A 57671-nucleotide genomic window follows, 5' to 3' on the forward strand; every position below is an offset into this window, starting at 1 on the left:
GAGGCCATCATCACCATTCCACTGCGGAGTTCGCATGAAGACGCGAGTCCTCATCGTCGATGACGAACCGATCGCCCGGCGCGGTATCCGTCGCTATCTGGCCAAACACAACGACATTGAAGTTGTAGGCGAGGCGGCGAACGGAATCAGTGCGGTGGAACAGATCAACGAACTTCATCCCGACATCGTTTTTCTCGATGTGCAGATGCCTGATCTGGACGGTTTTGGAGTCATCGAAAATGTGGAGCCATCTGCGAGCGCCGCTCCCGTTTATGTCTTCGTCACGGCTCACGATGCGCATGCCATTCGCGCATTCGAAGTTCACGCTGTTGACTATCTGTTGAAGCCATATGATAAGGAGCGATTTGCCAAGGCCCTGGTTCACGCACTCCAGGTTGTCGAACAGCGCGGGACAGCAAGTCGAGGTCTGGAACCGCTGCTCCAATCCCTCCGTCGTCTTCGCCCATTGGAACGCTTTGTAGTAAAGGATAAGAAACGGATTTTCTTTGTTCCCGTTTCCCAGGTTTTGTGGATCGAAGCTGCGGGAAACTATGCCTGCATACACACCGCCAACGACAGTCACCTGTTGCGGGAAACCCTGGCACAACTGGAAGAGAAGCTCGCGCCACACCACTTCATCCGAGTGCGGAAATCGGCCATCGTGAACAGTGCCCGCATTAGCGAGATTCATCCGATGTTCGATGGGGTGTACGACATCATACTGGCAGAAGGAACGGTGGTCACGTCGAGCCGCAGATACGCTCACAAGCTACGGACGCTGCTGGAATCTTAGTCTTGGCTACTGTGATGTAAATCGGCGCGTCGGCATGGAATGTCAACGGCGCGAAGATTGATCCGCTGCCGTAAAAGTGTGCAAGATGGCTAGTTACCAAAACAATTCTTCCTCCAACGCTCATTCGCGCCAGCATCCCGTTGACGAAATTTATCTGTGCGATAAGGTTCAGTCGCATACGACGTCGGCGCTGGAGGATGTGCCATCACGAAGGTTGAGAATCCCAACGAACGACCAAGCTCAAAAACTTCGTAGCAAAATTCGCAACAACCGTGCCTAAATCTGTTTATTTGTGCTTAGAAAAATGCTTGGGAAATCACTGAGCCATTCATTTTTAAGTCATGAATTCGGAATCAGTAGGTTGAAGGTTCAATTCCTTCCGCTCTTACCAAATCCGCTGCTTTCAGTGCCGCGGTTACGAAATCAGCCGCACAAAAAGCGAGTTGGAACAAACTGCTCGCGTCACTAAATCATGTTGGGCATCAGCAAGTGTCGCGCGCGATCGGTTTGAGCATGGGTAGAAACACCTTCGTCCGCATGGCCACGTTGCCGTCGCAAAGAAATAGAAGTAATGGTCATCGTTTGCGCCACCATCCATTTTCCGAACAGGCCGAGCGCAGCCCGCGAAGAAACCGAGCGATACCGAGGGCAAGAGCTTTCCTCGCGCAAGCTCGGTTGGCAACCAGTGCGATACGGTTCTCTTCACTGCTGCGGTTATCCTCGTGGGGCACCGCAGCAGTGGTTGTTCTGTCATCACATGCCAAACGCCGACGATTGGGCAATGGGGGCTGGCGTGTCTCTATTCTGGTCTTAATTTCGAATCAGTGTTTTTCGTTTTGCCCGTCATTCTGGTCTTCGGCGTCGTTATCGTCATCGTTCTTCACTTGAGGCGTGATGGTGCCAAACAGCCCGTGTTTGAGACCGTCAATTCCCGCACTGAAAAACAGAGTGTTCGAGGCACCGTTGGTGGTAGTACCGCCGCCGAAAGAGATTGCCCAAAGCCCGTCGATGGACAGCGCTCCGCGCCTGCCATGCAGAAAACCGACAAACTCACCCGTAGCAGGATCAAACGCAGCGATTCGCCCGCTGCCGAGGTTGCCGATCAGCAGTCGATTGCTAAGTTCCCCAAAATTTGACGGAGCCATCGCGATACCCCATGGCGCGTTCAGGGCGGCTTCTCGGGATTTCAGGCGCATCAGCAAATTTCCGCCGGTGTCGAAGATATCCACTGCGCCCAATCCGCGCCCGAACGCGGGCGGCGTTGCGCCATTGGCGTAGGTGACGATCAGATTGCTGCCGATCGCCTGGATATTGAATGCCACGAGCCCGGCGGGCAGCGCATTATCAACGAATTGCCCTGGGACCGTCGTCGGTTGGAAGTGGGAATCGAAAACGTCGATTGAGCCGGTCTTATGATTCGCGGCATACAGTAATGTCGCTCCGTTAAACGTCGCGGAGGTTAGGCCCGTGTAGATTGCATGGGAAGAGTTGTCTACGGCGATGACTGCTGTCGTTCCGAGAGCCGGCACCCAGCCCGAGATTGTTCCATCGAGTGTGGAGAAGATAAAGCGCGCCACACCCGCAGGAGAACCGACCATGAAATCGCTCGTGCTGGCGTTGAAGATGACGCCCGTCGGAGTGCTTTTTGTGCCCGCGGGAGAACTTGGCGGCGGTGGAACGGTGACGATCAGCCCCTGCTTGGTGCCGTCTGCGCTGTAAAGCGTGGAGAGGCCTGTGCCTTCGTCACTGGCCCACCACGGAGTCGCAGGACCGCGTGTCAGACCGAATGGGTTCACGAGATCGGCGTCGGTGTGAGCTGCGAAGCCGGCAAGGTCGGAGACGAGGTTAGTCTGTTGGTAGTGCGCCCCGTCGTCAGCCAAAAGCGACGGCGCGGAGAGCGTAACGGCGAATAATGCAAGTACGAAGCGCATGGTGCAGGTACGGAGCAAGTGCATCGATTCCTCCTTTGAAACAGAGTTGGTTGTCGCGGACGCTCTGGCGATGCGTCCGGATAAGATTCACCGGCAGGCGACAGGCTGCCGGCTAAAAACATTGCCTCCCGAGCCCCAAACATTTGTCAGTGGCATGTCAAAAGGTGGTCAAAACTTGCTGGGGTCGAAAAGGCCGTCGCGGTGAGGAACACGTTTAAGGAACATCTCGCGTGCTCACGCAACTTCGGAGGCGGTTAAACCCTATGACTTGTCCTGGTGTCACCGGCTCGAAGACGAGCAGTTCGTAACCTTGTGGGAATGGATGCATGGAATGGAGGACAGCTTTGACTACATGATTTTCACGTCGTCTTCTCTGTCCAGAATCACAGCCTCAACCTTGATCGTCGATGGGGATTGCGACCCACTATCCGCTCGGAAAGCGGTAGACATGTATCGTGCAATTCCACAGTCCGGTCTTGGGTGGCGTCAATCGGAGACCATGGGCCGTGGATTGGATGGAACACGTCACGGACCAGCAATATCGGAAGTGAGGCGCAATCGAAGCGAAGCACAATCTGAAAATGGCTGACAAACCACGAATCGCATTAGTCACCGGCGGAAACCGCGGCATCGGCTTTGAAGTTTGCCGGCAACTCGCAGAGCGACGATTTACCGTGCTGCTCACCGCGCGCGATGCGGACAAGGCTCGGGCGGCAGCGGCAAAGATTGAGGTTACCGGTCACATCGAGCCGGTCGCCTTGGATGTTTCCGACCCGCGCAGTATCGAACGAGCCGCTGCTGAGGTATCGAAGCGGCACGATCACCTCGATGTTCTCGTAAACAACGCCGGAATCAATTACGACACATGGGAAACTGCTGAGAGTGCCGAGATCGACGGCACAGTGACGGAGACGATTAGAACGAACCTGCTCGGGCCTTGGCGTGTCTGCCAGGTGTTCCTACCCTTGCTGCGAAAGAGCACAGCAGCTCGAATCGTCAATGTGTCGTCAGAGTCCGGATCTCTGGAGCACATGGGCGCTGGTCCGCCTGCATATCAAGTCACCAAGGCCGCTCTCAATGCGTTGACTCGTACGCTCGCAGGCGAGCTTCGTCACGCTCACATTCTCGTAAACTCGGTGTGCCCAGGGTGGGTGGCAACCGATATGGGCGGCGCTGGCGCTCCTCGTTCCATTGCCGAGGGCGCAGCCGGAATCGTCTGGGCGTCGACGCTTTCCCAAAATGGTCCCACCGGCGGCTTCTTCCGCGACGGTAAGCCGCTGCCGTGGTGAGAATCACGTTCTCCGAGGACAAACAAGGGCAGAGCTGTGCTGTTAGGTGCGCGATGAACAACCGCCTCGAGGTCACTGGTAAAAGGCAGCGGCTGCAACTGTCTCAACTATGGTATTGACATCACTAACTCTACATATGTAGAGTTTCCGGGTAATGACAGGCGAGGTTCGCATATCCGCACAGACGTTGTTAGTACTACAGGCATTGCTCGAAGACTCGCACACCTGGATTCACGGCTATGACATCGCATTGCGAACCGGACTCAAATCGGGAACGCTTTATCCCGTGCTCATGCGACTCGCCCAACGCGGCTGGCTCGAATCGCGATGGGAGCAGCCGGACGACAGCGGCAGACCTCGACACGTGTACCGGTTCACCACTACTGGACGCAAACTCGCCCGCATAGCCGTTGCGGAACGAAAGACTGCTTATCCAACCGGCAGACGCTGTCCCGCCTGAGAGGATCTCATGCTCGAATCGATTCTTCTGCGGATACTAACCGGTCTTATGCAAAGGCTGCCGGAGGAACACTCTGTCTGGTGCAAAGCGCTAATCGCCGAAGCTGCCGAAATTCACAAAAGTGGAGAACGGCTGCGCTGGATGACAGGCGGTGTTGTGGTTGCACTCAGGACCTATGCCCTCAACCGAATTGACGCAGTCACCACCGACCTGGATGGCAAACGGCTTCCCGCAATGGTTCTGATCATTGCTTCATACCAGGTTCTATTCTCGCTGGTTCTTGTCGGATTGCTGACTTTTCAATTAGGTCGGGTGAGAGAATCTTGGACCGATGCCCTTCCCGTCCTTTTGATCGCGTTCTTTGTCGCAATTGTTCCTGGCGTACTTGGATTCGGATTGCTCATTCTCGACGACGCTGCACGTTGGGGGACGCTGGTGTTTTCCATCGCCCATGCGTTGCTCGCGTTTCATCGACTCTCGACGGCTCCAGTTAGTCCGACGCTCCCGACAATGAGAATCGTTTTCGATGCATTCATCATCGCAATACTCCTTTGTCCGGTAATCCGACGACGATTTCAGGACCGCGCCTTGCAACTCAATCTCCGTTAGGAACTGCCCATGAGAAACATGAATTTCCTGAAAATCATTGTCGCGTCGTTTCTCCTCGGGATCAGCGGCAAAGCCCTTGCAAATGAGGACGCGTCTGCTCTTGCCGCGATTATCCAATTAGAACGTCGCGACGCTAAAGCGGCGATGATCAACGATATTGACACCCTAGTGTCGCTCTGGACAGATGATGGTGTGCTGTTAATACCGGCTTCTCCGCCGATCGTCGGGATTTCCGCAATCCGCAGCATCCTTGAGACGCAAAAGCAGCGCTCTGCCGCAGTCCGAACACTCTCGTATGACGAGGATTGGACGGAACGTCACATCAACGGTAACGAGGCTTGGGAATGGGGATCGATCTCGGTGACCCTTCAACTGCCCGATGGCCGACAAGTGATCCAAAAAGCTTTCATGCTTCGCATCTTGTCCAGACAACCTGACGGGAGTTGGAAATTCGCGCGGGCCATCGGCACACCTGCTCCGAAAACTCCCTGACTTTTGATGAACATGGCCGGGTGATCGCGTCAGCGGATAGAGCCGATACCGTTCGCGGGAGCGAATGGGTATTTGGCATCTGAGAAAGCGATCACACCGTTATCCGGCACTGAGCATTCGGCAAAAGAACAGCAACGGCAAACATGAACGCTCCCGTTGTGCACTTTAAGCGTGCTCGTGTCACAAGTTGGGAGGAGGGCTCCCGGCTAGTTGCTCCTGAGTGTCTGTTTGTGTTGAGTTTGCCACCATCCTGCTAACTGAACTGCTGCGAGTATTGCTGTCGTAATCCAGAGGACGTTTCTGTACAGCTGCTCGCGCTTCTCGATCCGCTGATAAGCGACGGCGTGTGCGACCGTGAGCGCTACGGCGGCGTAGGTCCACCGTTGCAAGGATTTCCAGTTTCGTGTGCCGAGGCGGCGGAGCGAGAGATCGTTGGACAGGGCTAGCAATAATAGAAAGAGGAGAGCGGCAATCAGGCCGGTGTCGTTGCCGAAGCCGAAGAGGTCGTGCCGAAGGCGGTGATGCTCGTCGATGAAATAGAGCCAGGGACGCCCGCGCAGATGCACGTTGATTCCTATGCCGGTATGCACCAGCGCCGTGATCCCGGCCCAGATGCCTATGTCGCGTCGCAGATCGAAGCTGACTGGATTGGCGCGTCCGCGGATCACATTCCATGGTCCGATCAGAATCGCTGCTCCGGTGAGGAACAGTGCCGGATATGCCGTAGCAATGCTGAGGTGAGAGATCACGTCTCGTCGCACGGCAAAGAAATGCCAGAAGAGTGCTGTCCCAGCGGCAGCAGCCAGAGCGATCGCTAAGTGGCGCGCGGCTCGCGCTTGCCAATATGAGAGTCCTCGTCGCCCAGTAGGCGGCTGGACGGGTTGTGCGCGATCCGGTGAGTTTGCCATCGCGACTGAAAGCTTAGGACCTCAGCGGCGACTCTGACAGGAAAAAATGAGGTGCAGCTTTGCAAGTTTGTATCTGCTACGCTGCTGCGAAATGACCCCAGAAGATTTTCGCCGCATTGCTCTGAGCCTTGAAGGCGTTGAAGAGTACCCTCATGCTGGAGCACCTGCGTTCCGCGTCGGCGGCCGAAAGTTTGCGTCCCTTGCCTCGCAAGCCGAGGGCTACGGAAATCTGATGCTCACATTGGAACAGCAGACTGTATTCGTCGAAGATGCACCTGAAATCTTCCTTCCCATTCCGGGCGGATGGGGGAGGATGGGACATACACACATCCGCCTGGCTGCGGCGAGCGAAGATGTATTGTTTGGCGCGTTACGAACTGCCTGGAAGCTGCGGACCGAGAAGAACACAGAAACGAAGAAAAAACGCCGTCCATCACCGCGACGCGTGAGAAAGAAGTAGACGTTATCGCGCCAGCGGTCACCGACAATGGTCGCCGGATTTGTTTTTGCCTTTACTTCTTGTTGTCCACTAGCGGGCTGACCGCTATCTGGCGCTCGCGCTCTTTTTCCTGCTGTCTTCGTTTTTGCACGAAGACGTGATAAGTGACGGCGTCCCAGGCGTTGTGGATGCCGACGAATAGCAGCAGCAACGACGCTGCTGCGACCACAAAAAGCGCGGAGCGTGGGTTAGTTGTGGCCGCACCGGCTGAACCCGTCAGCATGGCATACGCCGCGATTGGGAGCAGGAGATGGAAGAGCCAGTCTTCAAATTGGGGCTGGTAGGCGGTTTGTCGGCGGACTCGGCGAAGAATGATGGCCGCATAGACGAGGCCCGCGACACCGGTGATTCCCCAACAGACGGCCGCAGCGTGGATGCCGTGCCATGGCGCGTTGAGGATCGCCGAAAGGAGCAGCACAGTTCCAAAATGAACGATTGTCGGCGTGGCAAAGGCTTCGCCCGCTTGCTCGGCGCCGCGTCCTATGGGCAGATCGGCGATGAGCGTGATGACGACAAATTGCAGTCCGATGAGCGCGCCGGCAGACGATCCGACGATCACGTAGAAGTTCTCCCAGCCGGCTAGTGGTGAGGCGTCCATGCGAATCGAATAACGATATCGCATGGAAGGCGTTTGTGTTCGGTAGATCATGCCGACTTCGCTGAAACGCTTCCAGCCAGCGCCAAGAGTCGATGATGCGCCCCATTGCCAAAGCAACGCGTTACACCTCTGCAGTGTCCAAACGAATGAGGGACTCGTCTTCATAGCCACTCTCTCCAAGCTTGTATAATCAATAGTTTTGGAGTCATAACGATGGGCATAGCGCAGACGCTGAACACGCAGCCGTTGACCACCAACAAACACTTGATCCGCTGGGTGGAGAAGATGGCCGAACTCACTCAACCGGCCAACATTCATTGGGTCGATGGCTCGCAGCAGGAATATGACGATTTGTGCGCGCTGCTTGTAGAAAAAGGCACTTTCGTAAAGCTGAACGAAAAGCTGTGGCCGGGCTGTTACTACACTCGATCGGATGCCAGCGATGTTGCGCGTGTCGAGGACCGCACCTTTATTAGCTCGTTCTCGAAGGACGGCGCTGGCCCGACAAACAATTGGGAAGAGCCGTTCTCGATGCGCCGCAAGTTGAAAGGCCTCTTCGACGGCTGCATGCGTGGACGCACGATGTACGTGCTGCCGTTCTGCATGGGACCGATCGACTCGCCGGCATCGCAGATCGGCGTCCAGCTTACGGACTCAGCGTATGTCGTGGTAAGCATGCGCATCATGACGCGCATCGGGCTGAAGGTCTTCCGCGAAATCGATAAAGACGTAAAACGCGTGGTGCCCTGCATGCACAGCGTCGGCGTGCCGCTGGCGCCGGGACAGAAGGATGTTCCCTGGCCGTGCAATAAAGAGAAGTACATTGTGCACTTCCCCGAAAGCCGCGAGATTTGGTCGTTTGGCTCGGGTTACGGTGGAAACGCGTTATTGGGCAAAAAGTGCTTCGCGTTGCGCATCGCTTCAACCATGGCGCGGGACGAAGGCTGGATGGCCGAGCACATGCTCATCCTGGGCGTGGAGTCTCCGCAGGGCGAGAAAACGTACGTTGCGGCGGCGTTCCCCAGCGCGTGCGGAAAGACGAATTTCGCCATGCTGGTGCCGCCCAAAGGCTTCGAGGGCTGGAAGGTTTTGACGGTAGGTGACGACATCGCCTGGATTCGTCCCGATGAAAACGGACAATTGCGCGCCATCAATCCCGAAGCGGGATTTTTCGGCGTGGCGCCCGGGACGTCTTGGGAGACGAATCCGAATGCTATGGCTACGCTGTCGCGGAACTCGATCTTCACCAACGTTGCGCTTACGCCGGACGGCGGCGTCTGGTGGGAGGGCATGACGAAAGAGCCTCCGGCGGAGTGTCTGGATTGGCAGGGCAATCGCTGGACTCCGGAGATCGCAAAGCAGACTGGCGCGAAGGCTGCGCATCCGAATGCCCGCTTTACTGCGCCTGCTTCGCAGTGTCCGACGATCGATCCCGCATGGGAAGATCCCAACGGCGTGCCCATCAGCGCCTTCATCTTCGGCGGCCGTCGCGCGAGTGTGATCCCACTGGTCTATCAGGCGTTCAACTGGAGCGCCGGCGTGTATATTGGCGCAACCATGGGCTCAGAGATGACCGCCGCAGCCGCTGGCACTGTCGGCAAAGTGCGGCGCGATCCCATGGCAATGCTTCCCTTCTGCGGCTATCACATGGGCGATTACTTCCGCCACTGGCTCAAGATGCAGCGGCTTCTGAACGTCACCCCGCGCATTTTTCACGTGAACTGGTTCCGCAAAGACCAGAATGGGAACTTCTTATGGCCCGGCTACCGCGAGAACATGCGCGTGCTGAAGTGGATCATTGATCGTGTTCACGGCCGTGCGCTTGGCAAAGAGAGTCCGATCGGCTGGCTGCCGAAGTACGAAGACATCGAGTGGAAGGCTCTCGATTTTCCCAAAGAGCGCTTCGAAGAGCTGCAGACGGTCGACCGTAGTGCGTGGAAGCAGGAAGTGATCGGGCACGAGGAGCTCTTCATCAAGCTCCATGATCACCTTCCACCGGAGATGGTGTACGAACGGGAATTGCTGATCTGCAGGCTCTAGCGAGGTGGGCTCGTTTCTGGATCGCGCTTTGCAGCGCGATCGCACCTTCAGGATCCGCACTGGTGAGCGGGTTACCTTTGCGTTTCTCCCGCTGTCTGTGCGGCTTTGCCATGAAATTTCGCCTGTTACAATCGAGTCGCCGTCGCCATGAAGTGTCCCTTCTGCGGATTTACCAATGACAAAGTAGTGGATTCAAGGGAGACGAAAGAGGGAGAGCTCATTCGTCGAAGGCGGGAGTGTGCGCAATGCGAGAAGCGGTTCACCACCTACGAGCGCATCGACGAGATTCCCTACATGGTCGTGAAAAAAGACGGTCGCCGCGAGAAGTTCGACCGTCAGAAGCTCCTCTCCGGCCTACTAAAGGCATGCGAGAAGAGGCCGATATCTATGGGAAAGCTGGAGCAGATCGTGAACGATGTCGAGGGATTCGTCATCGACTCCCCCGATCGCGAGCGCAGCACTTCAGAAGTCGGCGAGATGATCATGGAGAAGCTCAAGCAGCAGGACAAAGTCGCCTACATCCGCTTTGCTTCCGTCTATCGCGACTTTAAGGACGTCCGCGAGTTCGGCGCCGAGCTTGAACAGTTGATGACTAAAGATTCGGCCGCAGCGAAAGCGAAGTCGACGATCAAACACCACTAGAGATAGCCTGATTCCAGAATGGTCCACAAAGTCACACTGATCCCCGGCGACGGCATCGGCCCTGAGGTCGTGAATGCCACGGTCCGCGTGCTCGAGGCAACGGGCGTGAAGTTCGAGTGGGAGACTCAACTAGCGGGCGCCGATGCCTATGCCAAGACCAAGCAGTACATTCCGAAAGAGCTCTACGAATCAGTCGAGCGCACGCGCCTCGGACTGAAAGGTCCGGTAACGACTCCCATCGCAGGCGGATTTGCCAGCATCAACGTCACTCTGCGAAAAAAGTTCGAGTTGTTCGCGAACTTTCGGCCCATCAAGAATCTGCCCAATATCAAGACGAATTATCCCGGAGTGGACCTTGTTATTGTGCGCGAGAACACCGAGGGCGAGTACTCGGGTATCGAGCATGAAGTCGTGCCTGGAGTGGTCGAGAGCTTGAAGATCATCACAGAGAAAGCTTCCACGCGAATCGCGCGCTTCGCGTTTGACTATGCTCGCCGCGAGCGCCGCAAGAAGGTTCATGCCATCCATAAGGCCAACATAATGAAGCTGACCGATGGCCTGTTCTTGCGTTGTTGTCGCGATACTGCGGAGATCTATCCTGACATTCCCTATTTAGAACACATCGTCGACAACACCTGCATGCAGCTCGTTACCAATCCTTATCAGTACGACGTGATGGTGATGGAGAACCTCTACGGTGACATCATCTCCGATCTGTGCGCAGGATTCGTCGGCGGACTGGGTCTTGTCCCCGGTGCCAACTTGGGACATGAGTGCGCGATCTTCGAGGCGGTCCACGGGTCAGCTCCGGACATCGCTGGAAAAGATCTCGCCAATCCCACGGCAGTTATGCAATCAGCCGTGTTGATGCTGCGCCACATCGGAGAAACCGAAGCCGCAGACCGCATGCACTCCGCGCTGGAGCAGGTCTATTCCGAAGGCAAGAAGATTACGCGTGATGTAGGCGGCAAAGTCGGCACGACGGAATTCGCAGATGCCGTCATAGCCGCTCTCGAAACCAGCAAAGAACCGGCGCTCAGCCGATAGGAGCTCTCGTGGAGCCGGGCGCCCTCGCCCGGGTGTTTGCGAATGCGACCGAGCGCGTCGCGTATGCTAGGAGTAAATGCTCAATATACAGCGACTGCGCAGCACATCATTGTTTGTTCCCTTTTCGGTATTCTTCCTGATCTCTTGCAGTCAAAACACCCGGCCCATGCCGGAAAACAAAACTCCTGCCCAATCTTCGGCGCAGCTGACTACTGTCGATCCCGCAACGGCTGCCAGCATCCACGGTGTGATCCACTTCACCGGCAGCGCGCCGGCTCCGGTGCAGATCGACATGGGAATGGATCCCGGCTGCACGATCGAAAATCACGAGCCGAATTTCTCGCAGCAGTACGTTGTGAATCATGGTGGGCTGGCAAACGTATACATCTATGTGAAGCAGGGACTTGAAGGCAAACATTTCGCCGTGCCCGCCACACCCGTGATCCTCGACCAGAAAGGTTGTCGCTACGAGCCGCACGTGATCGCGCTGATGACTGGCCAGACGCTGAAAGTCCTGAACAGCGATCCAACGATGCACAACGTACACGCGCAGCCGAACGCGCCGAGCAACCCACAATGGAACATGTCGCAGATGCCGAAAGGCGCGCCAATCGAGAAGAGCTTTCACGATCCCGAAGTGATGATGCCGTTCAAGTGCAATCAGCATCCGTGGATGAAGGCATACGTAAACGTCGCCGCGAATCCGTTCTACGCGGTCAGCGATGCGAACGGAAAATTCGAGATTAAAGGACTACCACCCGGCGATTACACGATTGCTGCAGTCCACGAGGCAGCTGGAGAGAAGACGCAAACAGTGACGTTGGTGCCGAAAGACGAGAAGACTTTGGATTTTTCGTTCGCCACGCAGTGAGGAAAGGCGAACACGAAGGGCGCAGAGGCAACAGAGAGAGGTCACAAAGAACACTCCGTGACCTCATGTGTAGCCTTTGTGACCTTCGTGTTCGCCTCTCTTCTTTTTCCGACAGCCGAGCGCGTTTGTTACACTAACCAGTCCTGCTTTTCGGGAAATTCATGTCTCAGGTTCCATTCGTTCCAACTCGTTTTCATGCCGGTCTTCATCGTTTTGCGGTCATTCTCTCAACCTGCATTTTCCTGCTGATTATTGCCGGCGCCCTGGTCACCAGCGAGGACGCCGGGCTGTCGGTTCCGGATTGGCCGACGTCTTTTGGATCGATTTATAAGATCCCGCCGATGGTCGGAGGCGTGAAATTCGAGCACACGCATCGCATGATCGCCGAGGGCGTCGGATTGCTGACGATCCTGTTCTGCATTGCGGCGTTTCGAGTCGATAAGCGACGCTGGTTCCGCTATTTGAGTCTGGCGGCGATCGGGACCGTGGTCGCGCAGGGAATTCTCGGCGGCCTGACGGTTCTGTATTTTCTTCCCTGGTATATCTCCAGCGCCCACGCCGCTCTCGGCCAGACATTCTTCTCAATCGCCGTGCTGATGGCGCTCTATTCCGGAAACAATTGGACTGAATCGAATCCAGAGAAGCTGGCGGATGAAGGAACCCCCAGCACGCGGACTCTTACCGTGCTCTCGATCGTTGCTGTTTATCTGCAGCTCTTCTTCGGCGCGGCGTTCCGGCACTCGGGGATGAGCATTCTTCCGCATCTGGTGAACGCGGTGTTGGTTTCCGGAATTCTGGCGTGGACGGCGGTGCGGGTTCTCTCCCGATATGGGAAGATTGCTCCGCTGCGCCGTTCCGCAGCGGCGATCATCGGACTTCTTCTCGTGCAGCTCGGATTCGGGTTCGCTGCGTATCTCACGCGCGTGGTTTGGGGCAAGAATGCCGCTCAGCCTCTGCCCAGCATGGTGAGCACAACGGTGGTTCACGTAGCCATCGGCGCCTTGCTGCTTGCGACATCGTTCGTGCTGGAAGAGCAGGTCCGCAGACTTCTGGTGAGAGAACCTGCCGCAATCGCAGAACATGCCCCGGCAAGAAAGGCGATCAGCGCATGAGTGCAGCCCTGCAGACTGTTCCCAGTCCGGAACAACTCGATCAACGGCCTGAACCTGTTCGCGTCCGCAGCTTCTCTCGGCTCGGCGATTACGCGATTCTGCTCAAGATGCGCGTCACCGCGTTGGTCGTGATGACAGCCTGGGCCGGGTACTACCTCGGGGCGCGGCGTCAACTCATTCCCGCGTTCTCGTGGCAGATGATCTGTGCACTGCTGGGCATTGGGCTCGTATCCGGAGGAGCTGCTGCGCTGAACCAGGTAATCGAGCGCGAAGCCGACGCACAGATGCGGCGCACGCAGTGGCGTCCCATTCCAGGAAAGCGGATGGGAGTTGCCGAGGCGGTAGCTATCGGAGTGGTGTGCATTCTCGGTGGAGCGGCATATCTCGCCGTCACAACCAATCTTCTAACCGGAATTCTCAGCATCCTCACCGCTTCTGCATACGCAGGCATTTACACACCGCTCAAGAAGCACTCCCCGCTCTGTACGACATTCGGCGCGCTGCCTGGAGCGATGCCGCCGCTGCTGGGTTGGACTGCTGCTCGCGGGCGTGTCGAATGGGAAGCGCTGGTTCTGTTTGCGATTTTGTTTCTCTGGCAGTTCCCGCACTTCCACGCAATCTCGTGGATGTATCGCGAGGATTATCGGCGCGCCGGTATTCGCATGTTGCCTGTGGTTGAAGAAGACGGACGCTCGACCGTTCGCGAAGTGCTTGCCTATTCCATGATGCTGGTGCCCGTCAGCCTCTTCCCTGGCTATCTGCACATGGTGGGAAAAACGTACATTCTCGGCGCGCTGATTTTGTCACTTGGGTTTCTTTATTATTCAATCCGCTTTTCACGGGTCCTCTCCGGGCTCGCCGCAGCCGACTCTCGCAAACTCGCGCGCTCACTGCTTCGCGCCAGCGTGCTTTATCTTCCTGCATTGTTTGTGCTGATGATGGTCAGCGCGAGGTTTACTCCCGTTCAATGAGCAGTCGTACCCACTCCGCTGTGCTCAGCCACGAAGAGGAATCGCCGGCTACCCGTAACGCCGCGATCGAGGTCAACGAGCTCGGGCACCGCTACGGCGATCGTGTAGCGCTTGATGGCATCTCGTTTGATGTTCGTCCGGCCGAAATTTTCGGACTGCTTGGTCCGAACGGCAGCGGAAAGACGACGCTGTTCCGGATTCTCAGCACGCTGATGGTTCCGAGCGCCGGCAGCGCACTGATCGCTGGCTTTGATCCGGCGAAGCAACCGAACCAGGTTCGCAGACGAATCGGCGTCGTCGCCCAAGCTCAGAGCGTTGATGTGAAGCTAACGGCGCGCGAGAACCTGATGCATCAGGGACATCTTTACGGACTCAGTGGGGCACGCCTCAAGCAGCGCATTGCCGAGATGCTGGAGCGCGTCGCTCTTGCCGATCGCGCTGACGATTTGGTCGAGACATTCTCTGGTGGCATGCAGCGCCGCGTTGAGTTGGCCAAAGGACTCATGCATAGTCCTGCCATCCTGCTGCTCGACGAGCCCACAACCGGACTCGATCCTGGAGCCCGTCGTGATCTGTGGCTGTATCTCGATTCGTTGCGAGCGCAGGAAGGTGTGACGGTCCTCGTGACAACGCACCTCATGGAAGAAGCCGAGCGCTGCGATCGCCTCGCGATTCTCAGCCACGGCAAAGTCGTCGCGCTGGGCACACCTGCGGAATTGAAGTCGGAGATCGGTGGCGATGTGATTCAGTTCGAAGCCGACGATCCCGAAGCACTGGCTGAACGCATTCATCGCCGCTTCGGAATTATCTGCTCGGTCGAGGAGAACACGGTTCGTCTGGAGCGCGCTCAAGGGCATCGTTTCGCCGCAGAAGTAATGGAAGTATTTGCCAGCGAGATTCAATCTGTGAACATAAGCAGGCCGACGCTGGAGGACGTGTTTGTGAATCGTACCGGTCACAGGTTCTGGACAGAAAACGAAAGGATTGACAATAAATAGAGCGATCCATTCTTCGACACTGTCATCCCTTCGAGCGCCGCGAGGTGCCGAACGTTGGTCATGGGTTGGTTTTGCGGTCGAGGGGATCTGCTGTTGGTTGTGCCTCTCAACAGCAGGTCCCCCGCTGCGCAAACCCAAGGCGGTTTGCATCCGGACTTCATGGCGGCGCAGCGAGGGATGACAGTATCGTTGGGTGTAAGAAGTACTCGAGAACACTATGTGCGCGTCACACCAAGAATCGAACGGCTGAGCTATGGCGCAAACGGCAACCATTCCAGCAATTAGCGCGATCGAGCGCATCAATCCTCTACTGCCAATCGTCTCGCTGTGGCGGCGGGAGATTGTTCGGTTCTACCGACAGAAGAGCCGCGTGATCGGCGTGCTTCTCTCGCCTCTCCTTTTTTGGCTTGTGATCGGCTCAGGCTTCGGCAGTTCGTTCCGATCCGGACCGGGCGAGCAGCACTATCTGCAGTATTTCTTCCCCGGCGCACTGCTGATGATCGTTCTGTTTACGTCGATCTTCACGATGATGTCGGTGATTGAAGATCGCGATCGCGGATTTCTTTCTTCGGTTCTGGTGGCGCCTGTCTCGCGAACGGCGATCGTGCTGGGCAAGGTTCTTGGCGGCACAACGCTTTCAGCGGTTCAAGGACTCGTGTTCTTAGTCTTTGCGCCGGCCGTTGGCGTTCACTTCACGATAGGCGATTTTCTCGTCGTCGTAGTGTCTGTGTTCCTGATGGCTTTCGCGCTTACTGCCTTGGGATTTGCGCTCGCGTGGCGCATGGAATCGGCGCAGGCGTTTCACGCGATCGTGAACTTGTTCCTGATTCCACTGTGGCTGCTCTCCGGTGCGCTCTTCCCTGCCAGTGGTGCCTCGGGGTGGATTCGCTGGGTGATGCGCATGAATCCGCTAACTTACGGTTTGGACGCGCTGCGCACCGCGCTCTTCCCGGCTACGGCTGTGATGAATTTGTTTTCAGTGAGCACGTCGTTGGCGATCCTGGCGATCTTCACGGCGGCAATCTTCGGGGCAGCGTTCATGATGGTGAATCGACGGACTACGCAGCCTGCGGCTTAGAACCTAGAGCGAACACGAAGGTCACAAAGTTCAACACAAGAGGTCACGGAGATTTTTCTTTGTGACCTCATGTTTTCACCTTTGTGAACTTCGTGTTCGCCGTTACTCATGCAGATCGACTACCGCATCTTTCCACCAATCGACGCTACTCTGAACGGCATCACCGCCGTGCTGCTGGCCATCGGGCACAATTTCATTAAACGCGGGCAAGTTCTGAAGCACCGCGCGACGATGATTACGGCCTTCGTCATGTCTTGCTTGTTTCTCGGCTGCTATCTCTACTACCACGCCCACGTCGGCTCGGTCCGTTTTCGCGGCCACGGATGGTCGCGCCCGGTTTATTTCTCGATTCTGATTTCGCACACGATTCTCGCTACCGTCATCGTGCCGCTGGTCATCATTACGCTCACGCTCGGATTGCGCAGCAAGTTTGAGAAGCATCGCAAGATCGCCCGCTGGACTTACCCGATCTGGATGTATGTCTCTATCACCGGCGTGATCATCTACCTGATGCTCTACAAATTGTTCACCTGACGCCACTTCCGGTACTCCCCTTGTTCCAAAGAGCTAAGCGAATCACTTAGAAGTACCTAGGGAATTTTCCTCCGACACCTAGACCTGTACCCCGATATAGCCAGAGTAGAAGCAAACCTACTGTCAATTCAGTCAGTTGCAATTTTCTATCTGAAGGGGTTCAGGTGGGTTTTACTTCTAAGGTTTTCTTAAAATTCAGCGTGGCTGGTTTGGCCATCGCTTCTATCGTTGGCTGCGGCTCTGGCGGAGCCAAACCGTTCTCGAACAGCACCGCAGTGGCGGGCAGCAATACCAGTTCGAGCACGAGCACAAGCGCCAGCACAGGAAGCGCTTCTTCATCTACGAGTACCTCGAACACGAGCAGCGCGCCAGCTCCTGCTCCGAGCAGCGATCCTACGCCAGCAGGCGCTACGGTGATCGGCGGAATCCAGAATCAGCAAGGCTGGCAGCAGTGCGGCGGATGCGGAAACGTCGGTGGCACTGGGCAGGGTCCTGACTACCACATGACCCAGGGGATCACGAACCCGAGCCTCAGCGGGCACGCAGCCGACTTCTTCGTGAACGGCGGTCCTGCATACACCGGCGGCTACTACTTCGTCGAACAGCCGACGCTGCCGAATCCGCTTACGAATCTGCGCTACGAGTTCGATATGTACATCCCTGGACAGTACGCGAATGCTCCACAGGCGATCGAGTTCGAATGTCAGCAGACGGTGAACGGCCTCACCTACAACTTCGCTTGGCAGGCCGACTACGACTCGAACGGCTGGCGTGTGTTCAACTACACCACCAAGCAGTGGGAGCCCACAGGCATTCCTTTGCAACGCTTCGCGCCAGACACATGGCACCATATTGTCTCTACCTACCACATCGCCGGAACGCAGGCGATCCACGACACGCTCGTAGTCGATGGGCAGACGTACAACGCGAACATCTCCCACCAAGCCACGCAGACCGGAACGCGCCTCGAGTTCACCAATGGCTTCCAAGTCGATCTGAACGCGGCCAGCACGCCGTACCACGTGTTTGTAGACAACATGCAGATCACGGTCGCAGACTGAGGGGAATCGGGTGATCGGGCCATCGGGTGATCGGGTCATCTGAATCCAAACCTGATCCGGATCTAGGCGGAATCTTTGGGCGTAGATGAACGCTGGGTCTAGAATTCGTTCGGCTAAAGCCTTCAAATATTGGTTATGCGAGCAGGAAGTGTGTAACCCGCGCTTGATTCTCAGATCACCCGATGGCCCGATCACCCGATGACCCGATAACCTGTTTCCTGCTATATTGAGCGCACTTTAATTCCTTCCGGAGCGGCCCATGGCAAAGAGCGTAAATAAAGTCATTCTCGTCGGAAACCTCGGCAAAGATCCTGAAGTCAAGTACACCCCCAGCGGCACGGCTGTCGCCAAGTTCTCGCTCGCTACAAACGAAGGCTATAAAGACAAAGCTGGCCAGTGGCAGGAGCGCACCGAGTGGCACAACATCGTTGCCTGGCAGCGCCTGGCCGAGATCGTGGGCGAGTACGTGAAGAAAGGTTCCAAGGTTTACATCGAAGGCCGTCTGCAAACCAGTTCCTGGGATGACAAAGAAACTGGACAGAAAAAATATAAGACGGAGATTGTCGCCAACGATCTCGTCCTCCTCAGCGGACGAGGCGAAGGCGACGCCGAAGGTGGATCGCGCGGATACTCTCGCGGCGCATCCGCGGGCGGCGGCAACTTCGACCAGAGCCACGGGCATCATGAAGAACCGGCCCATGCGACCGGAATTCAGGACGAAGATATCCCGTTTTAGGAACAGCCGCTCAGGGAAGCATCCCGTTTCAGAACGGCAGCTTTGAAACCACGTGATCTTGATTTCGTTTGAACCGTCTCACTCGAGCTTTTCGCCTCAGTACGTTGAAGCTTCGTCCCCTCAAACACTGTCATCCCTCGCTCCGCCGCCCTTCTGTCGAAGCTGCAACAATCTGATTCGCGGAGCGGGGGACCTGTTGTTCCCGATTCCTCAACCAAAACAGATCCCCTCGACCGCAACACCCATGCATTTAAGATTCTGATTGATTTGGCTGCGGTCGAAGGGATGACAGTGATTGTGGATACCAGCTCATTGAATACCAGCGACGAGAGAGTGAGGAAGGTGCCGCAATACGAAGTGCGCATTCTCACTGATCGCGATGCCGCAGAGCTATGGCACATCCGCCTCGAGGCCTTACAACGCGAGCCTCACGCCTTCTCCGAATCAGCAGCCGAGCATCAGGCGCGGAGTATCGAAGACGTTGCCGTGCGAATTCCCGCAACGGCTGAGAGTTTCGGCTTAGGCGCATTCTGCGAGGGTCGCCTTGTTGGCATCCTTCGCTTCGAACGAGCACAGCGGGAGAAGAACCGCCATCGCGCCAGCCTTCACTCGGTATATGTCACTCCGGAGTACCGCGGACGCGGAATTGCGCGGGAACTCCTGGCCGAAGTCTTGCGCCTTGCGCGCGCACAGCAGGGACTGGAGCAGATCGAGCTCGCAGTTGGCACGGAGCAGTTGGCAGCGAAAAGGCTGTATGAGTCGTTTGGATTCAGCTGCTACGGGCGAGAACAGCACGCTCTCAAAATGGGAGATCAATACGTCGACTACGACCTGCTAATTCTGCGACTGTAATCTTTCGCAACCCCTGCTTCCTCGGTTTACTCTTATATAACTACGAAAATGGAGTTGAGCCAGGCACAGATTGTCTCGTTGGTCATCGGCGCGAGCTTTGCCGCCTGACTGAACGTCTATGCCATGTTGGCAACGCTCGGATTTCTAGGCCGTTTTCACGTCGTCGACCTTCCACCGGCGCTCCACACGATCGAGAACCCGTGGATCATCGCCGCGGCGGTTGCGATGTTCGTCCTGCACTTTTTCGCCGACAAAGTTCCGGCTTTTGATCTGGTCTGGAATGCGCTACATACCTTCATACGCATACCTTTAGCGGCGCTGGTAGCCTACGCGGCAACATCTCAGCTCTCACCGTCGCTGCAGATCGCAAGCACCGCGTTGGCAGCGGTGATCTCTGGGGTGGCACATACCGGCAAGTTCGCAGCGCGCGCGGCCGTCACGCCATCGCCTGAGCCGTTCACGAACATGGCTCTGAGCGCCGGCGAGGACGCCGCATCGATCGGCCTCACCTGGTTTGCCACGCGACATCCCTATTGGTCGGCGGCGATTGCCATCGTTCTGGTCATAGCGGCAGTCGTGCTCATCCGCATGTTCGCCCGAGCGGCAATGGCTCTTTTCCGCCGTGGCCTGGAGTTCTGGAAGCGTTCGCCTGGTCGTACCATTGCGGGCGAGCTTCCTCCCGCTGCCTGATTTGGGAACACTGCTAGAATCTAAGCAGCCGCAAACTGCATCGGGATTGCATGAGTTCGCATTTCACAGACGTCCAAACCGCTCTGGCCGAGATTCGCGCCGGGCGCATGATCGTCGTCGTCGACGACGAGGACCGCGAGAACGAAGGCGATCTGACTATCGCTGCTGAGTTCGCAACTCCCGAAGTCATCAACTTCATGGCCAAGTACGGGCGAGGGCTCATTTGTCTCGCCCTGACCGAAGAACGTCTGGACTATCTGCGTCTCGGTATGATGACACCGCATAATACTTCCCAATACGGGACGGCGTTCACCGAAAGCGTCGATGCTCGCGACGGAGTCACGACTGGAATCTCGGCATACGATCGTGCGAGGACCATCAAAGTTGCTATCGATCCAGCGAGCCGCCCATCCGATCTAGTGAAGCCGGGACACACGTTTCCTCTGCGCGCGCGAAAAGGCGGCGTGCTTGTACGCGCGGGGCAAACTGAAGCCGCCGTCGATCTCGCGCGCATGGCTGGACTGATTCCCGCAGGCGTGATCTGCGAAATCATGAAGGAAGACGGCACGATGGCGCGCGTGCCTGATCTGATGGAGTTTTGCCAGCAGCACAACCTGAAGATGCTTACGGTAGCTGAGCTTATCCGCTACCGCATGCAGCACGAGCGCTACATCCATCGCATCGGCGAAGGCGTGCTGCCGACGCGCTATGGAGAGTTCCGTCTCGTTGCTTACGAATCTGAAGTCGATGGCGGTGAGTCGCACGTAGCTTTGCTGTACGGCGATGCCGGTGAAGGAGATCAGCCGGTGCTGGTGCGCGTTCATTCACATTGTCTGGTTGGCGATGTGTTTGGCACTACGCTGTGCGACTGCCATTCCATCCTTGATCGCTCGATGAAGATGATCGCCGAGGCAGGACGCGGCGCAATCATCTACCTGCATCAGACCGCTAAAGGATTTAATGTCCGCCAAGTGGCGGAAGGCGCGGCTCTCTCATTCGCGCACGAAAGCCGCGAGATTAAGAGTCCCGAGCATCAGCGGCGAACGCAGCGACAGATTGGTCTGGGGGCGCAGATTCTTTCTGACCTCAATCTGCGGCGAATCAGGCTTCTGACCAATCATCCTCGCAGAGTACCGGCGCTCGAAGGATTTGGGATCGAGATCGTTGAGCAGGTCCCGATCTCAACGGCAACGACTGCGGCTAGTCAGCGGTAACGCGCTCAGTTCTCTCTCTCTTTCTCTCAAAAAGCAAGAGCGAACACCAAGGTCGCAAAGGTTTCAATCCGAGGTCACGTAGAGCTCTCCGTGAGCTTCGCTTTGTTCAAGCTATGCAGTAATTTTTCGACGTGAGGAAAACGCTTCAGAGGAGTAGAAAGAAGCCCCGCGAACGCGAGGCTTCTCATATTCAGAATGGAACGAGTTACTTGCTGGCGCGAGCCTCGGCGAAATCGCGGTGAACCTCGGCCAGGAATTCGCGAGCCGGAGAGGGCGTACGCACCTGTCCACTCAGGATCTGAGTGAAGGGCACGAGCTTGCCGTAGAGATCGCGAGTCGTACGGTCGTCCTGCTTTACTTCGGCGCCGTTGATGTCGATGCCGGCAAATAAGCCCTTCGAGCGCGAGTAGGTCAGAATCTCGGAGTTGAGCTTCCAGTTTGTATCTGCGCCTGCTTTGCGGCCGATTGGACCGGCAGCGGCGCTGGCGTCCACTCCCACTTTGAACTTGCTGGAAAGGAGCTGCTGTGCGCCCTTATCGTTCATGACCAGCATAAGTATGTCGGTTGACTGCCCGCCGATCTGTGCTCCCCAGCTTCCGCCACCAAGGAATACTGGCGCTGGCGAGCTCCAGGCAGCAGCGTTATTGGCAGTTCGGCACGTCGCGAAGCCACGGCCATAGTTGCCGCCAATTCCGAATGCTGCCTTCTTCTCATTCGGAATCACAATGATGCATTTCGCGTGCTCCAGCATCTCCGACGGTACACCTTTGTCCGGCGCCGCCATAATGTCCTTCAACATGGACGTTGCTTCATCGAGACGGTCGGCTACCGCCGGATGGTTCTCTTCCAATTTGGTGCCGGCAGTCGTGGAACCAGCATTTTTGTCGCTTTGGCCGAAAGCCACACAGCTAAAAGCAACCAGCAGAAAACTTAAGAATAGACTCTTCATTTGGATATCTCCCTAGTGTCCCCCCAAAGAAACGCGCTCGCGGGCGAGCTTTCTGTATCTTCTGATGAGCAGAGTATTTGCCGTGTTGCGTCAGGATTAGGAGGTGATGCAGCCAGCAGCTCTCGTTGCGGACTAGATTTCGCTGAGGCAAACCAAAGCTGGGAGCCGATCAGGCGAGCGGATCCAGCGTTCGCCAGTACCAGCCGTGTTTTCCCGGCAGCTCGTCGGCCTTGTCGGGACCTGCACTGCCAGCCGTATAATTCGGAAACTTCGGAGCGGGAAGCTGCGCCCAGGCTTCCTCAATCGGAGTAATCAGCTTCCATTCGGCTTCTACTTCGTCACGACGAGTAAACAGCGTCGCATCGCCGCGCATCGCGTCGAGCAATAACGTCTCGTAGGCGACGGGAGTCTTGGTTCCAAACGCCTCGCGGTAGCGGAAATTGAGCTGCACGTTCGCGGTATGCATCTCAGTTCCCGGACGCTTCGCTGCAAAGTCCACGGTAATTCCCTCGTTCGGCTGAATTCGGAATGCCACGATGTTGCGATGAACTTCCTGGTCCGACTCGTGTGCGAATAGCGCCTGCGGAGTCCGCTTGAAATGCACGGCGATTTCTGTGAGATTGCGTGTCAGCCGCTTCCCCGTGCGAACAAAGAACGGGACACCGGCCCATCGCCAGTTATTGATCGAGAACTGCACGGCTGCGTACGTTTCCGTGCGGCTATTGGCGGCGATCCCGGGCTCCTGGCGATATCCGGGCACTGGCGTTCCGTCGATCTGCCCAGGACCGTACTGTCCGCGCGCAGTCCGCTCGGCCACTTCTTCGATTTTCATCGGACGAATCGCGTTCAACACTTCAACTTTCTTGCTGCGCACGGAAGTCGCGTCGAACGCTAGTGGCGGCTCCATGGCCGTGAGACTCAGCAGCTGGAGCATGTGATTTGCCACCATGTCGCGCAGTGCGCCCGTCTCTTCGTAGAAGGAGGCTCGCTGCTCGACCCCCAGCGTCTCGGCGCCGATGATCTCGACGTAATCGATGTAATTGCGGTTCCAGATCGGCTCGAAGAGCAGATTCCCGAAACGAAACACCAGAATGTTCTGAACGGTCTCTTTCCCGAGATAGTGATCGATGCGGTAGACGCTCTCCTCGGGAAACACCGAGGTAACAATGCGATTTAATTCCTCAGCAGATTTCAGATCGCTCCCGAATGGCTTCTCAACGATGATGCGCGTCCATCCATGCTCGTTGTGGTTCAGCTTCGCCTGGCCGAGGCCTTCAATGATCTCAGCGAATAGAGACGATGGAGTCGCGAGATAAAACAGCAGGTTCGGGCTTCCGCCGCGAGACTGCATCTCTGCAAGATGCTGGGCGACTTTCGCATACGAATTGGGATCGTCGGAGTCGGCGCGGAAGTAAGAGATGCGGCGTGCGAAGTCCTTCCATCCATCTTTGCTGAAATTACGGGCGTCCTTGGAATGCGACGCAGCTTCTTCAAGATCCTGGCGGAACTGCTCGTCACTGACCGGCTTCCGTCCAATACCTAATATGTCGAAATGAGGCGACATACAACCTACGCAAGCGAGGTCGTAGAGGGCGGGAATCAACTTCCTGCGTGTAAGGTCGCCGGTCGCGCCAAAGATGACCAGAATGCACGGTTCGGCTTTGGGCAGCGAAGGCGCTGGGAATGGAGTGGTGGGCCGAACTTCGACGATGGTTGCCATGAACGCCTTCTTTCGTTCCGAAATTCTGCTTAGCTCACGGGCACGTAAACGTGACTTTGGGCGACAAGATCCACATTGGGAACTTCGGTTGCAATCTTTACCGGCTGCATGCCGGACTTCGGGCCCGGCTGAGCTTTGAAGGTAAGCAGATATGCGTGCTGCATGCGTGCTGAAATCTGGTTCAGATATGGCGTGAAGGAAGGCGGGCTGTCGGTCGCCAGATAGTAGGCTTCACCGCCCGTTGAATTCGCCAGTTCCGAGAGGAAGCTCTGTCCCAGCGTAATTCTCCAGCGCGTATGGCCGAGATGCCCATCGCCGCGAGCATAGATCGCGTTCACAACCACGCGAGCACGCTGGGCCTGAGCGATTGCCCCATTCACATAGGGATCATCGAGGCTGAAGCTGTCCCAATACGGATCGACGCCGTCCGAGATCATGATGACCTGCCGGGCAGCATTCGTCTGTGGCCAGCGCTTGATTAACTCGCCAAGCGAAAAATACGGACTAGCGCCTCCGGCTGACTCGCCTGTGGGCAGCCGCAGAGCTTTGGCAGCAAGGGCGTGATCGTTGGTTGGATTCTGCGCGACAAGAGCTGTTCCGTTGCGCATGTACGCGACTCCAACCTGCACGTTCGCAGGCTGCGCGTCGATGAACTGGCGAATGTCGGTCAGCTTAGGGCCGAGATCAGACGTTGACAAGCAATCATCGATCAGAATGAAAACCTGCACGCCAGCCTGAGAACTTAAAAGCGGCTCGAGTGAGATCACCTGATCTCGCTGTTTACCCTGCGTGACGATTACATCGTCAGCATGGAGCGCTGGAACACTTGTGCCGTGTTGGGGCTCAGCGGAGACTACGACACTCGCCTGCGTTCCAGGAAACGGGGGCTCCTGCTGGGCGAAGGCAGCGAGCCCGAATGCAAAAAAGATAGTGGCCGAGAGCAGCGCTTTTGATTTCATGACTAGCGCCTCCTCGTAAGAATAGATTCGCGGCAACACTCGCGAGATTCGTGGCCTCTCGTCAATATGGGCTGCGCGCGTTACTGCTGCACGATGTTCTTCTTCTCCGGACGGACTTGCAGAGCTTCGATGTCCTTGCGGTCCCAACCGCCGCCAAGTGCTTTGACCAGGAACACTGACGTGACCAGCCGCTGGCCAAGCAACTGTGTTGCGAGCCGTTGATTACTCAGCAGAGTTTGCTCGGCTGTGATTACGTCGAGGTACGTCACCAGTCCGCCGACGTAGCGATCATTGGCGATGCTGAGATAACGCTGCGAGTCCTCGACAGCTCTCTGCTGGGCTGCGGCAGCGTCGGCCAGAGTTGTGAGACCCGAGAGTCCATCTTCTACCTGCTGGAAGGCCGTCAGCACGGTGTTGCGATACGTTGCGACAGAACCCTGATATCCCGCCTTGGCGTAATCGAGTTGAGCGTGAAGCCGGCCGCCGCTGAAGACCGTTTCGGCAGCGGAGACTCCCAGCGACCAAAAGGAGCTTGGAGCCACGAACAGCTTCGTAATATCGGCGGTCTGCAATCCGGCGCCGCCGGACAAAAACACTGAGGGATAGAATGCGCTCTTTGCAACCCCGATCAGGGCGTTCTGTGCGGCCATCTGCCGCTCCGCTTCAGCGATGTCAGGACGACGTTCGAGCACGTCGCTCGGTACTCCCATGGGAATCGCGGGGATACTCGTCGTCAGCGGCGCGGGCGCCACATGAAACGTGGGAGCCGGCGAGCCAACCAGCGTAGCGATCGCATGCTCAAACGTAGCTCGCTGCTGTTGCAGCAAATGAAGCTGCGCGCGTGCCGCGTCGAGCACAGTCTCCTGCTGCGCGACATCGAGACCGGAAGCGATGCCTCCGGCGTGACGGTTCTGCACCAGCTTCAATCCTTTCTCGTCGTACGAGATCGCTTCCTGGACGTCTGCGATCTCGGCATCGAGTTCGCGCAGGCTGAAGTAGTCGGAGGCGAGGTCGGAAGTAATCAGCAGGCGAACGTTTTCCAGATCGGCAGCCGTGGCCTGGTATTGCGCATTCGCGGCTTCGACGTTGTGTCGGATACGTCCGAAGATATCGGCTTCGTAATTGAGCTGGAACGGGATCTGAAAAATGTTTTCGGTAATCGCCGCCGTGGGCGCAGTCGCTCCTACTGCAGGGCGATTCGCAGAGAGGCGTTGCCGCTCAGCGCTCGCTCCGGCAGATAGCGACGGAAAGAAGCCGGCCACCTGCACACGCGCCAGATCGCGCGCCTGCTGAGCACGAGTCACTGCCAATTGAATCGACTGGTTCGCGTTCAGCGCGTTCTGTTCAAGCTGGGTGAGAACGGGATCCTGATAGAGAGTCCACCAGGCGCCTTTGGGAATACCGTCCTTCGGTTCAGCGGCACGCCACGGTTCTTGGGCAGACCAACTGGGCGGCGTGGGGACATCGGCCTTCCGATACTTCGGTCCGACGGCGCATCCGCCCAAGCCAACCGAGGACAAAAGACAAATAGCGAGATTCCATTTACCAAAACGCAATCCAGTTTCCCTCGTCAGAAACTCTCAACTCAGAATAGCTGCTTCTCTCGGGCGCGAATCGCCGAGCAAACGGGCACAATTCACAATACAAAATCCATCGATCCTGTGCTGCTTACAATTCTTTACGTGGTGCGTCTTGTTTGTACCGCAAATTACGAAACGCGTTGTCAGATAATAAAATGAGTGTTAGGGATACAACTTTGGGGCAGAGCACCCCGCGTTCCCTCCTGAGAAAACGTGTACTACAGCCTCAATAAATCTGTGACTCCAGTTCGAATTGCCATTCTTCTGTTTGCCACAAGCGTTTGCGCTTTGTCGAGCGCCGCACAGCAAACAGGAGTGACAAATTCCGGTGCGGGAAGAGCTATCGGCACAGTGACGGCCATCAATGGCAATTCTGTCACTCTAAAGACCGATTCGGGAACCGAGAGCACTGTAACCGTGCCCGATACCGCTCGAATCGTGAAGGCCGAGCCCGGCCAGAAAGATTTGAAGAACGCCACTCCGATTCATCTGCAGGATGTACAGGTAGGCGACCGCGCTCTGGTTCGCGGCAAGGCCGGCGAGAACAATGTGCTCGAGGCTTCATCGATGATCGTGATGAAGCAGAGCGACGTCGCTTCCCGTCAGCAGCAGGAAGTACAGGAATGGCAGCGCCGGGGTGCCGGCGGGATCGTGCACTCTGTCGATCCAGCGTCGGGAACTATTACGATTTCGACCGCTCCTAACCAGACGCTCGCAATCCAAACGTCAGCCAACACACTCTTCTTGCGCTACGCTGCGGATTCTGTGAAGTTCTCCGACGCGAAGAAAAGCTCGATTAACGACATCAAGCCCGGCGATCAGCTTCGCGCGCGCGGCAACCGCAGCCCCGATGGACAGCAGCTTACGGCGGATGCCGTCATTTCGGGATCGTTCCGCAATATTGCGGGCACGGTGAACTCGATCGATGCCTCCGCGAACACTCTGAACGTCAACGACCTGATTACCAAGAAATCAGTGGTCGTGAAGATTACGCCCGACACTCAGCTACGGAAGATTCCTCCCGAAATGGCACAGCGCATTGCTTTCTTCCTGCGGCGTTCGTCCGGACAGGGTGGAGCAGGAGGCGAGCAGCAAGGCGGCGCAGCGGGTCCGGGAGCAAATTCGCAAGCTGCCGCGCGTCCTGGCACTTTCGGGGCCGGGGGAGCCGGAGGCGGTGGAGGCAGACCTGATTTTCAGCAGATCATCCGCAGAATGCCTTCGGCGGCGATCAGTGATTTGCAAAAGGGAGATGCCGTAATGATCGTCACTACGAGTGGCGCTCCCGGCGAACCGGTAACAGCTCTGACTCTGCTCGGAGGAGTCGAACCCATCCTTACCGCTGCACCCACTCAAACCAGCGCGAACTTGCTTTCCGGCTGGAGCATGGGTGGCGGCGGCGAAGGTGACAACCAGCAGTGAAGTCCATTCATTCTCTAGACAAGGTGATAAGCGCAACGTGATTCGTTGGTTTCATACATTCAGAGATGTTGCTGTACTTCTACTCTTTGCTTTCGCCGCCACCGCGGCGATTGCTCAGACCACCGGTAGCTTGCATGGAAAAGTTGCTGATCCTTCCGGCGCCGTTATTCCGGGAGCGACGATAACTCTTAAGTCGTCCTCTGGGCAGACCGCAACTGCTACTTCGGGTGGTGATGGCACTTACGATGTGAAAGGCCTTGCGCCTGGACAATACACAATCACTGTGTCTGCACAAGGGTTCGCGCCCTATTCCAAAGGCCAGGTCACAGTTGCGGCCGGACGCGCTCAGCTGCTCGATATTCCTCTGCAGATCGAAGTGGTTCAGGAGAAGGTGAACGTCGAGTCGGAGGGAAACACTCTCGACACTGCTCCCAGCAACAACGCGAATACCGTTGTCCTGAAGGGCAAAGATCTCGACGCGCTATCGGACGATCCGGATGAGCTGCAGGACGAATTGCAGGCGTTAGCAGGACCATCTGCCGGTCCCAATGGTGGGCAGATGTACATCGACGGATTCACCGCCGGGCAGCTTCCGCCGAAGTCAGCCATTCGCGAGATTCGCATCAATCAGAACCCTTTTTCGGCTGAGTATGACAAGCTGGGCTACGGCCGAATCGAGATCTTCACCAAACCTGGATCAGACAAATTCCACGGCCAGCTCGAATTCAACGAGAACAACTCCATCTTCAACTCGCGGAATCCGTTCTCGGTCGAAAAGCCCGACTACCACTCGGAGCAATATGAAGGAAACTTCGGTGGCCCATTGGGTAAGAAGGCGTCATTCTTTATTGATGGCCAGCGCCGCAACATCAACGACGTGGCCATCGTGAATCCTCAGTGCGGAGGCGTTGTGCTGCCTGAGTGCGCAGACGTGAATGTCCCCAATCCGCACACGCGCACCAACTTCAGTCCGCGAATCGACTATCAACTCACCAACACAAACACGTTTACAGCCCGGTATCAGTTCTGGAACAACCACGAAGACAACAACGGGGTGGGGCAAAACGGAAGCACTCCAACGCTGCCTTCGCTGGGGTACACCTCAGATGAAACCGAACACACGGTGCAGATCAGCGACACGCAGGTCCTCGGCTCCAAGATCGTGAACGAGATTCGGTTTCAGTACAACCGCGATCACAGCGATCAGCTCCCTTTGAGCACTGCGCCGCAATTGTCGGTGCCGAGCTTCTTTGTCGCAGGTGGAAACAGTGCCGGGCATGAGGTGAATCAGGAGAATCATTACGAGCTGCAGAACTACACCTCCTACATTTCGGGAAATCACTCGATGCGCTTTGGCGGCCGGCTGCGCATTTCGCAGGCTTCAGATCTGCTGGCTTCCAATTTCAACGGCACGTTCTCTTATGACTCGCTGACGGCATTCCAAAACAATCAGCCGACTCAATTCTCGATCACCACCGGTCAACCACTGATCTCGAATACATTCCTCGACTTGGGTGTCTATGCAGAAGACGATTGGAAAGCGCGTCCGAATCTAACGCTGAGCTATGGTTTGCGCTATGAGACTCAGAGCGCTATCAACGATTATCGTGACTTCGCACCCAGGATCGGCATTGCGTGGGGTGTCGGAAGAAAGGGTTCGACTCCCAAAACGGTGCTGCGCGCCGGCTATGGGATCTTTTACGATCGTTTCCCACAGAACCTCGTCTTGCAGGCTGAGCGGTTGAACGGAAGCACGCAGCAGTCGTACATCATCGATTCACCCACGTTTGGCCCGAATAACATCCCGAGTTCTTTTTCGGGACTTACAGGCGTGCCTTCGAACGTCTATCGCATCGATCCGAACCTGCGCGCTCCCTACATTCTGCAGACGGCAGTTGGCGTCGAGCATCAACTTACGAAATCTACCAAGCTCTCGCTCACTTATCTGAACGCCCGAGGGCTTCATCAGCTCTTTACCAACAACATCAATGCCCCGCTTCCGGGAACGTTCCCGGCGAATCCGGTTTGCCCGCTCGGCTGCACCGCAGGACGGATCTACGAATACCAATCCGAGGGCATCTTCAAGCAGAACCAGCTCATGACGAACGTCAACATGCGAGTGGGCCCGAATCTCTCGATTTTTGGGTTTTACTCACTGAGCTACGCTAACAGCGATACTTCGGGAGCCGGCAGTTTCCCTACCGACCCATATGATCCGACTCTGGATTACGGGCGCGCGGGCTTTGACACCCGGCACCGGCTCTTTCTTGGCGGCACCTTCACCGCTCCCTTTGGATTGCGACTGAGCCCATTCGTCTTCGCGCATTCGGGCCAGCCCTACAACATCACCATTCCCCAAGATATTTTGGGCACTTCAGTCTTTAATGCACGTCCGGGTCTTGCCGTGGGATCATCGGAATGCTCAGTGTTGTCGACCACAAATCCCTTCTGCTTCTTCATTCCCAGTCCGGGACAAGCTTATAGCCCGATTCCTATCAACTTCGGACAAGGTCCGGCGAATGTCTCCGTGAACCTGCGCGTAAGCAAGACCATCGGACTTGGCCCGGTGATGGAAGGGACAACCGGAGGACGCGGAGGCGGCGGTCGTGGAGGACACGAGCACGGCGGCTTTGGCGGATTTGGAGGCGGAGGAGGTCCGCGTGGCATGTTTGGAGGCGGCACCAGTGACCACCGCTACAACCTGACATTCAGCATCGGCGCGAGAAATCTCTTCAATCATCAGAATCTGGCGCCACCTGTCGGGGTGCTGAGCACCCAGGCGTTCACTGGAAATTCGAGCTTTGGCCAGTCAATCGCGGTGGCCGGTGGACCGTTCGGTTCACAAGCCTCCAATCGCAGAGTTGATCTGCAGGTTCAATTCTCGTTCTAAAGTGGACTTCTCCAGGCCTCCGGTTCTCGGAGGCCTTTTTTCTTTCGACTACACTGCTGTTATGACTCTAATCGTCAATGGCCAGCCAAAGGAGTGTCCTGACGGCGCTTCGCTGGCGCAGTTCATTGAACATCTGCAGCTCAAAGGCGACCGCGTCGCCGTCGAACTGAACCGCTCAATCGCGGCTCGCAACCGCTGGGCCGAAACTACTCTTCGCGAGGGCGACCGACTGGAAATTGTGCACTTCGTCGGTGGCGGTTCCTGTTAACATCAGAAATGTGACAGCCAGATCACGCCGACCGCTACAGTGGCGATCGTGACTGGAATTCCAGCCTTCAGATATTCCCCAAAGCTCACCGGCGATTTCTCGCGGGCCTTTTCCACGACGATGATGTTGGCGACGGAACCGGTGATGGTTAGATTTCCGGCAAGCGTGCTGGTCATGGCCAGCAAGAGCCAGAAATGGTGCGCGTCAGCAAAATGCGGAAGCAGATCCTTTAGCAACATCACCGCGGGAACGTTGCTCACGATGTTGGAGAGAAAAACCACAGCTCCGCTGAATATCCAGAGATTCTGCAGATTGAATCGCTCGGCGGCGGACAAAAGCTCGCGCGCGATGCCCGACTGCTCCGCGCCTCCCACGATAAGAAATAGTCCGATAAAGAAGACCAGCAGCGACCAGTCCACTTCTTCATAGACGTGCTTCGAAGGATAGCGGGGATGCATCAAGATGACCGCCGCGCCGACGGCCGCAACTAGTGCAGGAGGCAATCCTGCGAGGAATCCTGCAAGTACCGCTATTGTGACAATAACAGGAAAGATCAGATGCGATTCGGAACGCTTAAACACTTCCTGATTTGCGGAAGCTGAAGGAACGATTGCTTCTGACCGGAAATACATCAGATACAAGATCCCCCAGTCCAGAAATAAGCCGATCAACGCAACCGGTCCTAAATGCGCAAGGAAATCCAGATATGGAATGCGCGACACCGACCCGATCAGGATGTTCTGCGGATTACCGGTGATCGTGGCCGTGCTGCCGATGTTCGAAGCGGTTGCAAGCGCGAGAAGATACGGTGTTGCGCGACGCCCGAACTGGTGACTGATCCTCATCACCAGGGGCGCCATCAGTAAGCAAATGATATCGTTCACGAGGAATGCCGACAAAACTCCGCTTGTGAAGATCACGACGGGCAGCAGCCATCCGACGCGCACGTGCGCGATGAAAATGTTGGTGATCCATTCGAAGAACCCTGCAAGATGCAGCCCAGCAACCACAACCATCATCGCGAATAGAAGAACGATGGTCGCGTAGTCGATGCTGCGCAATCCCTGTTCCGGACCAAGCACGCGAAAAGCAAACATCATCGCCGCGCCGATCACCGCAGCCGCGGGTCGATCGATGTGAGTTCCCGGAAATCTGCCTACGGCGAAAACCGTGTAGCTGGCAAAAAAGATGAGATACGCGGCAAGCGAATGATGGTCGAAAAGAATGGGCACGAGCGCTGCGGACCTCAGTTCGCCGAAGTCACGTCCCGTTCATAGTACCTGACCGTTTTCACGGAACTAGAGCCCGCACCTCGCGCATCAACTCTTCCCGCTTGACATACAACAATGAGGGTGTATTTTGTTTCAAACATTTCATTTACGAAATGTTTGAAGCGTGCTGGTATGAAATCGCAGAAAAAACAGAACGGCAGCGAGCAGGCGGCGAGCACTGCGGCTCAAAGCTTTACTTCGGCTGACGTAATGGAACTCACCGGAATCACTGCGCGACAGTTGCAGTGGTGGGACGAGCGCAAAATCGTCGTCCCGCAGCGCAGCGGCCGCAATCGCGTGTACAGCCTCGACGATCTCGCAGAAGTCGCGGTGATCTGCGAGTTGCGACGCAAGGGATTCTCGCTTCAGCGCGTGCGCCAGGTCATGCGCTACTTGCAGCGTGAGCTGGGCAAGAGGCTGATCGAAACGGTGACCTCGGGCAGCGAGTATCACTTGCTCACAGACGGCAAGCGCATTTATCTCGAAAACTCCGAGCGGCAGATCGTCGATCTGTTGAAGAACTCGCGCCAACCGCTGCTCGCGATATGCCTTACGGATGCCGTGGAGGAAGTCCAGGCCGAAGTTCACAAGCGTCGCGCGTTGCGGCGTCTGCACGGAAAGGAAGAACGCAATAACAACGATGATAACCGGCGATTGCGGCTGCGCCGCAGCGCTTAACCACCATTCGCACGATGAGCATCCGCGATTGCGGAACAACCCAGGTCGGAGGTGACATGGTAGCTGAGCTAAACATCCTGACAGAGTGGATACCGGAGCAGATGCAGCCCGGCACGGTCTTCGTGCTGGAGAACGCCGGCGAAGTCGGCAAGAACGAAGACCCATATTGGGCCGTACTCGCCTGCCCCGAATGCGGAACGCTGGGCTTGATTACTCGCCGGCAGATGGCGGGCATCACTCCAGTGATCTGCGGTTCAGAAAAATGCTCGGCTCACTTCTTCATCCGCGACGAAGACGTGCAAGTCTGCAAGCCGAACTAGCGCCTTTCATAGCTCGCTCTTATTTGACGGCGCCACGAGCAGCCGGATGGGGCCAAAGAGTCCTGCTGGAATCGGCTGCACCTGATCCATGTCCTGCGCCTCAAAGCGGACGCCATATCTCAAATTCAGCAGACGATAATCGGGTAGGGCATGCCCAGCCATGTAGTTCAGGGCCAGATTTTCGACTTCAACGCGAATCGTATTCTCTCCTTCGTGAAGGAACGAGGTGACGTCCAGCGAATATGGCGGACACCAAACTGATCCCGTGCGTTTGCTGTTCACGTAGACCACTGCGACTTCCCGAATCGGGCCGTCGAGCCACGCTTGCATTCCTGCGCGTAGTTTCTCTTCCGGCAAAGGCTTCCCTTCTCCAAAATCGAGCTGAACTTTGCTGTCTCTGAGCGCCGATGCAGGAACTGTGATTGTCTTCTCATAGGTAGCTGTTCCAGAGAAGTAGCGCGTCTCCGGATAGTCGGTCCAGGACTTCAAATCCTGCATGGTTTCGGTTTTGCCGCTGGTACCGAAGGTGACATGCCAATCGTGGCTGATATCGATCGCGGTTGTCTCGACCGGGGCCGCCTTCCGAGTTCGGTGCAATGAACTGCTCCGGGAAAGCACGAAGACGCGCGAACCGTACGGCTCCAGATCAAGTTTGATTGTGGCGCTATTCGCACGAGGATCAGGAACATTCAGGTTCGAGACCGTCCCATTCATCGGATCCCAGAGTTGCACGGTCGTAGCTGCAACACGAAAACTCGCTTCGGTCTTCTGACTCTGATTCGTGGTGTTAGCTACGAAATAGATGTCCGCATCCCGTGTACGTCGGTGAACGAAGCCGATGTCGGGCTCTGCGGGCGTAAAAGACACGTCTGCTTCGGTGAGTTGGGTAAGCAAGGCACTCAGTTTCTGCTCATCAGGCAAAAAATGACCTTGTGCATTCCCGGCCTGGAATAGACGCCGACTGATATCGCGAACCTCGACATTCTGTGAATCGCCGGCGAGGAGTCCCGGTGCCGCCGAGGGAAGCTGGCGCGTAGCAACCAGAATTCCCCCGGCTCGCGCGAAATCTTCGAACGTGCGATAGGTGTCAGGCGAGATCGTTTCCACGTTCGGCAAAATCACAACTCGATATCGATTGGTGCCGAGAGCCAGCGTGTTCCCCTCGATGCGTCCCTTGCGCTGCAGCGCGTCCTCATCGAAGAAGTCGAAATCATGTCCGCTGGAAAGAGTGCTTTCGACGACATTAGTCCCAATTCGGGATTGCAGGGTCTGGAACAGGTTCACGCGCCCAGGACGAAAGCTCGCCCAGGCATCATCATTAGGCAGATAGACAGCGACGTCATTAACCGGTTCACCTTGGCGCAACAGATAGCTCACGCGCTGCAGATAGGCGGTGACGTCCGGCATCACAATCCACCACGGATTCTTCTCATCGAACACCGCCGCAGCGTAAAAACGCCATCCCGGATATTCGACGCCCTCAGGTGTATATGGCCAGCCATGGCCGACGAACTGGTTTATGCCCTCAAGAAAATGGCGGTCCGCCTCCGCTTTCATATCCAGCGGGGTGGCTCGGAAAACCGGCGAGTGCAGCCAGGTCCAGGTTTCCGATGACGTGACCGGCACGCCATAGATGTGGCTCGCCGAAGAAGCCCAGCGTGTTGCTGAAAGTGACTTCCACTGCGCTCCTTCACCTTCAGGCAGGTCCGCCAACGAACTGCTCGAGAGCTCTGCCGGAGGAATCCCATAGGCTTGCATGCGAAACTTCGTGTGATTCTTCTGTGCCCAGTCATGCACAGTGGAGGCGAATCGTTCGTCGAAAAGTTCAGTAAGAGTCTTTCCCCAATCGCGACGCACTGCCCTGCTCTTAACGTCGCTACCTTCTGCCAGTTCCGGCAAATGTGGAACCAGGTCGTATCCTCGCCGTTTGTGGAACTCTTCCAGAAAATCCGGACTCCAATCGGAACCGTAAACCTCCAGACTGTCGCAGAAAACGGAATACGGACGATCAGAAGGAAACGCCTGCATCAGCCGATCGCCAACATGCTGCAAGTAATGTTCAACGGCGCTTCGATCGTAGTGATCAACGACGAATCCCTCGGCGCCGACTGCCGCTCGCTTCACCTGCATGCCCGTGCGGCTCGAAATGAAGAAAAGAACCTCGCCTGCACTACTCCGCTGTGGGAGCGTCACGAACCCGTCATGAACATCCGAGATTTGCCGATACTGGTGCTCTGATCGGCCATTGTCGGCGGTGGTTAAGAAAGCAGCAATTAAGGTCTCACCGGCCGTTAAGCTGGGCACGGGAATACTTGGGGAATGTCCGTCGGTCTTGGTGCGAACAATACGCAGCGAACTCGCCGCTTCGGTGATTGGGACTCCAGGTCCTCCATACGGCCAGCCGCTGCCCAGAGTGAGGTCCATTCGCAGCCCAAGCTGCTTTGCTTTTTCTGAAGCGAAGCGCAGAGCATCCAGAAATTCATCCGATAAGTAGGAATGATTGTGGAAGCCGTGCTTCGGATCGTCCAACGCAAGCGGATAAACCGGCTGGACCTCGAATCCTCCGATGCCGCCTTCTTTCACGCGCAGCATTTCTCTTTCGAGTTCCTGCTTGTCCACTGCCGGGCCGAACCACCACCAGCGCACCATGATGCGCGCCGCGTCTGGAGGATTGCGGAATTCATGTTCCAATTCAGGAAGAGTTGGACTCGAAGGCCGACCAGAGCTCGGCTGGGCGTGCGCAACGGCACTCAGAACACAGAGTGCGCACACAATGAACGCTGATCGGAAACCCAGGCATCGGTAGACCTGTTTCAATCGTCCTCCGGCTAAGAAGCGCAAGAATGCGCGCGTGTTAGAAATTCTGAAGCTGTTCAGAATACGCTGGAGGACTTTCCGGTCGCGCTCCCGTTTCGGGCTGCAGAATTTCTTGAACTCTCCACTTCTCTGATCCGAGACGCAGGACAAGAAATTGTGGCGCGGTGAACTTGGTGCGACTCCTGCCTTCCTAATCTCTCTAGTCCACAAAATCGAGGGACTGGAGCTTATTCATCAAGCTATACGAGTCCCGCCAATGGGCGGGACGACCGAGAGTAGCCCACCATGCAGCGAAGCGGAATGGTGGGTGGGATGAAGAACGGATCGAGTCCGGCTTTCAGCCGGACGATTGAGAATCTCGGGTTCCGAGGTGTCAATGAGAAATCGCCCAAATTCTCATTCGTCCGGCTTGAAGCCGGACTCCGAGTTGTAACCACCGGTATCCCACCATTCCGATTCGCTGCATGGTGGGCTACTTTCATCCGTCCCGCACCAGACGCGGGACTCGGACCTTGAGATGTAAAGCGTCCAGGCGATATGCATTCATGATGTAGGCCCTCCATACGATGTGCGCACTCGCGAAGAGTCTGCTTTCCTGGGCCTACGTGTGTCTGAGTGCGCGCCTAGACAAGCGCAACAAACAGGCAAGCGCCAGGGTCCTCAGGGACCATAGCGAAATTCCTTCAGCGCTGCAGGACACAAAAAATACCCGTAGGCGCGAAGCCTACGGGTGGAGAGAACATTTTGATTAGAGAGGGCGAAACTCCAAGCGCCGGCAAGAACCCAGCTTGCCGAGCCTGGGAGGAGAACGCGTGAGAGCCACCCCTGACCCTCCAGCAATCCCTTCGTCTAAATAGACGGAATTCGAGGTGAAAAAGTTAGCGGTTATCCACTCCGGCCCGGAGATTTAACAAGTCTTAACAGGAGGCGGGTCTTTGCCGCCCCTTGGGTCTGTCTACTGATTAGCAGCTACACGGCAATCCGTTCATCTTCTGCGTGACGTTCTTCGATCTGTCGATGAGCGCCACTTCCCCAGCGCTCCTGCAGCGTCTTCAGCGTCACGTAGAGGATGGGGATAAACAGCAGGTTGAGCGTGGTTGCGGCAAGCATTCCCCCGAATGCGGTAGTGCCGACCGATTGGCGCCCATTCTTTCCCGCACCGCTTGCAAGCACCAGCGGCAGGACGCCGAGCATGAAGGCAAAGGATGTCATCAGGATCGGACGCAGGCGGATGCGAGCTGCTTCGAGCGCGGCTTCGGTGATTGAAAGTCCACGCTCGCGTAACTGCTCGGCGAACTCGACGATCAGAATCGCGTTCTTGCTGGAGAGGCCGATGAGCATCACCAGTCCGACCTGGCAGTAGATGTCGTTGATCAATCCGCGCAGTGACTGTGCCAAAACGGCACCGAGCACCGCCATCGGAACGGCGAGGATCACGATGAACGGCAGCGACCAACTTTCATACTGCGCCGCCAACGTGAGATACACGACCAGCAAGCCCAGAGCGAACAGCATCACCACCTGACTGCCCGATTCGATTTCCTCCAGCGACAGTCCTGTCCACGCGTAGGAGTAGCCGTGCGGCAGAATCTTCGCCGACAACTCCTCCATCTTCTGGATGGCCTGGCCGGAGCTTTGTCCGCGTGCTGCCGAGCCATCGAGTTCAACCGAGCGGAACAGGTTGTAGTGGCTGATGACGGGTGGCGTCGTAGTCTGCGTAATGTTGACCAGATCTTCGAGCGGTACCATGCCGCCCTTATCGGAGCGAACATAGAACTGCTTCATCGACTGCGGCGACATGCGCGCCTGCTGATCGGCCTGTATGTAAACGCGGTATGCGCGATTATTGAAATCGAAATCGTTCACGTACGCTGAAGCCATGTACACCTGCAGCGTGTTCGTGATCTGCGAGAGCGACACGCCCAGGCTCTTGGCTTTCTCGCGATCGATGCTGACGAGGAACTGAGGATCAGTCGCGCTGTAGCTGGTGAATAACCCGGTGAGTCCGCTGTTGGGCTGATTCCCTGCTCCGATCAGGCTGTAAGCGACTTTGCCCAACTCTTCGGGAGTGTGTCCGCCTTCGTCCTGCAGGATGTACTGGAATCCGCCGAAATTACCGAGGCCGTTTACCGACGGTGGAGCGAAGGGCACGACGATGGCGCCGGAAATTCCAAACAATGGTCCGCGTAGACGGTTGATGATTGCTTCTGCGGAGCGTTCGTCGCCTTTTCGTTGCGACATCGGCGCGAGTGTGCCGAAGACCATTCCGCGATTGGGCGCGGCTCCGGCGAAGCTGAATCCGGAAACAGCGAACGTGCCGACGATGTCTTTCTCGCGGCCCAACACCTGTTCGATTTGCTTGGCGATATTTTCGGTGTACTCGATCGAAGCGCCGGGCGGGCACTGAACCAGGATCATGAAATATCCCTGGTCCTCTTGCGGAACGAAGCCGCGCGGGACGCGCTGGTAGAACCAGTAGGTAAATGCGAGGCCGCCGAGGAAGACGAGCACCACGATCCACCTCAGCGGAACGAGGTGTTTTAGAGTGTCGCGATAGGCGTGCGTGACCTTGTGCACGCCGCGATTGAACACACCAAAAACGCCGCGATTTGATTCCCCCGTGTGATGTCCTAACATCAGAGCCGAGAGTGCCGGCGTCAGCGTCAAAGCGTTGAATGCCGAAATGGCAACCGAAAACGCGATCGTCAACGCGAACTGACGGAACATGATGCCGGTAGTTCCGGGAAAGAACGCGACCGGCACGAACACGGAAACCAGCACCAGCGAGGTGGCGACCACAGCTCCGGCAACTTCGCTCATGGCCACGGAAGCGGCATGGTGGGGCTCGGTTACACCTTCTGATATATGCCGCTGCACGTTCTCAATAACGACAATCGCATCGTCCACCACCAGGCCGGTGGCGAGCGTGATGCCGAAGAGCGTGAGCGTATTGATCGAGAATCCCAGCGCCTTGACGAAGATGAAGGTGCCGACGAGCGAGACCGGAATGGTGACAGCCGGAATGACTGTGGAGCGCCAATCCTGCAGGAACAGGAAGATGACAAAAATAACCAGCAGAATCGCTTCGATGAGCGTGCTGATTACGTCTTTAATCGAATCCGCGACAACGTCAGTAGTATCGAAAGCAACGTTGAATTTGAGTCCCGGCGGAAAGCTCTTCGACAGTCTTTCAAGTTCCCCAATCGCCGCTCGATCTACCGCGATGGCATTCGCGTTCGAGAGCTGAGTGACTCCCACGCCGACCGCAGGATGGCCATTGAATCGCAATCCTGAGTCGTAGTTTTCGGCTCCGAGTTCGGCGTGACCAACGTCTCTTAGGCGGACAATCGTGCCGTCGGGCGCGGTTTTGAGCACGATATTGTCGAATTGCGCAGGATCGGTGAGCCGACCGACGGCGCGCACGCTGATCTCGTACTGCTGATTCGGAGGCGCCGGCGCCTGTCCCACCGCGCCCGCAGCAACTTGCACGTTCTGTTCCTGCAGAGCTGTGACAACATCGCTGGCTGTGAGCTGACGCGTAGCCATGCGCACTGGATCAAGCCAGAGCCGCATTGCATATTTGCGCTCGCCGAAGATGATCACGTCGCCTACACCGCGAATACGCTTGAGTGCATCGCGCACGTAGATGTCGAGATAGTTACTGATAAAGAGACTGTCGTAGCGATTGCCTTCCGCGTAGAAACCGGCGCCGAAGACGAAATTATTGGTCGCCTTCACGACGCTCACGCCCGTCGTCTTCACTTCATTGGGCATGCGCCCGAGCGCCTGGTTAACCCGGTTCTGCACGTCAACGGCGGCAAGATCGACATCGCGATTCAGATCGAAGACCACGCTGATTCCGCTGGTGCCGTCGTTGCCGCTGGTGGAGGTCATGTACTTCATGCCCTCAACACCGTTGATCTGCTGCTCCAACGGAGTCGTCACCGATGTCTCAACTACCTGCGCACTGGCGCCGTTGTAGAACGCGCTCACTTGGACCGTCGGCGGTGCCAGATTGGGAAACTGCGCTACAGGAAGTGTCGGGATTGAGACTGCTCCACCAAGAATGATCAGCAGAGCGCAGACCGTGGCAAAGATGGGTCGCTTAATAAAGAAATCGACAAACATAAAGCCCTAACTTCCCTGTACCTGCGCGTTCACCGGCATGCCGTCGGCAAGCATTTGCGTATCGGAGACAATGACTTTGTCTCCGGCTTTGAGGCCATCGAGCACAACGTAGTTATTGCCGTCGAGCTGACCCACCTTGATCTGCTTCTGATGAGCCACGCTCTTTCCTCCGCTGTCTTCGGCGACGTAAACAAAAAACTGGCCGCCGATACGAGAAACTGCCAGCACCGGCACCTCGAGCCCCTGGAGCGTTCCCCAGATCACGCGCGCGTGAACAAACTGCGCGGTGCGCAAAATTCCATTGTCGTTCGGCACCGTGGCCTTTACCAGCACCGTTTGCGTCTGACTATCGACTTGAGGAGAAATGAACGTGATTTTTCCCTTCGCGATTGTCGTGCCCTGGTCGCCGAGGATCTCGACCTCTTTTCCCGTTTTGAGATCGGGCGCACGTTCAACTGGAACCTGAACGTAGGCCTCCAGACTTCCGGGCTTGTCCACCGTCGTGAGGAGAGTGCTTGTTGTAACTCGGTCTCCGACGTGAACGGGAATGTCTCCGACGATTCCCGCCATCGGCGCTACCACCTTGTAGTAGTGAAGCTGGGTTTCCTGCTCGTTGACGGAGGCCTTCAATGCCGACAGCTGGGCTTTGGCGGCATCGAGATTCGCGCGAGACTGATCAAGTTCCGCCTTACTGATGACTCCAGCGGCGGCAAGTTGTGTCGACCGATCGTATTGCTGCTGCGCCCATTTCAGGTTTGCCTCCTGCGCAGCCGTGCTCGCCTGTTGATTGCGGACAGTTGCCTCCTGCTTCAGCGGATCGATCTGCATCAGCGGCTCGCCGGCATTTACATGCTCGCCGGAGTGGACAAAGATGTTGGTGATCGAGCCTTCCACCTGCGGGCTGATCGTCGCCGATTGGCGCGACTTCAGCGTCGCCACGTACTCCGACGAGTCGGTAACAGGCTGTGGATTGATCACGTCCACCTTCACCCGCATCGCCGGCGGAGGTCCCTGCGGACCCTTTGGCTTTGAGCTGCAGGCCGACAGCGCAGCCGCTGCCGCAACCATGAGAGCAAATCGGAGCACGGCTTCAGACCTGCCCAAATTGAAACTTTTCTTGAAGAACATCGAGCTCATAGAGCGATCAAAACCACGCCTTTTGAACAGACGCATCACCCCTGGTGGTGTCATCGTTCAACAATGTTTTCTTCCCGTAAAGAGCGGTTAGAGCCTGCGTGCGGCTCGGCGGGGGAACACCACGGAATCTGCTCTAAATGGGAACCTCTAATGCTAACTGCGGGATGAAACCGCTGTCGAGCACTTGTTTTTGGCCTCTACTGCAGTTTTCACGAACAATTTCCACAATTTTCTTTTCGGAACTGTCGATTTGCCGGAGGCTTGCCCGTTGATACAGTGAGCGGGCGAGAGAGCAACGCGGAAGCAGCCCGCACGGAGAAGCTCCTATGACGATCAAGGGCATCCTGGCGCTGTTTCATCTGCTGTTGCTGGTCTCGGCGGCCATCCATGCGAAACCGCCTGCTAACACCGAAGAATTGCAGGCAAATGCCGCGTTCGCACGTCTAAAGAGCCTCGCCGGCGATTGGGAGTCGGCGGGACCAAATGGGGAACATTCCCGGCTGAACTATCAGGTGATCTCTGCCGGAACGGCCGTGATGGAGCGCTTCACCAGCGATGCCCTTCCGCACCAGAGCGGTTCAATGATTACGGTGTACTACATCGACAAAGGACAGCTCGTTCTCACGCATTACTGCATCGCCGGTAACCAGCCGCATCTGCGCGCAACGCGCTACGATCCTCAAACGGGTGAGCTGGATTTTGATTTCGTCGATGGAGGCAACATCATCACTGGGGAAGAAGGCCACATGCACAGCGCCCGCATGCGCTTCATCGATGAAGATCACGTCAGCAGCGAGTGGCAGTTCATGCAGGCGCGCTCTCCGAAGTTCACGGAATTGTCAAAGTTCACGCGCGCAAAGTGAAAACGCACATAGTCGATTACGAGGTGATATCCAACATGCCGCAATATTTACTTCTGCTCCATGACGATGCCTCTGGCTGGGCTAAGCTCAATGCCGACGAACGCAAATGGTGGATGGAAAAATACGGCGCTTACAGAGAGGGTCTCAAGGCAAAGAAGGCCTGGGTCGGCGGACAAAAGCTCGCTGATGATCCTGGACGCGTCCTGCGCGGGGCCGGCGATAACGTTAGAGTTACCGATGGTCCTTACAGTGAGACCAAAGAGTGGCTCGGGGGGTACTTCCTGATCGAAGCGCCGAATTACAAGGCCGCCGTTGAACTCGCCCGTGACTGTCCTACGCTATTGCATGGCGGCACAATAGAACTGCGCGAGGTAGACGCGAGAACTCCAAACCCAACCTAGAAAAGGGAACCCTGATCTATCACTCGACAGATTTCCCGCCAGAACCAGCAACTCTGGTCGATGCCTTCAGGGCTTCGTAACTTTTCATCCGACTCTCTGGATTAGCTCTATTCGAGGGCGTGCGTACCTTTGGATGGCTTGACATCGGCCGGTGATTCTCTCGCAGACTGTTGATGACGAAAGAGATAGGTTCGAATCGCGAAGGGATGATGGATCGCGGCAATGAAAAGAGTTGACATCAGTCAGCACAAGCAACATCGCTAGAACCGAACACATTCCTGGAGAACCGTAAAGAGACCGAATAGCAAAGAGGAGAGAGGCACGTGCGAGTAGCTGAAGACATGCCGACTCGATGCGTCCACTACGTCCACTTAGTCCACCGCGTCTACCAGCGCACCGCATTCCGCGATGCACGCAATGGAAATCCGAGTTGCCGTCGCACATTAGCCGCCTAGCCATTTTTGCGGGGTTCGTACAGCAACCAGCGCGAGAGCTGCTGCTTCCAAGTATCGGATGAAAGGAGCAGTTCTCGTGCGTACCTGGTCCCTCTCGCATTCGATCGTTAGTTTGATTTTGGTATTCGCTTTGGCAATTTCGATGTCAAGTTGCGGCGGGACTCAAGCTGCCAGCACGACTCCGCCTTCCAATCCGCCGTCGCAGCCGCCCTCAACGCCTCCGACGCAACCTCCGCCGCCTCCGCCAACTCCGACCGATATTACAGCTCTGAATCACATTGTCTTCATGTTTCAGGAGAACCGCTCGTTCGATCACTACTTCGGTCACCTGAACACGTATCGAGTGAACAAAGGCTGGGGCGGTAAGAGTGATGTGAACACTCTCGATTCTGCTGCTCTGCTTGCCGCAGGCTTTTCGGCGGATAATCCAGCGGATGATTCGGCGCCGCTGAGTTGGACCACAGCGAACGCAACGACGGTGACGCTGAATGGCGAGTCAGTCACAAGCAGCGGAAACAAGAAGGAGACGCCGACTACAGCCACGCTATACACACTCGTAGCGACTTCTGCCACGGGCGCCACAGCGCAGGCCTCAGTTGTAGTGGGAACCACACCTGATACGGGATCGAGACTTCTGGTCGGCGCGAGCCCGATGAACGTCGAGCCCGGGGGCAAGTCTCTCTTGACTTGGGCTGCCACCGACGGATCAAGCGTGACGATCAGCCCTCCGCCGGACCCGAAACATACTCAGGCGTACGGACCCAATGCCACCGCAGCGGTTACAGTGCCGACTACGCCTGGAACGGTGACGTATACGCTCACGACGGATTCGAAGTTGACCGCCACCATCACGCTTACGGTCGCGAGTTCCGTTCCGGGAGCGCCGATCGCAACCATCACGGACAACAACCAGGGACACGTGAGCTGGGGCAGCGATGTGACTGTGCACTCTTTCTTGCTGACCGATCAGTGCGTTGAAGACTTCAGTCCCGACTGGCTGGAAAGTCATGGTGCTTACAACCGCGACGACGCGGCGTCGGATGAGTGGAAGGGAAATGGGTTTGTCCATATCACAGCAGGATTCTCGCAGTTCGCAAATTCCCAGAATGACACTCACCACTATTTCGACGTTCGCGGCCAGCGCAACATGGGCTACTACGACGAGAAAACGCTGCCGTTCTACTACTTCCTCGCGGGCCAATTCGGCACTTCAGATAACTTTTTCTCGCCAATCCCCTCGAACTCAGGACCGAATCGAGTTGCAGAATTAGCGGCGACAACGCATGGCCACGCGCACAATCCGCCTACGCTCAATATTCCAAGTATTTTCCAACTTCTCGACGAAGCCGGAGTGTCGTGGAAGGTGTACTACTCCGATGTCAGTTCGTCGGGAGTGCCGCTCACCACGCTCACTAACTTCCAGTGGGGACAAGGCCACAAGGATCCCCAGCACCTTGCGCCTGTGAACTGCAAGCAAGCCTCAACCCCCTGCCAACAGGGACAAACCGATTACTTTACCGACCTGAGCAGTGGGAATTTTCCCGCTGTGGCTTTGATTGAGCCGGGTTTCGATTCGGGACGCGACGAGCATCCAGGAAATCCGGTACAGCTCGGAGCCGTCTATGAAAAGAGCCTCATCTCGGCTTTCATGGATAGCCCGATTTGGAAGGACTCTGCTTTCTTTTTGACCTACGACGAGGCCGGCGGATTCTATGACCACGTTCAGCCAGTAAATAACGACCTGAAGCCGGACGGCATTGCCGTCCAGCCCGACGGCATTGCGCCGCAGGATCTGCTATCGAAAGATCCGAAAGGAGATTTCACGCGCACCGGGTTCCGTGTGCCTTTGATGGTGGTTTCGCCGTACGTCATCCCGCACGTAGTCTCGCACGCCCCCGCAGATTCAACTGCAATTCTGAAGTTTATCGAGACGCGGTTTAAGTTGCGGAACATGACCAATCGTGACGCCGCCCAGCCCGACTTCGCGAAAGAATTCTTCGATTTCAGCAAGCCGGCACTGTTGACGCTGACGTCGAAGGACCTGCCCGATCAGCAGGCGGATGCGCCGTGCGCGGCATACGCGAAGAATCCATGATGCAGGCGGCAATTTAGGCGAGTGCTTCTTTGGCTTGCGTGTTTCTCGCTGTCGCTTATTGCCGATCGCTTGTCGCCTGTCTTCCCAGAGCGCGCTTGATCGTCAGATCAAGTGCGGCTTTTGCTTGCTGGTAGTCGGCATCGGTGATCTTGCCCTGGAGCCGCTCAGTTTCAAGCTGGAACAGCTCCTCTTTCATGGCCTGGAGAAACGTTTCCCGATTTGGTACTTGGCTGTGCGGGTAACTGCCTGGAGTCGGGGCGGCAGCGGCAGCAGCGGCGGCGGAAGCTGCTAATGGAGTACGCGGCTTTTGATTGATCACGACAATCGCTCCAACGACCAGGGCAGCGGCAAGGCCGCCGATGATCCACCAGCGGTAGGCGTGCAGCGGGTCGGGCGTATCTTCAGGACGGCCTAATCCGCCACCGGGGCGATTGTCAGGCTGAGCCTGAGCGGCTTCGGTCTGCTGCCCTTCCGTGTTGTCATCCTGGGCTTCGCGAGGGATTTGTCCTGTTCCCGAAACGGAAAATGCCATCTGCTTTCCGGCGGCGACGTTGTGAGCTACGAAGATGCTCATGCCCTTTTCCTCGCCGCCGCTTGCAAACTGCGAGGTGTCGCCTTTGAACTTCATGCTCTTCGGAAGCATTACGACTACATCTTCCATCGGCACGACAATCTGAGGCTGGAAAGCAAAGCTTCCCGAATAGGGAAGGTGATAGCTCACCTGAAAGCGCGTCTCGCCGGGCCGAATTGGGAAGACAAATGCGTAATGGTTCTTGCTGCCAGTGGGCACAGGAGCGGAGTTGACCGGCATGCCTCCCGGTCCTGCAGCGAGCGAGCCATCGACAACGGCGCCTTCGGGCAAGGTGAACTCAAAGCTTCGCTCGCTCATCTGCGTCTTCGGCGGCGTGGAGTTATTCTGGATCACGAACATCTCAGTCACTTCGAGCTGGTTGTTCTCCGTCTGGACGCGCATGATGTCTGCGCGTCCGGCAACGCCTTGCACTTGTTTGCCCGCGTCGTAGACCTCCACGTCAACCGACGTTGTGCCCATCGGCGCAGGTTTGAAGTAGTTCACTCCCTGGTGAGTGACGCGAACCAGATGCTGCCCTCCATCGTCCGGAATCGGGAGAGTGAAGTTGCCTTTGGCATCGGTCTTGGTGCGGCCAGCCTCCTGCATCCCTTGCGAGAGCTTCAGGATCACGACGTCATCGCCCGCGGATGGCTTGTTGGACGTCTTGTTGGTCACGCTTCCGGTGAGATCGGCAGCAACGGTAGTGGCCGCCAGCATCAGCACGGAGATCGCGCAGCGCAGAGCAGGCGTGGCGAAAGTAGTTTTCAGAAAGGGACTCTTAGTCATTCGATTCAGATGTGTGAATAATTGGAAACAGTCTATCGCGCCGCTTGCACTGCAGTCTGTGTGTTCTGCAGGGCTGCCATCTCGGCCAGAATCTCGGCGGCTTCGGCTTCGAGCGAGCTGCGCAGCGATTCGTAGTCTTGCGCCGGGTACTTCCCTGCTTTGTAGTCGAAGTTCAGGTCACGCAGGTTTTCATAGACGACCTGCTTGCGTTCCTCCAGATACACAAGACGAGATTTGTCGGTCGCACGCTCGAAGACCACTCCGGGAGCAAAGACATAGAGGAGCAGCCCGGCGGCAAAGAGAATGCAGACAACGGCAATCACAGCTCAGTATCCCGTCGAGCTTGTTCCCGATATGGGTCGAACGCTGCCGAGTTGGACGGCATCGCTGGAGCCAGCTGTCGCTCCTTCCATTTGCGGATCACAATTGCGGCTCCAAACGTGGCCGCGAAGAACACTGCGAACGGCATGATCCAGGCCACACGATCAAATCCGCGAGCACTCGGTGCGGCGAGCACCGTCGTTCCATACTCGCGCACGAACGACTGCAGGATCGCGTCGTCGTTGGGCTCGTTCTGCACGGCGGCCGAAAGCTCCTGCCGCATCTTGTCCGAATACGTGCAGCCGACGTGATTGCACTCGAGCAGCATCTGATTGCAGCCGCAGACACAAATGATGCGGTGATGTCCGAGTTCGTCGAACCGTGCCGTATCACCGCTGGCCCCAAGCATCGCCACGGCAAAAGCCATCACGATTGCAGTCAAGCAGACCTTCCGAAAACCGCTCATCAATCACCTGCCTCGACTGGTTCGGTATGTGCGGGAAGAGGAACCGTGATCGGACGAACTCGCTGGACTTGCGGAACTGCAGCCGCGGTCATCGGCGGCACCATGGCCACGACTGTGCCGAAGATCAGGATCCACACGCCGGCCCAAATCCACATGACGAGAGGATTGATAAATGCTTTGATAATCGGACGGTCAGTATCGAAGTTCTTGCCGGCGTAGATAATGTACAAATCTTCTTTGGGCGTGGAGTGGTTTGCGACGATCGTGTCCGGTTGCTGGCTGGCTTTGAAGAACTTTTTCGCGGGAAACATCTGGAACAACGGCTTCCCATTTTTGTACACGTTCAGGACTGCATATTCGATGGAGTAGTTGGGATTGTCTTCCTGCGTGTAGCTGTCGCAGACCAGCGTGTAGGGGCCGAGCTGCATCTTGTCGCCGAAGCCCATCTCCTGCTCTTTCTGCTGATTGAATGCGGCGCCGGAGAGTCCCACGACGATGACTACCACGCCAAAGTGAACGATGTATCCGCCGTAGCGGCGGGTGTTGCGGCGCGTGAGCGTGACCATCGATGCCAGCAGGTTTTGACCGGTGTGGCGCGCGATCACGCGTCCGCCGCGAATGAACTCAGATGCGACGGTCGCCGTAACCAGCGCGGCGAGCGAGATCGCCATCAAGGAATAGAGCTGAGCAGTGTCCGTCCAGGGACGAACTCCGAGGGCGATCAGGACAGCGCCCGTCGCAAGAGCAACGACGACAGGAATCGTGAAGTTCCGTTTCAAGCTGGCCCATGATGTCCGACGCCAGGCGAGCAGCGGTCCAACCGCAGTCAACAGAAGCAGGAACAGTGCGATTGGAATGTTTACGCGATTAAAGAAAGGAGGGCCAACCGTCTCCTTCCGGCCTTGAATCGCCTCGGACAGAATCGGGAACAGCGTTCCCCAGAGCACCGCAAAGCATGCTGCCAGCAGCACCAGGTTCTGGAAGAGGAAGCTCGACTCGCGCGAGAGCAGCGATTCCAGCCGATGCTCGCTGCGAAGATGGCCGCGATTGCGAACGTAGAAGAAAAGACAAACTACGAAGATAACCGCCAGGAACCAGAGAAACCAGTCGCCGATCGAGGACTGCGCAAATGCGTGGACCGAGCTGACGACTCCGCTGCGGGTCAGAAACGTTCCCAAAATGGAAAGCATGAACGTGCAGAAGATCAGCCAAACATTCCAGGTCTTCAGCATGCCGCGCTTTTCCTGCATCATGACCGAATGCAGGAAGGCAGTTCCTGTGAGCCAGGGGAAAATGGAGGCATTCTCGACGGGGTCCCAGCCCCAGTATCCACCCCAGCCCAGAACGGAATAGGCCCAGTGCGCGCCCAAGAAGACGCCGCAGGTCAGGAAGCACCAGGTCACCATCGTCCAGCGGCGGGTGATGTGAATCCACTTCTCGCCGGGGTACTTCATGATCAGCGCACCGAGCGCGAAGGCGAACGGCACCGAGAATCCCACGTAGCCGAGATAGAGCATCGGTGGGTGGATGACCATTTCGGGATACTGCAGCAACGGATTCAGTCCATTGCCATCGGGTGGGATTGCTCCGGTAACGAGTGAGAAAGGAGTCGCGGCAAAGTTCAGAAGCAGCAGGAAGAACAGCTGGATGGCAGCGAGAATCGTGGAGGCGTACGCCGTCAGCTTCACATCCACCTTATGCCGCAGACGAAGCACCAGGCCGTAGCTACTCAGCAGCAAGGCCCAGAAAAGGAGCGATCCTTCCTGTCCAGACCACAGCGCCGCGAACTTATATGGAATCGGCAGGTCGCGATTGCTGTGGTGCAGGATGTATGCGACCGAGAAGTCATTGTTCAGCGCCGCCCAAACCAGCGCGAAGGCTGCCGCCGCGACTCCGGCCCAAGTTGCGATGCCGGCGCGGCGTGCGGTTTCCGCGAGACGATCGCTGGGAATGCCAACCGCCTGCCAACGCAGCGCGGTCATTCCGGCAAAAAGGCAATAGGCGCTCAGAACCAGAGCGAAGATGAGAGCGAAGCTTCCAAACAGCGGCATGGATTGACGGAACGAGCGGAGTTCCGGAAGTCACAATTCTACCTGCTTTCAGGCGAATTGCGGCTCGGCAAATGCTCTTAACAGCTTTGAACTACAACGTGACTGGGATCACTTTCCTGGTCCGGAACCGTCCACAGCAGACTGCACCAGATGAATGAGCTCGGCAGGAGGACAGGGTTTTTGACGAAACAGAACGTTCATCCCCTCATATTCCTTTTCCACTTCGGGCATACCGCTAATGACAATGACCGGAACCTCCGGATTGATCTCGCGCAGCATATGGACGAATTCGGAACCGGTGGCGTGCGGCATGATGTGATCGGTGACCACAACGCCAATTTTCTGCGATTGGGAGAGGGTGCGAAGGAGGGCAAGAGCGCTGTCGGCACTGGTAGCGACCTGGACTTCCATTCCCGCCTGGTTCAGCACCATTTGCCGTGCCGAAAGCTGAATCGGATTGTCGTCAACCAGAAGAACGGTCTTGCTCAATGCTCCTGCCCTTTCGCTAAAGAGATTTCCCCGGCTACGACGCGCGGCCGCGCAATTCCGTCTCTGCGCGGAACCAATCGTCCATGTGCCGGCCATGGGTGCCTCCGCGCTGGACATACAGTTCGTAAGCGCGGCGGCGAATCTGCTCTTCGCTCACGCTGGGATGAACGTTGGTGTCGGTAGCGCGCGAGGGGCGCGACGTTTCGTTCTGGGCCGCTCGGTTCTCGGCGGCAGAACTGGTTTGCAATATTGAAGTTGGGGCTTTTTGGACAGCGGCAGCGGTGGTGCCGTTGGTTCCGGCATCACCGTTTGTGCCGGACGCCTTCTTACTCGGACTTTTTGCTCTTGGCATGGATGATCTTCTCCAAGTTAGGGGGTTAATTTGGATGTTGGAGCGCTCATCGGCAGCGCGAAGATCACAACGACCTCCACAGATGGCACAACACAACAACCTCATTCTAACAACCTCGAGTGAGGAACGGGAGAGAAGTTGAGGTGGAAAACAGGGTGCATCATGACTCTTAGTTCTCGCGAGCAATTTGGAATTAAGGAGAGCCGATGGGCAAGTAAGGAAGCGAGTCAATCCTGTTCGCAAGCGCTGATTCGTGAGATCCATTGTTTTTTGAAGTACTTAGTGAAAGTCATGCGACCGCGTAGCTGCTTCTGTGATTTCCAGCCTTGCGACGCTCATCGCTTTCACTGAGATGACGTTCTCTACGTTCTGGAGAATTCCCTCAATAAGAAGGAAACGTTCGTGAATTACGAGTAGCCGGTTCTGGTCGTACAAATCGGGGGTGATAATTGCGTTTGAGATTCCCGTTTCGTCTTCCAAGCTCAGGAAGATAAAGCCATTGGCCGTGCCCGGACGCTGGCGCGCGATCACGCAACCAGCAATACGAACCAGTTGCCCGTGCCTTATTCCCTGCAGGTCGGTCGCGCGGATCACGCGCATACGGTTCATCTCCGCACGGCGATACACCATTGGGTGCGGGCCAACCGTCATCCCGGTACCGTGGTAGTCGGCCACAAGGCGCTCTTCGGCGGTCATTTGCGCGAGTGGAGAAGGCGAATCAAGCTCGGCGAGGGCGGCCAGCAGCGGCCCTTCGCTCCAGGCTGCGCGTTCGACTTGCCAGAGGGCGTCGCGACGATGCATTGCAAGTTGCGGAACAACGAAGACAGAACCGGCGCCGATACCGGGGCCCCCGACAGATTTTGCGGCTGTTGGGGTGGTGGTAGGCGGTGGGGCAGCCGCGTGTGTTGCGGCTGCGCTTTTCCAAGTTGCATGCGGCATCATCTTGCCCGGAGCTGGCCATTCGGCCATCTCCGGCCCACCGGCTACCGCCGGCGGTTCTGTTTGGCATTCGGCAAAACCTCCATCCAACCGATTCAACGCTCCAATTTGCGCCAGCATGTTCAGCTCATTGCGTCTCAATTCGGGGACGTGGCGGGCGAGATCGTCTACTGAAGTGAAAGGCCGCTGGTTGCGTTCATTCACTAACGCCTTAGCCGCTGACTCGCGCAGTCCGCGAACGTAGCGCAGGCCCATGCGCATCGAAATCTTGCAGCCTTCGTGATGATGCGGAGCCGCTCCGCCGCACTCGCATTCCAGTGTGCACGCCCAATCCGATCGTGTGACGTCCACTGGGCGCACCCGTAAGCCATGCCGTTGCGCATCTTTCACGATTGTGGCCGGATGATAGAAGCCCATCGGCTGATTGTTCAACAACGCTGCTGTGAACGCAGCAAGATAATGGCACTTGAGATATGCGCTCGCATATGCCAGCAGGGCGAAGCTGGCGGCGTGGGATTCAGGAAAACCATAGAGTGCAAATGAGACGATGGATTGCACGATCTCATCCTGGGCTTCGCGCGAAATCCCATTTTTAGTCATGCCGCTGCGCAGCCGAGTTTCGATGGCGGCCATCTTCGCCTGCGAACGCTTGTTGCCCATCGCTCGGCGCAGCTCCTCGGCTTCGCCTCCAGTAAAATCTGCGACCACCATGGCCATGCGCAGAAGTTGCTCCTGGAAGAGCGGCACACCAAGCGTCCGCTTCAGCACCGGCTCGAGCGATGGATGGGCATAACGCACCTCTTCCAGATGCTGCCGGCGTTTCAAAAAGGGATTCATCATCTTGCCGACGATCGGTCCCGGCCGGATGATCGCCACTTGAATGACGATGTCGTAGAAAACTTTCGGACGATTGCGCGGCAGCGCGGCCATTTGAGCGCGGCTTTCTACTTGGAACAATCCGACAGTATCGGCTTCCTGCAACGCTTTATATACCGGCGGATCGTCTTGAGGAAGCTGCGCCAGATCGACCTTATCTCCATAATGCTGTGGGATCAGCTCGATGCAGTCTTCCAGAACGGCCATCATGCCGAGGCCCAGCAGGTCGATCTTAATGAGTTTCAAATCGGCACAATCGTCTTTATCCCACTGAACGACGACTCGTCCCGGCATGCTCGCAGGCTCAAGCGGAACGACGGAGCTGAGTTGTCCCTGGCAAACGACCATGCCGCCGGAGTGCTGGCCGAGATGACGCGGCAAATCCTGCACGCGCAAGGCGAGATCGAGAAACTTCGAGATGCGCGGATGCCGCAGATCGAATCCAGCATGGCGGAACTGATGCTCCATCGTGTCAGTTGGTCCGCGCCACTCCCATGAGCCAACAAGCGCTGAGAGCCGGTCCAATGTTTCAGCATCAAAGCCCAGCGATTTGCCAACTTCGCGCGCGGCCGAGCGTCCACGATAGGTAATTACGTTCGCAGTCATCGCAGCGCCATGCGCTCCGTACTTGGCATAAACGTGCTGGATCACGCGCTCGCGCTGATCGCCACTGGGAAGATCAAGATCGATGTCTGGCATCTCGCCACGCTGCTCGGAAAGAAAACGCTCGAAGAGCAGATCCATGCCGACCGGATCGATTGCGGTGATGCCAAGCGCATAACACACGGCACTGTTCGCCGCCGAGCCACGTCCCTGTACGAGAATGCGCTGCTCGCGGCAGAAGCGCACGATGTCCCACACGATCAGGAAGTAGCCGGACAAATCGAGATGTTCAATGAGCGCCAGCTCACGTTCGATCTGCTGGCGGGCGCGCTCGCGCAGTTCCGAAGGTTTCTGCCCATAACGTCCATACATTCCTTCGCGCGTGCGGTCGCGCAGGAACGACATCATGGTCTCGCCAGGGCCTACCGGATATTTTGGAAACTCATAGCCAAGATGTTCGAGCGTGAACTGCAATCGCTTTGACAGAGTCTCGGTATTTGCAATCGCCTCCGGAAGATCGGCAAAGAGCTGTTCCATTTCCGCAGGCGTGCGGATGAAGCGTTCTGAGTTGATCGAGAGCAGGCGTCCGGCATTCTCCAGTTGCCGGTGGTGACGAATGCAGGTGAAGACATCGAGGATCTCGCGCTCCGCAGTCGTCGCATACGAGACACCATTCGTTGCCAGCAGCGGAAGATGCAGCTTGCGCGCGATCGCGATCGCCGCTTGGTTGCGCGCTTCTTCGCGTCGATCGAAGTGGCGCTGCAATTCGACATAGACATTCTGCGGACCGAAGATGCGCATCATGCGCTTGACTGCACGCAGTCCTTCGTCGTAGCCGCCGCGTGCCAAAGCTTCAGCTAAAGGACCTTCATCGCCGCCAGTGAGACACACAAGTCCGCCGGCATGTTCTTCAAGCTCTTCGAATCGTGCCGCACTTTCTTCTTTCCTGGCACGCAGCTTGGTGCGCGTGATCAGCCGGCATAGGTTCTGATACCCAGTACGCGACTCGGCGAGCAGCGGATAGCGCGCCGGTCCAGCTTCGCCAAAGAGTGTGTCATCGATTGTGACTTCCGCGCCGATGTGTGCTTTGATTCCGCACTTCTGTGCTGCCAGATGGAAGCGCGGCGCGCCATAGACACCGTTCCGATCCAGCAGCGCCATCGCCGGCATTCCATAATCGGCACACACGCCGATCAGAGCTTCGGGTAGCGAGGCGCCTTCGAGGAAGCTGAATGCCGAGCGGGAATGGAGCTCTATGTACATCTATATCCATTTTGTTTGTCATTCCGAGCCGCTGGTTTTTGCGGCGAGGAATCCCTACTGTATCCATGCTTTTTTGGTTCAGTAGGGATCCCTCACTTCGTTCGGGATGACAAACCGGCTCTAATCAACCGTTGATTCCACATACCATTTCGCCGAGCTTAGATCGCGATATACGTGCGCGAGCCAAGGGCGAAGTTCTTCGGAGCGCAGTTCGAGATCCCACTCATCGCGTGTCCAGGCCTTCTCGGTCCACCATCCGCCGTTGTTGCGCCAGGGACCAGCAACAGCTGTGACCTCGTGCGGCTGTCCTTTCACGAATACGCGAATTGGTACTCCATGCTTGCTGTGGACCTTGGCATCAAGCGGCGGACGAAAGATGCGCAATGCTGTCTTCTGCTCTTTAAACTCTTTGTCATTCTTTGCGGCTAAACGTTCTGGATAAAACGGGCGCATGCGAAATGCATCGGGGGCATGCGTGTCCAGCAATTCGGGCGAGCCCACGCGATCATCTCCCACCAAACCTCGGAGTCGAGCGAGCGTCAACTCAAGACGCTCAGGAGCCAGACCGCGCGGCAGAAACAATCCTGATTGGGCAAAGCGCGGCGGCGCTGCTTCTGCGTTAAGGAACAGCTTCTTCACAGGGCCTTGCGGTGGATGAGCGGCAAGGTCAAGCTGCAGCAGCTTGAGAAATGTCCGGCTGTCCTGCATGGGGATCGGGAACTGCAAAGTGCGCTGATGCATCGACCGACTCGCTTCTTGCTCTTCGGTCGATTGGTCTTCGTATCCGGTGATCTCCAGCGCCACACGCAGCTCAGTGGCTGCAAGAGCACGCGCTTGCAGCCGCGCGCAGATTCGTTCTAGCATGCGGTTCAGAACAAACATCAGCGGGTCAAGCAATTCGACCGCATCTTCCAGCTCGATGCTTTCTTCAAACTTGGTCGTGGATTCAACAGGAACCAGCGTTCGCTGCGCGCATCCACATGCGAGCTTCTGCAGTCGCAAACCTTCTTGCCCGAGCCGCTGGCTGAGTGCGATCGTCGGCAATGCGGCAAGCGACCCGAAGTCGCGAATGCCCCATCGCTCCAGCGTTTCCAGCAATTCTTCAGAGGGTTCAAGCAAGGAGACAGGCAATGATCCGAGTCGCTCGGCTTCTTTTCCATGAGGAATCACAGTGATACCGGAGAAGCCGTGCGCAGCGTGCATGGCCGCATCGGGATTGCCGGCGATTGCTATATTCGCAGCAAGTCCCATTTTGGAAATTCGTCCGGATAGCTCCCGCGCAATCATGCCGGGCGGACCAAAGAGGCGATCGAGTCCAGCGATGTCGAGAATGATCGTGTCTCCCGGTCTGGACTTGTCATCGTCGCTGAGTTGCCGATTCGTGTCTTCTACGCGAGGCGAGAAAGCATGTGCGCAATCGAGCAATGCATCGCTAGCCGAAGCCTCTTCCACAATTGACCTGCGCCGCAGGCGCACGCCCGTACAAGCCTCTGCCTGAAGCTTGGTCATACCCATTTCGATTCCTGCTGCGCGCGCCTTTGCATTCGCGCCAACTACGGTGAGCATTGGTGGAGTGCCATCGAGGACGGCGACAACCTGCTCGCGCAACTCAGGCGCGGTGCGCAGGAGAGCCTCGACAGGGAAATCAGGAACGTAGATACAGGCAAACAGCATGACTAAACCCAAAAAGCGGATTCACCACGGAGACACAGAGAACACAGAGGAATAAAGCAGAAAACGTTTCGGGTTCGAGTTTCAAGTTTCGGCAAAGCCAGTCCTCCGCATTCGTTCTCGGGCATTAACCGCGTGCCGTGGTGATCCTGTTGGCAACGGGCTTTGCCGAAACTCGAAACCTGAAACTCGAAACGCTTTGTACCCCTCCCCTCCCCCTTTTTTGCAAAATCCGTCATTTACAGGAGTTAAGTCGGTTTTTGCGCATTTTTTCATTTTCGAAACCCAAGATCTTGGGATCGCAAAAATTGCGAATCCAACATCTTGGGTTTTGCTCCGCAACTTTGCCGTCTAGAACCACTTTCTGTTGCCCCTTTCCCCTAGCAAAAACCTAAGCAACGGGGGTTTGTAATGCTTCCTCATGGCCAAAAGCGGCTCGGGACAACAACGGGGAGCTCTGTACCTCCGCGTCTCTGTGATGAAACATATTTCCAACCTCGAATGCTGATTTAGCAGGCACTTTTGGCGGCTGCATGGCGCTTCTCGAACGCGTGACCTGCAAATGCACATGAACCGTATTCAACAGACGCGCGTGCGGCGTACTCCAGCGCTGCGGCATAGTGAACGACGACGTTGCCGATTGTTCAAACGGTATTGCGATTCCTTCAGCAGTCACCCGGAACAAAGGAGCAGGATTCCCGGCATGCGCACTCATCACTGTTGCGTCCTGATCTGAAGATTCACTCCAAGTCGCCTGCTGGGCGGTTAAATCCATCACCAGTGTGGCGCAGCTCTTTGCATGCGGAGCCTGCTCGAGAACGATAAACGCTGTCGAAGTGTTCTCCACCGCGCGCCGAAAGCGAAACCAGGTGGTGAGTGGAATACGACGCGCCGCAGCCATCGGAATGTCTCCGAGATCGAGAACTACGACTCCGAAACCTCCCGCTTGGAGCAGGAGGTCGGTTGATTTGAGAGCCTGGGAAAGCGAATCGGGCGACCCCACCCCAGTAGCCGCAAAACCGGCGCCTGCTGGGGACCCCGGTGATCGGGTCATCGAGTCATCGGGTGAAGTGAAAACCTTTGGCGCCTCCGTTCTTTGAAGATGCGATTGACTCTGTTTTGCCGAGTGCCGAGTGCCGAATGCCGAATGCCTCTTTACTTCACCCGATGACCCGATCACCCGATTACCCGATCCTTTGCATCGGACCCATAGTAGTCGTCCAAGCTCCACTCCCGCACTTGCTGCTGATTGCGGATCGAAAGCATCGCTGGCATCGACGAGCGCGCACATTTCATCGCGGCGCATAAATTCGGCAAAGATCTGAAGCAGGATGCTGCTGCGGCCGGACGAGGAAGGTCCGCAGATTTCCGTCAAACAGCCGAGGGGAATGCCGCCGGTAAGCGCGTCCACCGAAGCGATGCCGGTGAGAATCCGCTCCAGCGAAGGCCGCTGGACAGGGGCAAAAGCGCGAGGAATACGAGGTTCAAGCACCTGTTCAAGTCGTGTTCGCAGCTCCATTGCAGTAGTCATAAGCGAGGAGATAGTTTCGTTTTTTATTCGCCTAACAGATGGATTCTGCGCCTTGGATTTTGAGTTGTCAAGCTGTGGAAATTCGTCTCGAATGTCTGCTCTGAGCGGCTGTCAATGGCGGTCATTTGCTTGGCCACTCGTGCCAACTTCCGCCAAATTCAGCAACTCACGATTCCCATTGACTTGCCCGTATAGCAGCAGTAGTGTTTTCGCCAGTTACCCCCAAACCAGTTATGCACCGCAGGCGAATTCTCGCTTATGGCGAGGACACCCTCGTCATTTCTACCCGCGCGATGATCCTGAGCCGCGCCGGGTACGAAGTCATTCACACTACGCGTGCTTCGGAGTTAGTTCCGCTGCTGCGTGGCATCTTTTTC

General features: G+C 56.7%; 50 protein-coding genes (1 of these 50 running past the window's edge). 29 read left to right on the plus strand and 21 right to left on the minus strand.

The window, feature by feature from the left end; genetic code table 11:
* A partial coding sequence (locus tag VFU50_13730) for a LytTR family DNA-binding domain-containing protein (GenBank protein ID HEU5233918.1) occupies positions 1-793 on the plus strand: 793 nt, incomplete at its 5' end.
* 821 nt (positions 794-1614) lie between these two features.
* Here the strand turns inward: VFU50_13730 and VFU50_13735 are convergent.
* Complete coding sequence (locus tag VFU50_13735; protein ID HEU5233919.1) at positions 1615-2748, minus strand: TIGR03118 family protein; 1134 nt, start codon at positions 2746-2748, stop codon at positions 1615-1617.
* 557 nt (positions 2749-3305) lie between these two features.
* On the opposite strand from VFU50_13735, the gene VFU50_13740 reads away from it, so the two are divergent.
* From VFU50_13740 to VFU50_13755, 4 genes are all read left to right on the plus strand, one after another.
* Entirely contained in the window at positions 3306-4013 is a 708-nt protein-coding gene (locus VFU50_13740) for an SDR family oxidoreductase (protein HEU5233920.1), read from the plus strand.
* Between the two features lie 154 nt (positions 4014-4167).
* On the plus strand, positions 4168-4473 hold the full coding sequence (locus VFU50_13745; protein HEU5233921.1) for a helix-turn-helix transcriptional regulator: 306 nt from the start codon (positions 4168-4170) through the stop codon (positions 4471-4473).
* Positions 4474-4482: 9 nt separating this feature from the next.
* Positions 4483-5082: a hypothetical protein gene (locus VFU50_13750; protein ID HEU5233922.1), complete on the plus strand. Its 600-nt coding sequence runs from the start codon at positions 4483-4485 to the stop codon at positions 5080-5082.
* A gap of 9 nt (positions 5083-5091) precedes the next feature.
* On the plus strand, positions 5092-5574 hold the full coding sequence (locus VFU50_13755; protein ID HEU5233923.1) for a DUF4440 domain-containing protein: 483 nt from the start codon (positions 5092-5094) through the stop codon (positions 5572-5574).
* Positions 5575-5780: 206 nt separating this feature from the next.
* Here the strand turns inward: VFU50_13755 and VFU50_13760 are convergent, their stop codons facing one another.
* Positions 5781-6482, minus strand: coding sequence for a hypothetical protein (locus VFU50_13760; protein HEU5233924.1), 702 nt, complete (start codon positions 6480-6482; stop codon positions 5781-5783).
* Between the two features lie 91 nt (positions 6483-6573).
* Between VFU50_13760 and VFU50_13765 the strand changes: the two genes are divergently transcribed.
* Positions 6574-6942 (plus strand): MmcQ/YjbR family DNA-binding protein, encoded by a 369-nt coding sequence (locus VFU50_13765; GenBank protein HEU5233925.1) that lies wholly within the window; start codon positions 6574-6576, stop codon positions 6940-6942.
* A 52-nt stretch (positions 6943-6994) separates the two neighbouring features.
* Here VFU50_13765 and VFU50_13770 read toward each other — a convergent pair whose 3' ends face one another.
* The gene (locus tag VFU50_13770; protein ID HEU5233926.1) at positions 6995-7744 is read right to left on the minus strand and encodes a hypothetical protein; all 750 of its coding nucleotides are present in this window, start codon (positions 7742-7744) and stop codon (positions 6995-6997) included.
* Between the two features lie 48 nt (positions 7745-7792).
* Between VFU50_13770 and VFU50_13775 the strand changes: the two genes are divergently transcribed.
* The 9 genes from VFU50_13775 (at position 7793) to VFU50_13815 (ending at position 16872) form a co-directional block, all read left to right on the plus strand.
* The gene (locus VFU50_13775) at positions 7793-9619 is read left to right on the plus strand and encodes a phosphoenolpyruvate carboxykinase (GTP) (GenBank protein ID HEU5233927.1); all 1827 of its coding nucleotides are present in this window, start codon (positions 7793-7795) and stop codon (positions 9617-9619) included.
* A 147-nt stretch (positions 9620-9766) separates the two neighbouring features.
* Entirely contained in the window at positions 9767-10261 is a 495-nt protein-coding gene (gene nrdR / locus VFU50_13780; protein HEU5233928.1) for a transcriptional regulator NrdR, read from the plus strand.
* A gap of 18 nt (positions 10262-10279) precedes the next feature.
* Positions 10280-11308, plus strand: coding sequence for an isocitrate dehydrogenase (NAD(+)) (locus tag VFU50_13785; protein HEU5233929.1), 1029 nt, complete (start codon positions 10280-10282; stop codon positions 11306-11308).
* Between the two features lie 76 nt (positions 11309-11384).
* A complete protein-coding gene (locus tag VFU50_13790; protein HEU5233930.1) occupies positions 11385-12179 on the plus strand; it encodes a carboxypeptidase regulatory-like domain-containing protein in 795 nt (264 codons plus the stop codon).
* A gap of 161 nt (positions 12180-12340) precedes the next feature.
* Positions 12341-13291 carry a COX15/CtaA family protein gene (locus VFU50_13795; protein HEU5233931.1) on the plus strand — a complete coding sequence of 317 codons (951 nt, stop codon included), beginning with the start codon at positions 12341-12343 and terminating at the stop codon, positions 13289-13291.
* Positions 13288-14262 carry a heme o synthase gene (cyoE, locus tag VFU50_13800; protein HEU5233932.1) on the plus strand — a complete coding sequence of 325 codons (975 nt, stop codon included), beginning with the start codon at positions 13288-13290 and terminating at the stop codon, positions 14260-14262. Before VFU50_13795 ends, cyoE begins: the two co-directional genes overlap by 4 nt.
* Positions 14259-15260 (plus strand): ATP-binding cassette domain-containing protein, encoded by a 1002-nt coding sequence (locus VFU50_13805; protein ID HEU5233933.1) that lies wholly within the window; start codon positions 14259-14261, stop codon positions 15258-15260. The genes cyoE and VFU50_13805 overlap by 4 nt, the downstream gene beginning before the upstream one ends.
* 253 nt (positions 15261-15513) lie before the next feature.
* Positions 15514-16338: an ABC transporter permease gene (locus VFU50_13810; GenBank protein HEU5233934.1), complete on the plus strand. Its 825-nt coding sequence runs from the start codon at positions 15514-15516 to the stop codon at positions 16336-16338.
* A gap of 108 nt (positions 16339-16446) precedes the next feature.
* Complete coding sequence (locus VFU50_13815) at positions 16447-16872, plus strand: DUF420 domain-containing protein (GenBank protein HEU5233935.1); 426 nt, start codon at positions 16447-16449, stop codon at positions 16870-16872.
* Positions 16873-17032: 160 nt separating this feature from the next.
* Here the strand turns inward: VFU50_13815 and VFU50_13820 are convergent, their stop codons facing one another.
* On the minus strand, positions 17033-17230 hold the full coding sequence (locus VFU50_13820) for a hypothetical protein (protein ID HEU5233936.1): 198 nt from the start codon (positions 17228-17230) through the stop codon (positions 17033-17035).
* A 55-nt stretch (positions 17231-17285) separates the two neighbouring features.
* Here VFU50_13820 and VFU50_13825 point away from each other — a divergent pair, with 55 nt between their 5' ends.
* The 5 genes from VFU50_13825 to ribB all read left to right on the plus strand — a co-directional run bounded on the left by VFU50_13825 (position 17286) and on the right by ribB (position 21425).
* Positions 17286-17933, plus strand: a complete 648-nt coding sequence (locus VFU50_13825) for a hypothetical protein (protein HEU5233937.1) — start codon at positions 17286-17288, stop codon at positions 17931-17933.
* 259 nt (positions 17934-18192) lie between these two features.
* Complete coding sequence (locus tag VFU50_13830; GenBank protein HEU5233938.1) at positions 18193-18669, plus strand: single-stranded DNA-binding protein; 477 nt, start codon at positions 18193-18195, stop codon at positions 18667-18669.
* A gap of 267 nt (positions 18670-18936) precedes the next feature.
* Positions 18937-19521: a GNAT family N-acetyltransferase gene (locus tag VFU50_13835; GenBank protein ID HEU5233939.1), complete on the plus strand. Its 585-nt coding sequence runs from the start codon at positions 18937-18939 to the stop codon at positions 19519-19521.
* Positions 19522-19629: 108 nt separating this feature from the next.
* Complete coding sequence (locus VFU50_13840) at positions 19630-20211, plus strand: DUF4126 domain-containing protein (GenBank protein ID HEU5233940.1); 582 nt, start codon at positions 19630-19632, stop codon at positions 20209-20211.
* Positions 20212-20261: 50 nt separating this feature from the next.
* The gene (gene ribB / locus VFU50_13845; protein HEU5233941.1) at positions 20262-21425 is read left to right on the plus strand and encodes a 3,4-dihydroxy-2-butanone-4-phosphate synthase; all 1164 of its coding nucleotides are present in this window, start codon (positions 20262-20264) and stop codon (positions 21423-21425) included.
* A gap of 205 nt (positions 21426-21630) precedes the next feature.
* Here the strand turns inward: ribB and VFU50_13850 are convergent, their stop codons facing one another.
* From VFU50_13850 to VFU50_13865, 4 genes are all read right to left on the minus strand, one after another.
* Positions 21631-22374: a lipid-binding SYLF domain-containing protein gene (locus VFU50_13850; protein HEU5233942.1), complete on the minus strand. Its 744-nt coding sequence runs from the start codon at positions 22372-22374 to the stop codon at positions 21631-21633.
* Between the two features lie 169 nt (positions 22375-22543).
* Entirely contained in the window at positions 22544-24094 is a 1551-nt protein-coding gene (gene zwf / locus VFU50_13855) for a glucose-6-phosphate dehydrogenase (GenBank protein ID HEU5233943.1), read from the minus strand.
* Between the two features lie 29 nt (positions 24095-24123).
* A complete protein-coding gene (locus VFU50_13860) occupies positions 24124-25053 on the minus strand; it encodes a hypothetical protein (protein ID HEU5233944.1) in 930 nt (309 codons plus the stop codon).
* An 80-nt stretch (positions 25054-25133) separates the two neighbouring features.
* The gene (locus tag VFU50_13865) at positions 25134-26609 is read right to left on the minus strand and encodes an efflux transporter outer membrane subunit (protein HEU5233945.1); all 1476 of its coding nucleotides are present in this window, start codon (positions 26607-26609) and stop codon (positions 25134-25136) included.
* 261 nt (positions 26610-26870) lie between these two features.
* Between VFU50_13865 and VFU50_13870 the strand changes: the two genes are divergently transcribed.
* From VFU50_13870 to thiS, 3 genes are all read left to right on the plus strand, one after another.
* Positions 26871-28052, plus strand: coding sequence for a DUF5666 domain-containing protein (locus VFU50_13870; GenBank protein HEU5233946.1), 1182 nt, complete (start codon positions 26871-26873; stop codon positions 28050-28052).
* 37 nt (positions 28053-28089) lie between these two features.
* On the plus strand, positions 28090-30942 hold the full coding sequence (locus VFU50_13875) for a TonB-dependent receptor (GenBank protein HEU5233947.1): 2853 nt from the start codon (positions 28090-28092) through the stop codon (positions 30940-30942).
* Between the two features lie 61 nt (positions 30943-31003).
* Positions 31004-31210: a sulfur carrier protein ThiS gene (thiS, locus tag VFU50_13880; protein HEU5233948.1), complete on the plus strand. Its 207-nt coding sequence runs from the start codon at positions 31004-31006 to the stop codon at positions 31208-31210.
* A 2-nt stretch (positions 31211-31212) separates the two neighbouring features.
* On the opposite strand, the gene VFU50_13885 is transcribed toward thiS, so the two are convergent.
* Positions 31213-32442 (minus strand): anion transporter, encoded by a 1230-nt coding sequence (locus VFU50_13885; GenBank protein HEU5233949.1) that lies wholly within the window; start codon positions 32440-32442, stop codon positions 31213-31215.
* A gap of 171 nt (positions 32443-32613) precedes the next feature.
* Here VFU50_13885 and VFU50_13890 point away from each other — a divergent pair, with 171 nt between their 5' ends.
* Together VFU50_13890 and VFU50_13895 are read left to right on the plus strand one after the other, a co-directional pair.
* Positions 32614-33159 carry a MerR family transcriptional regulator gene (locus tag VFU50_13890; GenBank protein HEU5233950.1) on the plus strand — a complete coding sequence of 182 codons (546 nt, stop codon included), beginning with the start codon at positions 32614-32616 and terminating at the stop codon, positions 33157-33159.
* A 56-nt stretch (positions 33160-33215) separates the two neighbouring features.
* Positions 33216-33479, plus strand: coding sequence for a hypothetical protein (locus VFU50_13895; GenBank protein HEU5233951.1), 264 nt, complete (start codon positions 33216-33218; stop codon positions 33477-33479).
* A 6-nt stretch (positions 33480-33485) separates the two neighbouring features.
* Here the strand turns inward: VFU50_13895 and VFU50_13900 are convergent, their stop codons facing one another.
* The 3 genes from VFU50_13900 to VFU50_13910 form a co-directional block, all read right to left on the minus strand.
* Positions 33486-36170 carry a glycosyl hydrolase gene (locus VFU50_13900; GenBank protein ID HEU5233952.1) on the minus strand — a complete coding sequence of 895 codons (2685 nt, stop codon included), beginning with the start codon at positions 36168-36170 and terminating at the stop codon, positions 33486-33488.
* 1095 nt (positions 36171-37265) lie between these two features.
* A complete protein-coding gene (locus VFU50_13905) occupies positions 37266-40424 on the minus strand; it encodes a multidrug efflux RND transporter permease subunit (GenBank protein ID HEU5233953.1) in 3159 nt (1052 codons plus the stop codon).
* A gap of 6 nt (positions 40425-40430) precedes the next feature.
* The gene (locus tag VFU50_13910) at positions 40431-41561 is read right to left on the minus strand and encodes an efflux RND transporter periplasmic adaptor subunit (GenBank protein HEU5233954.1); all 1131 of its coding nucleotides are present in this window, start codon (positions 41559-41561) and stop codon (positions 40431-40433) included.
* A 326-nt stretch (positions 41562-41887) separates the two neighbouring features.
* Between VFU50_13910 and VFU50_13915 the strand changes: the two genes are divergently transcribed.
* The 3 genes from VFU50_13915 (at position 41888) to VFU50_13925 (ending at position 45375) form a co-directional block, all read left to right on the plus strand.
* Positions 41888-42424 carry a hypothetical protein gene (locus tag VFU50_13915; GenBank protein ID HEU5233955.1) on the plus strand — a complete coding sequence of 179 codons (537 nt, stop codon included), beginning with the start codon at positions 41888-41890 and terminating at the stop codon, positions 42422-42424.
* Positions 42421-42825, plus strand: coding sequence for a YciI family protein (locus tag VFU50_13920; protein ID HEU5233956.1), 405 nt, complete (start codon positions 42421-42423; stop codon positions 42823-42825). The genes VFU50_13915 and VFU50_13920 overlap by 4 nt, the downstream gene beginning before the upstream one ends.
* A 531-nt stretch (positions 42826-43356) precedes the next feature.
* Complete coding sequence (locus VFU50_13925; GenBank protein HEU5233957.1) at positions 43357-45375, plus strand: alkaline phosphatase family protein; 2019 nt, start codon at positions 43357-43359, stop codon at positions 45373-45375.
* Between the two features lie 55 nt (positions 45376-45430).
* Here VFU50_13925 and VFU50_13930 read toward each other — a convergent pair whose 3' ends face one another.
* The 9 genes from VFU50_13930 to VFU50_13970 form a co-directional block, all read right to left on the minus strand.
* Positions 45431-46732 (minus strand): carboxypeptidase regulatory-like domain-containing protein, encoded by a 1302-nt coding sequence (locus VFU50_13930; GenBank protein HEU5233958.1) that lies wholly within the window; start codon positions 46730-46732, stop codon positions 45431-45433.
* 32 nt (positions 46733-46764) lie between these two features.
* The gene (locus VFU50_13935; protein ID HEU5233959.1) at positions 46765-47055 is read right to left on the minus strand and encodes a hypothetical protein; all 291 of its coding nucleotides are present in this window, start codon (positions 47053-47055) and stop codon (positions 46765-46767) included.
* Positions 47052-47519: a cytochrome c-type biogenesis protein CcmH gene (locus VFU50_13940; protein ID HEU5233960.1), complete on the minus strand. Its 468-nt coding sequence runs from the start codon at positions 47517-47519 to the stop codon at positions 47052-47054. The genes VFU50_13935 and VFU50_13940 overlap by 4 nt, the downstream gene beginning before the upstream one ends.
* Positions 47519-49570: a cytochrome c-type biogenesis CcmF C-terminal domain-containing protein gene (locus VFU50_13945; protein ID HEU5233961.1), complete on the minus strand. Its 2052-nt coding sequence runs from the start codon at positions 49568-49570 to the stop codon at positions 47519-47521. Before VFU50_13945 ends, VFU50_13940 begins: the two co-directional genes overlap by 1 nt.
* Before the next feature lie 108 nt (positions 49571-49678).
* Positions 49679-50059: a response regulator gene (locus VFU50_13950; protein ID HEU5233962.1), complete on the minus strand. Its 381-nt coding sequence runs from the start codon at positions 50057-50059 to the stop codon at positions 49679-49681.
* A gap of 34 nt (positions 50060-50093) precedes the next feature.
* Positions 50094-50411 (minus strand): DUF2934 domain-containing protein, encoded by a 318-nt coding sequence (locus VFU50_13955; protein HEU5233963.1) that lies wholly within the window; start codon positions 50409-50411, stop codon positions 50094-50096.
* Between the two features lie 279 nt (positions 50412-50690).
* The gene (locus VFU50_13960; protein ID HEU5233964.1) at positions 50691-54092 is read right to left on the minus strand and encodes an error-prone DNA polymerase; all 3402 of its coding nucleotides are present in this window, start codon (positions 54090-54092) and stop codon (positions 50691-50693) included.
* Positions 54093-54212: 120 nt separating this feature from the next.
* Positions 54213-55766: a hypothetical protein gene (locus VFU50_13965; GenBank protein HEU5233965.1), complete on the minus strand. Its 1554-nt coding sequence runs from the start codon at positions 55764-55766 to the stop codon at positions 54213-54215.
* A gap of 388 nt (positions 55767-56154) precedes the next feature.
* Entirely contained in the window at positions 56155-57294 is a 1140-nt protein-coding gene (locus tag VFU50_13970) for a hypothetical protein (GenBank protein ID HEU5233966.1), read from the minus strand.
* A gap of 233 nt (positions 57295-57527) precedes the next feature.
* On the opposite strand from VFU50_13970, the gene VFU50_13975 reads away from it, so the two are divergent.
* On the plus strand, positions 57528-57671 hold the 5' portion of the coding sequence (locus tag VFU50_13975; GenBank protein HEU5233967.1) for a hypothetical protein. The gene runs 270 nt beyond the window's last position; only the first 144 of its 414 coding nucleotides appear in the window; the start codon lies at positions 57528-57530; its stop codon lies beyond the right edge, outside the window.

The sequence above is a fragment of the Terriglobales bacterium genome (assembly GCA_035764005.1).
Taxonomy (GTDB): Bacteria; Acidobacteriota; Terriglobia; order Terriglobales; family Acidobacteriaceae; genus Gp1-AA112.

Excerpts from the sequence above, each read along its gene's own strand:
- zwf (HEU5233943.1), bottom strand. The coding sequence starts at position 24,094 with ATGGCAACCATCGTCGAAGTTCGGCCCACCACTCCATTCCCAGCGCCT.
- VFU50_13940 (HEU5233960.1), bottom strand. The coding sequence starts at position 47,519 with ATGAGCGGTTTTCGGAAGGTCTGCTTGACTGCAATCGTGATGGCTTTT.
- thiS (HEU5233948.1), top strand. The coding sequence starts at position 31,004 with ATGACTCTAATCGTCAATGGCCAGCCAAAGGAGTGTCCTGACGGCGCT.
- VFU50_13945 (HEU5233961.1), bottom strand. The coding sequence starts at position 49,570 with ATGCCGCTGTTTGGAAGCTTCGCTCTCATCTTCGCTCTGGTTCTGAGC.
- ribB (HEU5233941.1), top strand. The coding sequence starts at position 20,262 with ATGAGTTCGCATTTCACAGACGTCCAAACCGCTCTGGCCGAGATTCGC.
- VFU50_13745 (HEU5233921.1), top strand. The coding sequence starts at position 4,168 with ATGACAGGCGAGGTTCGCATATCCGCACAGACGTTGTTAGTACTACAG.
- VFU50_13735 (HEU5233919.1), bottom strand. The coding sequence starts at position 2,748 with ATGCACTTGCTCCGTACCTGCACCATGCGCTTCGTACTTGCATTATTC.
- VFU50_13810 (HEU5233934.1), top strand. The coding sequence starts at position 15,514 with ATGGCGCAAACGGCAACCATTCCAGCAATTAGCGCGATCGAGCGCATC.
- VFU50_13890 (HEU5233950.1), top strand. The coding sequence starts at position 32,614 with ATGAAATCGCAGAAAAAACAGAACGGCAGCGAGCAGGCGGCGAGCACT.
- VFU50_13955 (HEU5233963.1), bottom strand. The coding sequence starts at position 50,411 with ATGCCAAGAGCAAAAAGTCCGAGTAAGAAGGCGTCCGGCACAAACGGT.
- VFU50_13770 (HEU5233926.1), bottom strand. The coding sequence starts at position 7,744 with ATGAAGACGAGTCCCTCATTCGTTTGGACACTGCAGAGGTGTAACGCG.
- VFU50_13755 (HEU5233923.1), top strand. The coding sequence starts at position 5,092 with ATGAGAAACATGAATTTCCTGAAAATCATTGTCGCGTCGTTTCTCCTC.
- VFU50_13775 (HEU5233927.1), top strand. The coding sequence starts at position 7,793 with ATGGGCATAGCGCAGACGCTGAACACGCAGCCGTTGACCACCAACAAA.
- VFU50_13905 (HEU5233953.1), bottom strand. The coding sequence starts at position 40,424 with ATGTTTGTCGATTTCTTTATTAAGCGACCCATCTTTGCCACGGTCTGC.
- VFU50_13895 (HEU5233951.1), top strand. The coding sequence starts at position 33,216 with ATGGTAGCTGAGCTAAACATCCTGACAGAGTGGATACCGGAGCAGATG.
- nrdR (HEU5233928.1), top strand. The coding sequence starts at position 9,767 with ATGAAGTGTCCCTTCTGCGGATTTACCAATGACAAAGTAGTGGATTCA.
- VFU50_13860 (HEU5233944.1), bottom strand. The coding sequence starts at position 25,053 with ATGAAATCAAAAGCGCTGCTCTCGGCCACTATCTTTTTTGCATTCGGG.
- VFU50_13960 (HEU5233964.1), bottom strand. The coding sequence starts at position 54,092 with ATGTACATAGAGCTCCATTCCCGCTCGGCATTCAGCTTCCTCGAAGGC.
- VFU50_13815 (HEU5233935.1), top strand. The coding sequence starts at position 16,447 with ATGCAGATCGACTACCGCATCTTTCCACCAATCGACGCTACTCTGAAC.
- VFU50_13750 (HEU5233922.1), top strand. The coding sequence starts at position 4,483 with ATGCTCGAATCGATTCTTCTGCGGATACTAACCGGTCTTATGCAAAGG.
- VFU50_13795 (HEU5233931.1), top strand. The coding sequence starts at position 12,341 with ATGTCTCAGGTTCCATTCGTTCCAACTCGTTTTCATGCCGGTCTTCAT.
- VFU50_13970 (HEU5233966.1), bottom strand. The coding sequence starts at position 57,294 with ATGACTACTGCAATGGAGCTGCGAACACGACTTGAACAGGTGCTTGAA.
- VFU50_13805 (HEU5233933.1), top strand. The coding sequence starts at position 14,259 with ATGAGCAGTCGTACCCACTCCGCTGTGCTCAGCCACGAAGAGGAATCG.
- VFU50_13930 (HEU5233958.1), bottom strand. The coding sequence starts at position 46,732 with ATGACTAAGAGTCCCTTTCTGAAAACTACTTTCGCCACGCCTGCTCTG.
- VFU50_13965 (HEU5233965.1), bottom strand. The coding sequence starts at position 55,766 with ATGCTGTTTGCCTGTATCTACGTTCCTGATTTCCCTGTCGAGGCTCTC.
- cyoE (HEU5233932.1), top strand. The coding sequence starts at position 13,288 with ATGAGTGCAGCCCTGCAGACTGTTCCCAGTCCGGAACAACTCGATCAA.
- VFU50_13910 (HEU5233954.1), bottom strand. The coding sequence starts at position 41,561 with ATGAGCTCGATGTTCTTCAAGAAAAGTTTCAATTTGGGCAGGTCTGAA.
- VFU50_13785 (HEU5233929.1), top strand. The coding sequence starts at position 10,280 with ATGGTCCACAAAGTCACACTGATCCCCGGCGACGGCATCGGCCCTGAG.
- VFU50_13740 (HEU5233920.1), top strand. The coding sequence starts at position 3,306 with ATGGCTGACAAACCACGAATCGCATTAGTCACCGGCGGAAACCGCGGC.
- VFU50_13830 (HEU5233938.1), top strand. The coding sequence starts at position 18,193 with ATGGCAAAGAGCGTAAATAAAGTCATTCTCGTCGGAAACCTCGGCAAA.
- VFU50_13765 (HEU5233925.1), top strand. The coding sequence starts at position 6,574 with ATGACCCCAGAAGATTTTCGCCGCATTGCTCTGAGCCTTGAAGGCGTT.
- VFU50_13790 (HEU5233930.1), top strand. The coding sequence starts at position 11,385 with ATGCTCAATATACAGCGACTGCGCAGCACATCATTGTTTGTTCCCTTT.
- VFU50_13850 (HEU5233942.1), bottom strand. The coding sequence starts at position 22,374 with ATGAAGAGTCTATTCTTAAGTTTTCTGCTGGTTGCTTTTAGCTGTGTG.
- VFU50_13915 (HEU5233955.1), top strand. The coding sequence starts at position 41,888 with ATGACGATCAAGGGCATCCTGGCGCTGTTTCATCTGCTGTTGCTGGTC.
- VFU50_13760 (HEU5233924.1), bottom strand. The coding sequence starts at position 6,482 with ATGGCAAACTCACCGGATCGCGCACAACCCGTCCAGCCGCCTACTGGG.